Annotated in this window: 52 protein-coding genes and 1 riboswitch (1 of these 53 running past the window's edge); of the genes, 18 read left to right on the forward strand and 34 right to left on the reverse strand. The window is 72.3% G+C overall.

What is annotated here, in order from left to right:
* Nucleotides 1-155: 155 nt before the first annotated feature.
* From fxsA to ACGFRG_RS34380, 4 genes are all read right to left on the reverse strand, one after another.
* Complete coding sequence (gene fxsA, locus ACGFRG_RS34365) at nt 156-743, reverse strand: FxsA family membrane protein (protein ID WP_361428299.1); 588 nt, start codon at nt 741-743, stop codon at nt 156-158.
* 113 nt (nt 744-856) lie between these two features.
* Nucleotides 857-1,624, reverse strand: a complete 768-nt coding sequence (locus ACGFRG_RS34370; protein WP_393270392.1) for a polyprenol monophosphomannose synthase — start codon at nt 1,622-1,624, stop codon at nt 857-859.
* 416 nt (nt 1,625-2,040) lie between these two features.
* Nucleotides 2,041-3,720, reverse strand: a complete 1,680-nt coding sequence (locus tag ACGFRG_RS34375) for an amidohydrolase (RefSeq protein ID WP_393270395.1) — start codon at nt 3,718-3,720, stop codon at nt 2,041-2,043.
* A 9-nt stretch (nt 3,721-3,729) separates the two neighbouring features.
* Nucleotides 3,730-4,170, reverse strand: a complete 441-nt coding sequence (locus ACGFRG_RS34380; RefSeq protein ID WP_361428293.1) for an Lrp/AsnC family transcriptional regulator — start codon at nt 4,168-4,170, stop codon at nt 3,730-3,732.
* A gap of 204 nt (nt 4,171-4,374) precedes the next feature.
* Between ACGFRG_RS34380 and ACGFRG_RS34385 the strand changes: the two genes are divergently transcribed.
* The gene (locus ACGFRG_RS34385) at nt 4,375-4,803 is read left to right on the forward strand and encodes a hypothetical protein (protein ID WP_393270397.1); all 429 of its coding nucleotides are present in this window, start codon (nt 4,375-4,377) and stop codon (nt 4,801-4,803) included.
* 5 nt (nt 4,804-4,808) lie between these two features.
* On the opposite strand, the gene ACGFRG_RS34390 is transcribed toward ACGFRG_RS34385, so the two are convergent.
* From ACGFRG_RS34390 to ACGFRG_RS34405, 4 genes are all read right to left on the reverse strand, one after another.
* Entirely contained in the window at nt 4,809-5,903 is a 1,095-nt protein-coding gene (locus tag ACGFRG_RS34390; protein WP_361428289.1) for a phosphotransferase family protein, read from the reverse strand.
* A gap of 47 nt (nt 5,904-5,950) precedes the next feature.
* Nucleotides 5,951-7,072 carry a hypothetical protein gene (locus tag ACGFRG_RS34395; RefSeq protein ID WP_361428287.1) on the reverse strand — a complete coding sequence of 374 codons (1,122 nt, stop codon included), beginning with the start codon at nt 7,070-7,072 and terminating at the stop codon, nt 5,951-5,953.
* Nucleotides 7,073-7,292: 220 nt separating this feature from the next.
* Nucleotides 7,293-8,465, reverse strand: coding sequence for an acyl-CoA dehydrogenase family protein (locus ACGFRG_RS34400; protein WP_361428285.1), 1,173 nt, complete (start codon nt 8,463-8,465; stop codon nt 7,293-7,295).
* A 281-nt stretch (nt 8,466-8,746) separates the two neighbouring features.
* Complete coding sequence (locus ACGFRG_RS34405) at nt 8,747-9,373, reverse strand: TetR/AcrR family transcriptional regulator (RefSeq protein ID WP_361428283.1); 627 nt, start codon at nt 9,371-9,373, stop codon at nt 8,747-8,749.
* A 166-nt stretch (nt 9,374-9,539) separates the two neighbouring features.
* On the opposite strand from ACGFRG_RS34405, the gene ACGFRG_RS34410 reads away from it, so the two are divergent.
* The 3 genes from ACGFRG_RS34410 to ACGFRG_RS34420 are packed head-to-tail and all read left to right on the forward strand — an operon-like array spanning nt 9,540 to nt 11,902.
* Nucleotides 9,540-10,088 (forward strand): DUF6230 family protein, encoded by a 549-nt coding sequence (locus tag ACGFRG_RS34410; protein ID WP_361428387.1) that lies wholly within the window; start codon nt 9,540-9,542, stop codon nt 10,086-10,088.
* Nucleotides 10,079-10,999, forward strand: coding sequence for a DUF6114 domain-containing protein (locus ACGFRG_RS34415; protein ID WP_361428281.1), 921 nt, complete (start codon nt 10,079-10,081; stop codon nt 10,997-10,999). Before ACGFRG_RS34410 ends, ACGFRG_RS34415 begins: the two co-directional genes overlap by 10 nt.
* 15 nt (nt 11,000-11,014) lie before the next feature.
* Complete coding sequence (locus ACGFRG_RS34420; protein WP_393270403.1) at nt 11,015-11,902, forward strand: hypothetical protein; 888 nt, start codon at nt 11,015-11,017, stop codon at nt 11,900-11,902.
* Here the strand turns inward: ACGFRG_RS34420 and ACGFRG_RS34425 are convergent.
* Together ACGFRG_RS34425 and ACGFRG_RS34430 are read right to left on the reverse strand one after the other, a co-directional pair.
* A complete protein-coding gene (locus tag ACGFRG_RS34425; RefSeq protein WP_361428277.1) occupies nt 11,880-12,044 on the reverse strand; it encodes an SCO1431 family membrane protein in 165 nt (54 codons plus the stop codon). The two genes, ACGFRG_RS34420 and ACGFRG_RS34425, sit on opposite strands and share 23 nt — an antisense overlap.
* 129 nt (nt 12,045-12,173) lie before the next feature.
* The gene (locus tag ACGFRG_RS34430) at nt 12,174-13,553 is read right to left on the reverse strand and encodes a peptidase C39 family protein (RefSeq protein ID WP_361428275.1); all 1,380 of its coding nucleotides are present in this window, start codon (nt 13,551-13,553) and stop codon (nt 12,174-12,176) included.
* 176 nt (nt 13,554-13,729) lie between these two features.
* Here ACGFRG_RS34430 and ACGFRG_RS34435 point away from each other — a divergent pair, with 176 nt between their 5' ends.
* The gene (locus ACGFRG_RS34435; RefSeq protein WP_361428273.1) at nt 13,730-14,359 is read left to right on the forward strand and encodes a hypothetical protein; all 630 of its coding nucleotides are present in this window, start codon (nt 13,730-13,732) and stop codon (nt 14,357-14,359) included.
* 348 nt (nt 14,360-14,707) lie between these two features.
* A complete protein-coding gene (locus ACGFRG_RS34440; RefSeq protein WP_361428385.1) occupies nt 14,708-16,603 on the forward strand; it encodes an AAA family ATPase in 1,896 nt (631 codons plus the stop codon).
* A gap of 55 nt (nt 16,604-16,658) precedes the next feature.
* Here the strand turns inward: ACGFRG_RS34440 and ACGFRG_RS34445 are convergent, their stop codons facing one another.
* The 10 genes from ACGFRG_RS34445 to ribD all read right to left on the reverse strand — a co-directional run bounded on the left by ACGFRG_RS34445 (nt 16,659) and on the right by ribD (nt 25,175).
* The gene (locus tag ACGFRG_RS34445) at nt 16,659-17,735 is read right to left on the reverse strand and encodes a hemolysin family protein (RefSeq protein WP_361428271.1); all 1,077 of its coding nucleotides are present in this window, start codon (nt 17,733-17,735) and stop codon (nt 16,659-16,661) included.
* Nucleotides 17,732-19,072 (reverse strand): hemolysin family protein, encoded by a 1,341-nt coding sequence (locus ACGFRG_RS34450; protein WP_393270408.1) that lies wholly within the window; start codon nt 19,070-19,072, stop codon nt 17,732-17,734. The genes ACGFRG_RS34445 and ACGFRG_RS34450 overlap by 4 nt, the downstream gene beginning before the upstream one ends.
* A 203-nt stretch (nt 19,073-19,275) precedes the next feature.
* On the reverse strand, nt 19,276-19,731 hold the full coding sequence (locus ACGFRG_RS34455) for a PH domain-containing protein (protein WP_361428383.1): 456 nt from the start codon (nt 19,729-19,731) through the stop codon (nt 19,276-19,278).
* Between the two features lie 38 nt (nt 19,732-19,769).
* Nucleotides 19,770-20,618 carry an ATP phosphoribosyltransferase gene (gene hisG / locus ACGFRG_RS34460; RefSeq protein WP_361428267.1) on the reverse strand — a complete coding sequence of 283 codons (849 nt, stop codon included), beginning with the start codon at nt 20,616-20,618 and terminating at the stop codon, nt 19,770-19,772.
* 44 nt (nt 20,619-20,662) lie between these two features.
* The gene (locus ACGFRG_RS34465; protein ID WP_188275085.1) at nt 20,663-20,944 is read right to left on the reverse strand and encodes a phosphoribosyl-ATP diphosphatase; all 282 of its coding nucleotides are present in this window, start codon (nt 20,942-20,944) and stop codon (nt 20,663-20,665) included.
* Nucleotides 20,945-20,979: 35 nt separating this feature from the next.
* Nucleotides 20,980-21,465, reverse strand: coding sequence for a 6,7-dimethyl-8-ribityllumazine synthase (gene ribH, locus ACGFRG_RS34470; RefSeq protein ID WP_393270411.1), 486 nt, complete (start codon nt 21,463-21,465; stop codon nt 20,980-20,982).
* Between the two features lie 74 nt (nt 21,466-21,539).
* Nucleotides 21,540-22,829 carry a bifunctional 3,4-dihydroxy-2-butanone-4-phosphate synthase/GTP cyclohydrolase II gene (locus ACGFRG_RS34475; protein ID WP_361428262.1) on the reverse strand — a complete coding sequence of 430 codons (1,290 nt, stop codon included), beginning with the start codon at nt 22,827-22,829 and terminating at the stop codon, nt 21,540-21,542.
* Nucleotides 22,826-23,470 (reverse strand): nicotinamide mononucleotide transporter family protein, encoded by a 645-nt coding sequence (locus ACGFRG_RS34480; RefSeq protein WP_361428260.1) that lies wholly within the window; start codon nt 23,468-23,470, stop codon nt 22,826-22,828. Before ACGFRG_RS34480 ends, ACGFRG_RS34475 begins: the two co-directional genes overlap by 4 nt.
* The gene (locus tag ACGFRG_RS34485; RefSeq protein ID WP_361428381.1) at nt 23,467-24,075 is read right to left on the reverse strand and encodes a riboflavin synthase; all 609 of its coding nucleotides are present in this window, start codon (nt 24,073-24,075) and stop codon (nt 23,467-23,469) included. Before ACGFRG_RS34485 ends, ACGFRG_RS34480 begins: the two co-directional genes overlap by 4 nt.
* Before the next feature lie 2 nt (nt 24,076-24,077).
* Entirely contained in the window at nt 24,078-25,175 is a 1,098-nt protein-coding gene (ribD, locus tag ACGFRG_RS34490) for a bifunctional diaminohydroxyphosphoribosylaminopyrimidine deaminase/5-amino-6-(5-phosphoribosylamino)uracil reductase RibD (RefSeq protein ID WP_393270414.1), read from the reverse strand.
* A 163-nt stretch (nt 25,176-25,338) separates the two neighbouring features.
* Nucleotides 25,339-25,469, reverse strand: a riboswitch (FMN riboswitch).
* Between the two features lie 280 nt (nt 25,470-25,749).
* Between ribD and ACGFRG_RS34495 the strand changes: the two genes are divergently transcribed.
* Nucleotides 25,750-28,071 carry a chitinase C-terminal domain-containing protein gene (locus ACGFRG_RS34495; RefSeq protein ID WP_393270417.1) on the forward strand — a complete coding sequence of 774 codons (2,322 nt, stop codon included), beginning with the start codon at nt 25,750-25,752 and terminating at the stop codon, nt 28,069-28,071.
* An 89-nt stretch (nt 28,072-28,160) separates the two neighbouring features.
* Here the strand turns inward: ACGFRG_RS34495 and ACGFRG_RS34500 are convergent, their stop codons facing one another.
* Entirely contained in the window at nt 28,161-29,303 is a 1,143-nt protein-coding gene (locus ACGFRG_RS34500; RefSeq protein WP_393270419.1) for an ROK family transcriptional regulator, read from the reverse strand.
* Between the two features lie 110 nt (nt 29,304-29,413).
* On the opposite strand from ACGFRG_RS34500, the gene ACGFRG_RS34505 reads away from it, so the two are divergent.
* Both ACGFRG_RS34505 and ACGFRG_RS34510 read left to right on the forward strand, forming a co-directional pair.
* Entirely contained in the window at nt 29,414-30,580 is a 1,167-nt protein-coding gene (locus tag ACGFRG_RS34505; protein ID WP_393270422.1) for an MFS transporter, read from the forward strand.
* A gap of 98 nt (nt 30,581-30,678) precedes the next feature.
* On the forward strand, nt 30,679-32,127 hold the full coding sequence (locus ACGFRG_RS34510; protein ID WP_361428250.1) for a solute carrier family 23 protein: 1,449 nt from the start codon (nt 30,679-30,681) through the stop codon (nt 32,125-32,127).
* Here ACGFRG_RS34510 and ACGFRG_RS34515 read toward each other — a convergent pair.
* A complete protein-coding gene (locus ACGFRG_RS34515) occupies nt 32,109-33,212 on the reverse strand; it encodes a glycoside hydrolase family 6 protein (RefSeq protein WP_393270474.1) in 1,104 nt (367 codons plus the stop codon). The genes ACGFRG_RS34510 and ACGFRG_RS34515 overlap by 19 nt on opposite strands.
* 192 nt (nt 33,213-33,404) lie before the next feature.
* On the opposite strand from ACGFRG_RS34515, the gene ACGFRG_RS34520 reads away from it, so the two are divergent.
* The gene (locus tag ACGFRG_RS34520) at nt 33,405-34,208 is read left to right on the forward strand and encodes a DUF5995 family protein (protein WP_393270426.1); all 804 of its coding nucleotides are present in this window, start codon (nt 33,405-33,407) and stop codon (nt 34,206-34,208) included.
* Nucleotides 34,172-35,101 (forward strand): LLM class F420-dependent oxidoreductase, encoded by a 930-nt coding sequence (locus tag ACGFRG_RS34525; protein WP_393270429.1) that lies wholly within the window; start codon nt 34,172-34,174, stop codon nt 35,099-35,101. The genes ACGFRG_RS34520 and ACGFRG_RS34525 overlap by 37 nt, the downstream gene beginning before the upstream one ends.
* A 77-nt stretch (nt 35,102-35,178) precedes the next feature.
* Here ACGFRG_RS34525 and ACGFRG_RS34530 read toward each other — a convergent pair whose 3' ends face one another.
* The 4 genes from ACGFRG_RS34530 to ACGFRG_RS34545 all read right to left on the reverse strand — a co-directional run bounded on the left by ACGFRG_RS34530 (nt 35,179) and on the right by ACGFRG_RS34545 (nt 39,878).
* A complete protein-coding gene (locus ACGFRG_RS34530) occupies nt 35,179-36,888 on the reverse strand; it encodes an NAD(P)/FAD-dependent oxidoreductase (RefSeq protein WP_361428244.1) in 1,710 nt (569 codons plus the stop codon).
* Between the two features lie 58 nt (nt 36,889-36,946).
* A complete protein-coding gene (locus tag ACGFRG_RS34535) occupies nt 36,947-37,744 on the reverse strand; it encodes a carbon-nitrogen hydrolase family protein (RefSeq protein ID WP_361428242.1) in 798 nt (265 codons plus the stop codon).
* Between the two features lie 183 nt (nt 37,745-37,927).
* Entirely contained in the window at nt 37,928-38,383 is a 456-nt protein-coding gene (locus tag ACGFRG_RS34540; protein WP_188275095.1) for an Lrp/AsnC family transcriptional regulator, read from the reverse strand.
* 10 nt (nt 38,384-38,393) lie between these two features.
* Nucleotides 38,394-39,878 carry an amino acid permease gene (locus ACGFRG_RS34545; RefSeq protein WP_361428240.1) on the reverse strand — a complete coding sequence of 495 codons (1,485 nt, stop codon included), beginning with the start codon at nt 39,876-39,878 and terminating at the stop codon, nt 38,394-38,396.
* 339 nt (nt 39,879-40,217) lie between these two features.
* On the opposite strand from ACGFRG_RS34545, the gene ACGFRG_RS34550 reads away from it, so the two are divergent.
* Nucleotides 40,218-41,012 carry a GDSL-type esterase/lipase family protein gene (locus ACGFRG_RS34550; protein WP_393270435.1) on the forward strand — a complete coding sequence of 265 codons (795 nt, stop codon included), beginning with the start codon at nt 40,218-40,220 and terminating at the stop codon, nt 41,010-41,012.
* Nucleotides 40,961-41,191: a hypothetical protein gene (locus ACGFRG_RS34555; protein WP_393270437.1), complete on the forward strand. Its 231-nt coding sequence runs from the start codon at nt 40,961-40,963 to the stop codon at nt 41,189-41,191. Before ACGFRG_RS34550 ends, ACGFRG_RS34555 begins: the two co-directional genes overlap by 52 nt.
* Before the next feature lie 132 nt (nt 41,192-41,323).
* Here ACGFRG_RS34555 and ACGFRG_RS34560 read toward each other — a convergent pair whose 3' ends face one another.
* The 3 genes from ACGFRG_RS34560 to ACGFRG_RS34570 all read right to left on the reverse strand — a co-directional run bounded on the left by ACGFRG_RS34560 (nt 41,324) and on the right by ACGFRG_RS34570 (nt 43,709).
* A complete protein-coding gene (locus ACGFRG_RS34560) occupies nt 41,324-42,805 on the reverse strand; it encodes a GuaB1 family IMP dehydrogenase-related protein (protein ID WP_361428236.1) in 1,482 nt (493 codons plus the stop codon).
* A 122-nt stretch (nt 42,806-42,927) separates the two neighbouring features.
* Nucleotides 42,928-43,272 (reverse strand): barstar family protein, encoded by a 345-nt coding sequence (locus tag ACGFRG_RS34565; protein WP_393270441.1) that lies wholly within the window; start codon nt 43,270-43,272, stop codon nt 42,928-42,930.
* A complete protein-coding gene (locus tag ACGFRG_RS34570; RefSeq protein WP_393270443.1) occupies nt 43,269-43,709 on the reverse strand; it encodes a ribonuclease domain-containing protein in 441 nt (146 codons plus the stop codon). The genes ACGFRG_RS34565 and ACGFRG_RS34570 overlap by 4 nt, the downstream gene beginning before the upstream one ends.
* Nucleotides 43,710-43,768: 59 nt before the next feature.
* Between ACGFRG_RS34570 and ACGFRG_RS34575 the strand changes: the two genes are divergently transcribed.
* Genes ACGFRG_RS34575 through ACGFRG_RS34585 form a run of 3 tightly spaced genes read left to right on the forward strand, consistent with a single transcriptional unit; the run spans nt 43,769 to nt 47,772 of the window.
* Nucleotides 43,769-45,313 carry an ATP-dependent DNA ligase gene (locus ACGFRG_RS34575; protein ID WP_393270446.1) on the forward strand — a complete coding sequence of 515 codons (1,545 nt, stop codon included), beginning with the start codon at nt 43,769-43,771 and terminating at the stop codon, nt 45,311-45,313.
* Between the two features lie 5 nt (nt 45,314-45,318).
* A complete protein-coding gene (locus ACGFRG_RS34580; RefSeq protein WP_393270449.1) occupies nt 45,319-46,647 on the forward strand; it encodes a glutamine synthetase in 1,329 nt (442 codons plus the stop codon).
* The gene (locus ACGFRG_RS34585) at nt 46,648-47,772 is read left to right on the forward strand and encodes an amidohydrolase family protein (RefSeq protein WP_361428226.1); all 1,125 of its coding nucleotides are present in this window, start codon (nt 46,648-46,650) and stop codon (nt 47,770-47,772) included.
* A gap of 86 nt (nt 47,773-47,858) precedes the next feature.
* On the opposite strand, the gene ACGFRG_RS34590 is transcribed toward ACGFRG_RS34585, so the two are convergent.
* Entirely contained in the window at nt 47,859-48,911 is a 1,053-nt protein-coding gene (locus ACGFRG_RS34590) for a sugar-binding domain-containing protein (protein ID WP_361428224.1), read from the reverse strand.
* 79 nt (nt 48,912-48,990) lie between these two features.
* Nucleotides 48,991-49,674, reverse strand: coding sequence for a ribulose-phosphate 3-epimerase (rpe, locus tag ACGFRG_RS34595; protein ID WP_361428222.1), 684 nt, complete (start codon nt 49,672-49,674; stop codon nt 48,991-48,993).
* Between the two features lie 180 nt (nt 49,675-49,854).
* Here rpe and ACGFRG_RS34600 point away from each other — a divergent pair, with 180 nt between their 5' ends.
* Nucleotides 49,855-52,038, forward strand: coding sequence for an MMPL family transporter (locus tag ACGFRG_RS34600; RefSeq protein WP_393270454.1), 2,184 nt, complete (start codon nt 49,855-49,857; stop codon nt 52,036-52,038).
* Between the two features lie 68 nt (nt 52,039-52,106).
* Here ACGFRG_RS34600 and ACGFRG_RS34605 read toward each other — a convergent pair whose 3' ends face one another.
* Nucleotides 52,107-53,561, reverse strand: a complete 1,455-nt coding sequence (locus ACGFRG_RS34605; protein ID WP_361428218.1) for a transcription antitermination factor NusB — start codon at nt 53,559-53,561, stop codon at nt 52,107-52,109.
* 143 nt (nt 53,562-53,704) lie between these two features.
* Entirely contained in the window at nt 53,705-54,634 is a 930-nt protein-coding gene (gene fmt / locus ACGFRG_RS34610) for a methionyl-tRNA formyltransferase (RefSeq protein WP_361428216.1), read from the reverse strand.
* 361 nt (nt 54,635-54,995) lie between these two features.
* Here fmt and ACGFRG_RS34615 point away from each other — a divergent pair, with 361 nt between their 5' ends.
* Nucleotides 54,996-55,526, forward strand: a complete 531-nt coding sequence (locus ACGFRG_RS34615) for a hypothetical protein (RefSeq protein ID WP_188275108.1) — start codon at nt 54,996-54,998, stop codon at nt 55,524-55,526.
* A 249-nt stretch (nt 55,527-55,775) separates the two neighbouring features.
* On the opposite strand, the gene ACGFRG_RS34620 is transcribed toward ACGFRG_RS34615, so the two are convergent.
* Nucleotides 55,776-55,835, reverse strand: the final stretch of a protein-coding gene (locus ACGFRG_RS34620; RefSeq protein WP_361428213.1) for a primosomal protein N'. Its footprint extends 2,091 nt past the window's final position; only the last 60 of its 2,151 coding nucleotides appear in the window; its start codon lies beyond the right edge, outside the window; the stop codon is at nt 55,776-55,778.

Raw genomic sequence — 55,835 nt, forward strand, 5'->3', positions numbered from 1 at the left:
TGGGGGGGGGGGGGGGGGGGTGGGGGGGGGGGGGGGGTGGGGGGGGGGGGGGGCGCGGGGGGGGGCCGCCCCCCCCCCCCCCCCGGGGGGGGGGGGCCCCCCCCCCCCCCCCCCCCCCCCCCCCCGCGTCCCAGGCCAGATCCACCGGACAGGCCCTAGGGCGTAAGCGGCGGACGCGCGCCCTGGTCGCGACGGTCGCCGGGGGACGACGTGGGCCCGGCGTCGTCGCGGATCACCTCACCCTGCACCACCTTGCCGTCCGGCTGGTGAATACGGGCCTGTGTGAAAGCGTCGCCGAGGCTGCCGGGCGCGGCCATGCGCATCCGCTTCTCCAGCGAGCGCTCGGCGAAGCGGCCGACCGCCTTGCGCACCGGCGGAATCAGGCAGAGCAGCCCGAGCACGTCGGACATCAGCCCCGGGACGATCAGCAGCAGGCCGCCCAGCATGGTGAGCGCGTTGCCCTCGCTCCCGGCCTTCGGCGCGGGGCCCGGCGCCCCGGACTGCTGCTGCTGAAGCTGCTCGGTGAGGCTGCTGAAGGCGCGGCGCCCGGCCCGCTTGATCACGTATCCGCCGAGCACGGCGCCGCCGACCAGCAGGGCCAGCACCGTCAGCCCGCCGGCGGCACTCGCCACCATCATCAGCAGCCAGATCTCCACCAGGAGCCAGGCGGCGATCCCGAGCGGGACCAGGGTGCGGGCGCGGGACCGCTTGGGCGCGGTCGGGGGCGGTGTGCCGGTCATCATGCTCCCAGTGTGCCTGGGAGCATGACAGGACGGCGTAAAGGGGGGATCAGGGCTCCGGGACCGAGGTTCGCGCGGGGAGAGCCGCCGTCCGGGGTCAGGAAGGCCTGCGGCGATCAGGAGGGCTTGCGGCCCAGGATCTTGTTGGCGCGGGCGCCGACGCCCCACGCCGTGACCCGCCACAGCGCCTCGACCACGATGTCCTTGCTCATCTTGGAGTCGCCGTACTCGCGCTCCATGAACGTGATGGGCACCTCGACGACGTGGTACCCGGCGGCGATGGCCCGGCGGGCCAGGTCGACCTGGAAGCAGTAGCCCTGCGAGGCCACCTCGTCGAGCCCGAGGCCCTCCAGGGTCTCGCGCCTGAACGCCCGGAAACCGCCGGTGACGTCACGGATCGGGACCCCCAGGAGCAGCCGGGAGTACGTGGAGCCGCCGCGCGAGAGGAACTCGCGGGACTTGGGCCAGTTCACCACCCGGCCGCCCGGCACCCAGCGCGAGCCGAGGACCAGGTCGGCGCCCTTGAGCGCGGTGAGCAGCCGGGGCAGCTCCTCGGGCTGGTGCGAGCCGTCGGCGTCCATCTCCACCAGGACGCCGTAGCCCTCGTCCACGCCCCAGCGGAAGCCCGCGAGGTAGGCGGCGCCCAGCCCCTCCTTGCCCTTGCGGTGCAGGACGTGGACGTTCTCGTCCGTGCCGGCCAGCTCGTCGGCGATCTTGCCGGTGCCGTCGGGGCTGTTGTCGTCGGCGATCAGGACGTGGGCCTCGGGGACCGCCGCCCTGACGCGGGAGACGATCGGCTTGATGTTCTCCGCCTCGTTGTAGGTCGGGATGATCACCAAGGCTCTGCCGAGCGGGCCGTATCGCCTCTGACCGCCGTCGTTCACTGCTGCCCCTTATTGTCCGTACGCAGGGCTCCACCATAGCGAGCGGTCCGGGTGGCGGTGCACCGCGAGGTCCCGGGGTGTCGGAATGGGGGCCCGGCGCCCTTCGGGCCGGCCTGGGACCCGCTGGCTGCGGGCCGAACTGGAGCCGTTGTCTACTGAACGTCCGGGCCCCATCCGGGTCGCACCCTCCCCCGTGCTCCAGCGGAGCAGGGGGGATCCCCCCGAGCGGCAGAAAACCTTTCTGCCGACCGGACGTCCTGCGGTGGACCCGGCCGAACCTACCGGCCGGTGGCCGCTTCCTGTCAACAGTCGTGCGACCTGCGGTGTCGAGACGAAGCCCCAGGTCAGTAGGGAGGATCCGCAGGTGGCGACGGCGCCGGGACGGCAGCCTGTCGGCGGTACGAACCGTCCTTACGTCACTCGTTCGGCCGGACGAAGACCGTTTGTCCGAACACCACCGTGCGCAGACAGACGGGCAGCTCGGCGCCCGGCGTGAGGTCCGGCAGGCCCGGGGTGCCCGAGCGCGGGTCGGTCGACCAGCGCGCCACCCGGTCGTCGGGGGCCTGCACCACGAGCTCGTCCGTGCGCCACACCGCGTAGTCGGCGGGCGCGCCCGGGACCAGGGTGCCCGCGTCGTCCCGGCCCACCGCGCGCCAGCCGCCCCGGGTGTGGGCCGTGAAGGCGGCCCGGACCGAGACGCGGTGCTCCAGGGTGCGGTGGAAGGCGGCCGCGCGGACGGTGCCCCAGGGGTCGAGCGGGGTGACCGGCGAGTCGGAGCCGAAGGCGAGCGGCACCCCGGCGCGCAGCAGGGCCGCGTACGGGTTGAGGGTGCGGGCCCGCTCTACGCCCAGGCGCTGGGCGTACATGCCGTCCTCACCGCCCCACAGCGCGTCGAAGGCGGGCTGCACGGAGGCGGTCAGGCCGAGCTCGGCGAAGGCGGCGACGGTCTCGGGGGTGAGCATCTCGGCGTGCTCGACGCGGTGCCGGGCGGCCCGCACACGCGCCAGGCCCACCTTGCCGGCGGCCGCGCGCACGCCCTCGACGACGGCGGTGACGGCGGCGTCCCCGATGGCGTGGAACCCGGCCTGGAGCCCCGCCTCGGTGCAGGCCGCCACATGCGCGGCCACATCGGCCGCGTCCAGGTGGGCGGTGCCGGTGTGGGCGGCGTCGGCGTACGGGGTGTGCAGGCAGGCGGTGTGCGAGCCGAGGGCGCCGTCGACGAACAGGTCGCCGGCCGCGCCGATCGCGCCGAGCTCCCGGATGCGGTCGGCGTCCTTGGGGCCGGTGACGCGGTCGGCCCAGTAGCCGAAAACGCGCGGGCCCGCCTCGTCGCGGGCCAGCTTCAGGAGCGCGGTGAAGTCGTCCTCGTCGGAGATCTCGGGGCCGCCGCACTCGTGGACCGTGCCGATGCCGAGCGAGGCCGCCCGGGCCAGCGCGGCGCGCTGGGCCTCCTCGCGCTGGCGCGGGGTGAGCGCGGCGTGGGCGACGGCCCGTACCGCGTGGTGGGCGGCGCCGGTCAGCGGGGCGTCGGGGTGGTAGCCGTCGAGGGCGGTGGCATTCGGGACGCGGTCCAGGAGCGCGGTGGTGGCGACGGCCGAGTGGACGTCGATGCGCGGCAGGTAGAGCGGGCGCCCGCCGGTGGCCTCGTCGAGCTCGGCGCGGGTGGGCGGCGTCCGCTCGGGCCAGCGCGCGGCGTCCCAGCCGTGGCCGAGCAGGACGTCGTCGTCGGGCCGGGACGCGGCGTGCGCCCGTACCGCCGCAAGGGCTTCGGCGCGGGTGCGGGCGGACGACAGGTCCAGGCCGGTGAGCGCCAAGCCGGTGGCCGTGGTGTGCACATGCGCGTCGGTGAACGCCGGGGTGACCAGGGCCCCTTCGAGGTCGATCACCTCGTCGACGCCGGACGCGAAGGCGTCGGCCGCGCCCTCCGAGCCGACCCAGGCGACATGCCCGCGCTCGACGACCATGGCGGTGGCGAACGGATCGGCCGGGCTGTGGACGTCCCCGCCGCGCAGCAGCACGGTGCGGTGTTCGCCCTCGCGGTCGGACAGCGGGGCGACGGTTCGGGCCGGCAGGGCGGCGGCACTCTCGGAACTCATGGGAACAGCCTAGATACGCGGCGGCCGTGCCTCGTACGGGGTCGAGAGAACGACGGTCGTGCGGGTGGAGACTCCGGCCAGGGTGCGGATGCGCGTCAGCAGGTGCTCCAGCTCCAGCGGCGTGGCGACGCGCACCTTGAGGATGTAGTTCTCGTCGCCCGCGACGCTGTGGCACGCCTCCAGTTCCGGCACTCCCGCCAGGCGGTCCGCGATGTCGTCGGGCGCGCTCGGGTCGAACGGCTTGACCGAGATGAACGCGGTCAGCGGCAGCCCCACCGCCTCCGGGTCGACGACGGCCGCGTAGCCGCGGATGACTCCGCGCTGCTCCAGGCGGCGTACCCGCTGGTGCACCGCCGAGGTGGACAGGCCGGTGGCCTTGCCCAGGTCGGTGTAGCTCATCCGCCCGTCCTTGACGAGCAGATCCACGATCTGACGGTCCAGCTCCTCCATACGGATCAACCTATTCCCCCAGGTCCCCTCCGGCACAGTCGGCGACAACCGGAAGGGGCACCTGCGGGCGGCATGTGACGAATACCACAGGGCTGTACGGGGCTGTGGCGGGGTCGCGCGGTTACGGCGGGGACATGGCGGGAATTGCTTGCTGTGGTCGCGGCGACGGCACCCATGCCGGCCCACCCGAGGGGGAGAAACCCAATGCAGAACATGAAGCGCGGCGGACGTGTGTCGGATGAACGCACCGGTCCGGAGCCCGTCGATCCCACCGTCGAGGACGAACTCGACGACGAGGTGCCGGCGGACGCCTACGACACCCTGGAGATGTTCCGGGTGATCTGCCCGGACTGCGCGCAGCCGATCGCGCTGCTCGCGGACGAGACCGTCCTGCCGGAGCACGCGCTGTGCCCGAGCCCGTGGAACCCGTTCGGCCTCACCGTGTGCGCCGGGACCGGCCGCCCGGCCGCGCAGAGCAGGCCCGCGGACACCTCCCTGGACGTCCAGGAGCAGGACACCGCGCTGCTCCTGACGCTCCCCCAGTCCCTGGACTGGCGCACCCAGCCGTTCTCCCACGTCGGCGGCCCGGGCTCGCGCCCGATGCGCGTCCCGGGGATGCGCCGCGCCGCCTGAGCACCTCACTTCCAGTACGTGCCGCGCACCATCGCCTCCAGGCTCGCCCGGTGCAGGATCAGTGCGTCCGGGTCGTCGGGGACCCGGACCTCACCGAAGTGCAGCTGGCGGTAGGCGATCCTGAGCATCACGATCGCGTGCCGCAGCGCGGCGTAGAGCGTGTGGAACTCCATCGCGCGCGGGGTGTGCCCGGTCAGCTCGGCGTACCGCGCCTCGATGTCGGTGCGCCGCAGGAAGTCCGGCAGCCCCGGTTGGCCGAAACTCACCGTCAGATCCTGGAAGAAGCGGTGCAGGTAGACGGTCCAGCCGAGGTCGAGCTCGCGCGGGCCGAACGCCGCCATCTCCCAGTCGAGTACGGCGGCGGGCTCGAAGCCGTCGTAGACGATGTTGCCGATCCGCGCGTCGCCCCAGCAGAGCACCGCGGCGCCCTCGTCGGCGGGCCAGTGCGCGTCGAGCCAGGAGAAGGCCGACTCGATGAGGGGCGAGCGCGGCAGCCCCTCAACCACCCATGCGTAGTACGCCTGTTGGTCCGCGACATGGCGGCGCAGCGGTGATCCCTCGCCGGGCGGCAGCAGGAAGGCGGCCGCCCCGGCCGGGACCTGGTCGTGCAGCCGGGCGAGGACGCGGACCGTGGCGTCCTGCAGGCGCGCCCGCTCGGCGTCGCTCGCGCGGTGCAGCCAGTTCCCCTCGTACGTGTACGGCATGACGTCGGGCGGCACGCGCCCCTCGGCGCGCTCCATCACGAAGAACGGCGCACCCAGCGCCGTGGGGTCCTCTTCCAGCCACAGCACCCTCGGCACCGGGACCTCGCTGTGCTCGGCGACCAGCCGCATCACCCGGTGCTGGCGGGCCATGTCGTAGACGGGGAAGACGGAGTACGCGGCCGGGTCGGCGGCGAGGCGCAACGCGCACGCCCGCACCGGCGCCTGCGGGTGGTCGAGGCCGAAGAGCAGGGTCTCGCTCGACATGCCGTTGGAGGACGGCACCTGGATGTCCGTGACCTTGGCGCCGGGCAGCCTGGCGTCGAGCCAGCCGGTGAGCCTGCGGCCGAGTGCGTCGGGGTCGCGCGTGGTGGTGCGGGGGCGTGGCGCCGTGGCCATGGCGTGTCCCTTCTCAAGCGGGGCTCTTCGGGGCGGGACCTGCGCGTTCAGGGCGCGACGGACGTGAAGTCCGTGAAGCCGCTGGGGTCGTGGCGGCCGAAGCTGCCGTGTTCGAAGATGCCGTAACCGGTCCGCCCCTCCAGGGTGAAGCGGGCGGCGTGGTCGGTGACCCCGTAGGCCGCCATGGGGTGGGCGGCCGGGTCGGAGAGGTCGTACACCCGCCGGTCGGTCCAGGCCCGGCCCCGCCAGGTGCCGTGCTGCCAGTCGTCGGCGGGCGGATATCCGGCGCCGATCGCGAGCGGGGACGAGGTGAGGACCTCGACGCCGAGTTCCAGCGGCTTGCCGGCGGCGTCGGTGAGATGGACGGCCGCGCGTTCGGGGTGGCGGGTGCCGGGGCGGTAGACGATGTCGGCCCGGGGCCAGCCGAGTTGGGCGTCGGGATGGCCGTCGCGCACGAGGACGGCCTCGTTGAGGGTGCGGTAGCCGTCGGCGTCCTCCTGGGCGATCACCATCAGGAAGCGGTCCTCGAAGCGGACCGGGACCCAGAGCCAGTGGAACCCCTCGGGCCGGTACTCCTCGCCGCGCCCGGCGTCCTCGCCCGGGATCGGCCGCACCCCCCAGCTGCGGTCCCGGGTGCCGGTCCACTCCCCCGCGGTGACGGATATCTCCTCGCCCGCGACCCGGACGACCCCGGCGCAGCGGCCCGCCTGGACGAACCGGCGCCCTTCCAGGGTGAGCCGGTCGCCCCGGCGCTGGACGTGGTGCGGCTCCCACACGGCCGGGAAGTCGGCCTGCCAACTGATCTCGTACGACAGCGAGTCGGGGTCGGCCGGGTCGGCGGCGCAGTGCAGGGTGAGGCGGCTCAGCGGCTCGTCGACGGTGATGCGCAGCGGGCCGACCGAGAGGTTCATCCGGTCGTCGGTGAGCGCGTCCGAGGCCCGTACGGCGTGCAGCCGCCCGCCCAGGCGCAGGGTCGCGTAGGCGTCGATGACCCCGGTGTTGGGGTAGACGCCGAGCCCGGCGATCAGCAGCGCGCGGCCGTGGTGGTCGAAGACGTGGAAGATGCAGCGGTCGTAGGCGTTGCGGTCGCCGGTGGCGACGTGTTTCAGCGAGAGCGGGACCTGGTGGATCGGGTATTCGTCGAGCGCGATCGGACGGTCCTGGGACACGGTTGACCTCCTGGACGACAGGAAGCTGACGGTACGTCAGACGCCGTGAAAAACCAGCCCCCGTGGACCGGGAAGCGCGCTTCCCGGTCCCGGCGGGGGTCAGGGCCTGTCCGGTGGATCTTGCCTGGGACGCGCGCGCCTGGCACGCGCATCTGCCCCCCGTTCACCAGCACCGAAACGGCGACCCGCACCGAAGGCGGCCAGATCCACCGGACAGGCCCTAGCGGGACTCGGGGCCCGCGAGGTGGCGGGCGATGACCATGCGCTGGATCTGGTTGGTGCCCTCGACGATCTGGAGGACCTTGGCCTCGCGCATCAGGCGCTCGACCGGGAAGTCGGCGGTGTAGCCGTAGCCGCCGAGCACCTGGACGGCGTCGGTGGTGACCTTCATCGCCGCGTCCGTGCAGAACAGCTTGGCCATCGCGGCCTGCCGCGAGAACGGCCGTCCGGCGTCCCGCAGCCGCGCCGCCGCCAGATACAGCGCCCGGCCCGCCTCGATCTGGGTGGCCATGTCCGCGAGCATGAACCGCAGGCCCTGGAAGTCGGCGATCGGCCGGCCGAACTGCTGGCGTCCGGTCGCGTACGCCAGCGCCTCGTCGAGAGCGGCCTGGGCGACGCCGATGGCGCAGGCGGCGATCCCGAGGCGGCCCGAGTCGAGCGCGGAGAGCGCGATCGCGAAGCCCTGGCCCTCCTCGCCGATGCGGCGGCTGTCCGGCACCCGTACGCCGTCGAAGTGCAGCTGGGCGGTGGGCGAGCCCTTCATGCCCATCTTCTTCTCGGGCGCGGCGGCCGTCAGGCCCTCGGCGTCGCCGGGGACAAGGAAGGCGGTGATGCCCTTGGAGCCCTCGCTGCCGGTGCGGGCGAGGACGGTGTAGAAGTCGGCGATGCCGCCGTGCGTGATCCAGGCCTTGGTGCCGGTGATCACCCAGTCGTCGCCATCTCTGACGGCCTTGGTGCGCAGCGAGGCCGCGTCGGAGCCGGAGGACGGCTCGGAGAGGCAGTAGGCGCCGAGCAGGCCGCCGCCGAGCATCGCGGGCAGGTGATCCGCCTGCTGCTGCTTGGTGCCGTAGCCCGCCAGCGCGTGGCACGCCAGCGAGTGGACGCTGACGCCGAGGCCCACGGTCAGGCGCGCGGCGGCGAGCTCTTCGAGGACCTGGAGGTACACCTCGTACGGCTGGTCCCCGCCGCCGAACGCGGAGTCGTACGGGAGGCCGAGCAGCCCGGACTCGGAGAGCAGCGAGAAGACCTCGCGCGGAAAGGCACCGGCGTCCTCCTGCTCGGCGGCGTGCGGAGCGATCTCCCGCTGGACTATGTCGCGGACGAGCGCGACGAGGTCGCGGGCCTCCTCGGTGGGCAGCTGTCGGTCCACCGGCTGCGGGGCGCGGTCGGGCATGGCGGCGCTCTCCTCCCTGTCGGGCGCTTCGACGGTCGCGCGCGCAGGGTGTGGCGGCGCCGCCGGGTGACTCTGCCGAACAGCCGATACCTACCCTCCCGGATCACGGAAGCCGCAGGTTGGTGGCCGTGGCGCTGTGAGTATGCCCGATCGGACGCGTCCCGTCACGGGGTCCAAGATCACGTTTAGGCATGGGCCGTACGGGGTGCGAGCCGGGCGGCGGACGGGTCCCACGGAGGGGCGGCCGACCCGGTGGCCCGGCCGCCCCGTCCCTGCTCTCGTCAGCCCGGCTCGGGCGACGGGCAGCTCGGTTCGAACTCGCCGATCGTGTCCAGGGTCTGCCGCAGCATCCGCACGAGCAGCTCGCGCACGGTCTCGCGACCGGGCTCCAGCGAGCCCAGCCACTCCAGGGTCACGCTCTCCACGCACCCCATCCAGCCGAGCAGTGCGAGCCGGGCGAGCACGGGGATGTCCCGTCTGCCGTACGCGCCCTCCGCGATGGTCGCGATCAGCTCCGCGCGCACGGCGTCGCGTATCGCCTGCACCTGGGTGTCGAAGCCGACGCCGCCGGTGACGATGGTGCGGTACGCGGCCTGATGGTGCTCGGCGTAGAGCAGATACCCCTCCATCGTGCGCCGGACGCGGTCGGCGCGCGGCAGCTCGGTGTCGCTCGCGGCCCGGGCGACCAGGTCGGCCACCGAGTCCTCGACGATGGCCAGGTAATAGCCGCGTTTGCTTTTGAAGTAGTAGTAGATCAGGCCCTTGGCGACCCCCGCGTGCTTGGCGATGTCGTCCATCGACAAGGCGTCGTACGAGGTGTCGGCGAACAACTTCCGGCCCGTTGCGATGAGTTCGGAGCGACGGACCTGGGATCTCTCGGTCGCGCCTCGCTGTTGACTATTATTCAAATTCGGCCCTAGTCTCCAACTGCCACAGGATCTCCGCAGTATGGCAGACCTGCGTACGCACTCCCCCTGCACCGCTGGACGACGGATACGGGAGGATCAAGTGAGGGCAGACAGGCGGCCGTTGGCCGAGGGAAGAACCGCCTGGAAGAAGACCGCGCTGGTGGCGATGCCGGCGGTTCTCGCGGTCGGGATCATGGCCAATGTGATGGCCGAGGGCGCGCTGGCCGCCTCGTTCGCGGTCTCCGGCACCAGCTTCCAGGTGTCGTCGGGCAAGCTCACCAGCCAGGGCCTCGCCTCGTACGTACAGACCGACAGATCCGTCGACGGCAAGGGCCACCCGGTGGCGCTGCTCGGCATCGGCGACGCCAGACTCAGTGACATCTGCCAGTCCGCCCAGGTCAAGACCCCGCTCGGCACGGTCGTCTTCAAACTGACGGCGGGCGGCGACGCGGGCGAGGTGACCGCCAGCGACCTGGTCATCGACGGCGAGGACCTGGTCGGGGACGCCCGCTTCGGCACCGCCGAGATCGGCCGGGACGCCTCGGCGCTCGACCGGGTGCCCGGCGTCCACGGCGAGAAGGGGAAGTTCGGCCTCCAGGCCGGGGACATCGAGGTCGCCGGGGTGCGCTCGCACGCCTGGTCCGCGACCGGCGGGAACTTCCGGCTGAAGGGCATGCGGGTCGGTGTGAGCATCGGCGGCAAGCAGTGCTTCTGAGCGAGGGGTGGCTGGACCGGAGGCTGCCGCTGCCGGACGCCCGCCGCCTCGCCAGACGCTGGCGGCGCACCCGCCCCTTCTGGGCCGGGCTGCTGCTGATCCTGGGCGGCGCGGAGCTGCTGCTCGTTCCGCTGTCGCCGCTGACGATCCTGGTCAGCCTCGGTCTCGGCGGGATCGCGGCCATCGGCATCGGGCTCGCGCTGATCGTCGCCGGACTCTTCCTCTGGTTCCTGCCGCACACCCGGCACTACGTCTCGATCAACGCGCTGCTCCTGTCGGTGCTCTCGTTCGTCGCGACCAATCTGGGCGGCTTCCTGGTCGGGATGGGGCTCGGCATCATCGGCAGCGCCATGGGGTTCGGCTGGACGCCGGTGCGCGAGCCGGAGGTCCCCCGGGCGGTGGACGGGCGCGGCACGCGCACCCTCGCGGCCGCGCTGCCGGTGGCGCTGCTGCTGACCCTCGGCGCCCCGGCCACCGCACCCCGCTCCGCCGCGCCCGGCACCGCCGAGGTGCCGCGCGTCGCGCCGACGGTGACCACGACCCTGTTCGCGCCGAACGGCTTCCTGCTCGCCGGGGTGCGCACGGTGGCGAGCGCGGGCGGCCCGGTCAAGGTGATGGTCCTGAAGATGAACTCCGCCTCGCTCACCGACTACCGCCTCAAAACCCACGACGGCCACGACGAACTCGCCCTGGGCGCCGACTCGTTGGACCTCAGCGGCAACGTGACGCTCTACCTCACCAGGTTCAGCGGCTGCCTCGAAGGCGTCCTCTGCCTCACCTTCACCCCGGACAGGCTGCCGGTGCCACCGGTCGTGCCACCCTTCGTCTTCATGACCGACGTACGGGCCGAGCAGGCGCTGGTCACGTCCGACTCGATCGTCGCGGGCGGACTCAAGCTGACGGCTTCTTGAGAGACGGGAGGGACGATGATCCAGATCCAGGCGGCCCTCTTCTGGGCGTACGGCACGGGCGCGGCCTTCGCCGTCTCGGCGGGCCGCCAGCTCCAGTGGTGGGAGCGCTCGGTGTACGGGGAGGGGGTCCGCACCCGCAGCCGCGCCGCCAACCCGTATCTCGCGCTCACGCTGCTCTACGCGGCGGTGCTGCTCGTCCCGAGCGGCCTGTTCATGCTGTGGCGCGACCCGTCCTGGGCGACCATGCAGGTGGCCGCCGACCACGGCGGCGTCTGGGCCGGATTCGCGCTCTTCTACTCGGCGGGCGTCGTCGTCGCCACCCTGCTCGGGTTCCTCGCGGCCCAGCTCCTGGTCCTGGTCGGCGCGGGCTACTGGGCGTACCTCCAGAGCGTCGGCGGACACTTCCTGCTGTTCGGAACGCTGATCCACGGCTGGGACGGCAACGGCTACCGCAGAACGCTCACCACCAGCGTCCGCGCCTACCGCGACTGGCCGAAGGACAGCGTGGTCGACAACGTGCTGCGCTTCGCGACCTCGGGGACGTTCCTCGCCCTGCTCGTCCTCGGCTCGGCCGTGCTCGGCACCCTGTTCCTGACCGAGATCGGCTGGCTCGCCGAGGGCTGGCAGCTGCCGGGCGCCGACGAGGACCGCAAGGTGCCGCGGGCGGTGGCGGTGGGCATCGCGGCCGCCGGGGTCTACGGACTGCCGTTCGCGGGCGCTCTGGGCGCCGCCGTTCTCGTCCACCTGGCGGGGTGGGCCGTGGGCCTGCCGGTCTTCGCGGTGCTGGCGGGTGTGGCGCTGCTCGCCCGGCGCTCGCCGGTGCGGTGGCTCTACGGCCTGGTGGGCGTCCCGGGCCGGCACTGGAAGGCCGGCCTCCCGGTCACAGCAGCCCGACCTGGGTGACCAGCATCGCCAGGACCACGACGAGGGTCCAGCCGAGCGCATGCTCCAGGAGGCGGGGGCCGTCGTCCTGGGGGCCGCCGGTGCGGGCCCGGAGCTCGGCCAGGGCACGCGGGTCGTCGGCGGTGGTCGCAGGCAGGGTCATGGGAACTCACTCGGTCGTCTGACAGCGGATGGTCCCCCCGGTGATCTGTTCAGGGTGCCAGCGATTGGGGTCCCCGGGGTAGAGACGTTGGTCACTGCCCTGGGGTCGCGCGGCTTCGCGGATCCCCGCTCAGGCCCGTACGCCCACCGAAGCGAGCGCCCTGCGGACGTGCGTGCCCGGATGCGCGGGCCAGTACAGATAGCAGACGCCGCCCGTCCCCGAGACGACCTTGCCGCTCGCGTTGTACCGCTTGGTCCGCAGCCAGATGTTCTCCCACTCGCGCCGCCGATAGACGCGGCGCACGGCCGGGTCGCTGGGCGAGGCGGGGTCGTTGGCGATGACGTCGCCGTGCGGTGTGAAGCCGATGACCGTCATCAGGTGGCCGGAGGTGCCGTAACCGGCGCCGGTGAGTTCGGTCTTGAGGAACGACTGGGACGTGATGGCCGCGACACCCGCCCGGATCAGCGTCTCCAGGTCGTTCAGCGAGCCCAGCCGGGTCACGACGGCGCTCATGTCGCGGTAGGTCGTGGCGTACGCGGCGTTGAAGGGCCAGTTGCCGCAGCCCTGGTACTGGTAGTCGTAGGTGAACCGGGCCGCCTGGCAGACCTGGGGATCCGCGAAGGAGGGGTCGACCCAGGCGAGGTCGGCCGGGGTGGGCCCGCGCCCCCAGTACTCGATGATCATCTGCGAGGAGGTGGGGCTGCACCAGGCCTCGCCGCCGTTGTCGTACTGCGGGTACTGCCCCTTGTGGATCTCCTGCGAGTAGCGCGGCACGATCAGCTCGCCCGCGTACGACGGGGTCGAGGCGGGCACGGTGAAGCGGTCCGGGACGTCCGAGGCCATCGCGCCGAGCCGCCACACCGTCGGGGTGAGGCGGGTGCCGGGGGTGCGGTAGAGCGTGAGGCGCAGCCGGTAGGAGGCCAGGCGCAGGCCGCTCGCCGCGTTGTCGATGGAGAAGGTGTCCGTGTAGATCGTGCTCCTGCCGTCGCTCTGGCCGTCCACCGAGGTCCGCCGGATGTCGGCGTCGCCGTCGCCCGCCGTCCAGCGGCCCATGACGTACGCGGGGGTCGCGGTGGCGTCGGAGTACGTGCCCAGGAGCTCGACCTGGAGCCAGGTGCCGGCCGGGGTGTGGGCGTTCCAGTGCGCGATGACCTCGGTGGCCGGGACGGCCGAGCGGTGCACCGGCGAGGTCCAGGTGGCGTACTCCCAGGTGGACGTCTTCTTGGTGTGCGGGTCGGTGTAGTCGGTGCGGCCCGCCGGGCGGGCGATGACCAGGCCGGGCCGGTGGCCCGGCACGGCCCGGGTGCCCTCCCCCCGGCCGGAGCGCCAGTCGGGGTACGAGGTCCAGGCGCGGTTGTCCACCAGCGAGGGGACGCCTTTCGAGGGGCGGCTCGCGGCGGGCCGCGCGGCCGGTGGGGCGGCGGCCGCCGCCGAGGCCGGGACGGCGGTGCCCGCGGCCGCCGCCAGCGCGGCGGCCAGAACGGTTCTGCGCGAGGTGGAACTGGTCATGATCGGGACCCCCGGTCAAAAGGATGGGGCGGTGGGCGCACGACAGTGGGCCAACTATCGCGGGTCCCGGCCGACTTCTGCCAGTGACGCGCACCGCGCCGCACCACCGAATATGGGTCTGGACCACTGGCGTGACCTGCGGCGCCGACGTGGATCTGTGGATCTAGGGTGGGGGCATGGCAGAACTCGACGCGATCGCGGCCCTGGTGCGCGCCTCGGCGCCCTCGTGCGGCCCGGTCCGGCTGATCGGCGTCGACGGCCACGCGGGCTCCGGCAAGTCCACCTTCGCCGCGCGGCTCGCCTCGGCCCTCGGCGGGGCGCCGGTGGTGCATCTGGACGACCTCGCCACGCACGAGGAGTTCTTCGCCTGGACGCGGCGACTGCGCGATCAGGTGCTCGACCCCTTCGCGCGGGGGCGGGCCGGGCGGATCTCCGTATACGACTGGCATGCGCGCCGCTTCGGGGAGCCCACTCCTTTGGAGCCCGCGCCGGTGGTCGTGATCGAGGGCGTGGGCGCGGGCCGACGGGCGGTGCGGCCGTGGCTGGCGCTGCTGCTGTGGATGGAAATGGACGCCGAGGCGTCCTGGGAACGCGGCCGCCAGAGGGACGGAACGGCTCTTTCCGGCTTCTGGGACCAGTGGACGGCGGCGGAGATGCGCCATTTCGCTGCGGATCCGTCCCGTCCGTATGCGGATGTTGTGGTGCGTCAGTGTCAGGAGGGATACGAGTGGCGCCAGAGGCGTGATTCCGCACCCACCGCACACCGTTCCGTCACGGACGGTGATGACCTCCCCCCACCCCGCTGAACCGTCGGAAAACCGCCCCTCCCAGAGGCTCAACTCCGCTTGACCCGGGGGCCGTACAGGTCTTACGTTCTGAATGTGCGGCTTTCCGGAGCCGCCGCAGACGCGAAGCCCCCGGTTGTTCCCCCGTGATCGGGGGCTTCGTTCTGCCCGTTACGGGCTCTTGATCGCGCCGCAGCCGCGCATTTCGCTCACCCTCGGTCACCGGCCATGTCGTGCTGCCGCTCGCCTCTCCGCACCCTTCGGTCCGGGGCCCCCTCGCGGGTACGATGCACCTGGTGCGGTCAATTCCCGTCAATTCCCTTCTGTGAATTGGCGGTTCAGCACGGGGGCACGGTGGTGGGGGACGTGATGGACTTCGGCACGCAGGGCTCGCACGCCCCGGCCGATCTCGCCTGGCTGCGGGGCATCGACGCGTACACCATGGGCGCGTATCCGCAGGCCGAGGAGGAGTTCCGGACCGCGGTGCGGATGGACCCGGGCATGGTGGACGGCTGGCTGGGACTGCACGCGCTGCGGGTGGACACCACCACGGCGCTGCTGCGCATGTACCGCCACAGAGAACGTTTCGGCGAACAGCGCGCCCGCTACCGACGGACCCTCAACTCCTGGTACTGGCTGGGCTGGTGGGTCCAGCCGGTGCTTGAGAGCCCGCGCGATCTGCTGCTCGCGCACGCCTCGCACTGGCTGGACGGGCGCCATGTGCCGGAGCTGGACCGGGCCCTGGCCGGACTGCCGCCGGTCGACGCCGACCCGCAGGTCCGCTTTCTGCACGCGTGCCGCGCCTACCTCGTCAAGGACTGGGACCAACTGGTGCGCCACACCGAGCCGTTGCTCGGCGATCCGCTGCTCGGGATCGAGGCCGGGCTGTTCGGCGGGATGGCCCGGGTGCGCCTGGAGATGTTCGGTCAGGCCGAGCCGCTGCTCTCGGCGGCCCTGATGCGCTGCCGCAGCGAACAGCCGCAGCGCAAGGAGCTGCGGTACTGGCTGGCCCGGGCCCATGAGGGCACCGGCCGCTCGGCGGCCGCGCTGCCGCTGTACCGGGCCGTGCACCGGGTCGACCCGGCGTTCATGGACACCTCGGCGCGGCTGGCCGCGATCACCGAGTCGGACGGGCTCGACGGCGCGTACGGCCCCGACGACCCGGCCGATCTCGCGGCCGTCTCGCTGGCAGGGCTCGGCCAGGACAGCATCGCCGACGGCGGCCCGGCCGAGAGCGAGGCGGCGCCGGGTCTCGAGCCGCCGGAGGGCCGCGAGGTCCGCGTGCCGCTCGGGGGCCCGGCCGGGGTGCCGCCGAGGCCCGACGGCGTACGGGAGAAGCCGGGCATCCCGGCCCAGCCCGCGCCGTCGCCGGTGCCGACCGGCCCGACGGACTCGGCGCTGCTCGCGCAGGCCCTGGCCGAGCTGGAGCGGATGGTGGGCCTTGAGCCGGTCAAGCGTCAGGTGAAGGCGCTGTCGGCGCAGCTCAACATGGCGCGGCTGCGGGTCGGGCAGGGTCTGCCCGTACAGCCGCCGAAACGTCACTTTGTTTTCTCCGGCCCCTCTGGCACCGGCAAGACGACCGTCGCGCGCATTCTGGGCCGGGTCTTCTACGCGCTGGGCCTGCTCGGCGGCGACCATCTGGTGGAGGCCCAACGGTCCGATCTGGTGGGCGAGTTCCTGGGCCAGACGGCCGTGAAGGCCAATGAACTGATCGACTCGGCGCTCGGCGGGGTGCTCTTCGTGGACGAGGCGTACAGCCTGTCCAACTCGGGCTACAGCAAGGGCGACGCGTACGGCGACGAGGCGCTTCAGGTGCTGCTCAAGCGGGCCGAGGACAACCGCGACCACCTCGTGGTGATCCTCGCCGGCTACCCCGAGGGCATGGACCGCCTGCTCGCCGCCAACCCGGGCCTGTCGTCCCGCTTCACCACCCGGGTGGACTTCCCCTCCTACCGCCCCCTGGAGCTGACCTCGATCGGCGAGGTGCTCGCGGCGGAGAACGGGGACGTGTGGGACGAGGAGGCGCTGGACGAGCTGCGGTCGATCAGCGGGCACGTGGTCGACCAGGGCTGGATCGACGAGCTGGGCAACGGCCGCTTCCTGCGCACGCTGTACGAGAAGAGCTGCGCGTACCGGGACCTGCGGCTCTCGATGTACCCGAGCACGCCCGACCGCGACGACCTGTCGACCTTGCGGCTCCCGGACCTGATGCAGGCGTACGGCGAGGTCCTCTCGGGCCGGGCCGGGCCGGTGGACCCGCTGTAGCGTCCCCCACCCCTTCCCGAAACCTTCCGGGTCGGGGTGGGGGTCAACCCTCGGCTCAACCCGCCAGCGCCTGCTCCTGCTGGTCCTTGCGGGGCTGGATCGGGAACATGCGGTGGGACGGGTCGCGGACCTCGCCGACCAGCATCTCCAGGACGTCCTCCAGCGCCACCAGGCCGAGCACCCGGCCCGAGGAGTCCGCCACCTGGGCGAGGTGCGCCGCCGCACGCCGCATCACCGTGAGCGCGTCGTCGAGCGGCAGCTCGGCCCGCAGCGTGGCCAGCGGACGCCACACGTGCTGCGGCACCGCACGCTCCCGGTCCTCCAGGTCCAGTACGTCCTTGACGTGCAGGAACCCCATGAAGGCACCGCTCTCCGCGCACACCGGGAAGCGCGAGTAGCCCGTACGGACCGTCAGCTCCTCCACCTGCCTCGGGGTCACCGAGCACCCGACGGTCACCAGCGACGCCCGGTCGAGGAGCACATCCGTCACCGGGCGGCTGCCCAGCTCCAGCGCGTCCTCCAGGCGCTCCTGCTCCTGCGGGCCGAGCAGACCCGCCTGGCCGGAGTCCTCCACCAGACGGTTCAGCTGCTCGCTGGTGAAGACGGCCTCCACCTCGTCCTTCGGCTCCACCCGGAACGCCCGCAGCACCAGCCGCGCGCACGCGCCGAGCGCCACGGTCACCGGACGGCAGACCCGGGCGAAGGCGACCAGGCCCGGGCTGAACCAGAGCGCGGTCTTCTCGGGGGCCGCCATGGCCAGGTTCTTGGGGACCATCTCGCCGATGACGAGATGCAGGAAGACGACGAGTGCCAGCGCGATCGCGTAGCCGAGCGGATGGACCAGGCCGTCGGGGACCCGGGCCGCGTGGAACACCGGCTCCAGGAGCTCGGCCACCGTCGGCTCCGCCACCGCGCCGAGCGTCAACGAGCAGACGGTGATGCCGAATTGGGCGGCCGCCATCATGCGCGGCAGGTTCTCCAGACCGTGCAGCACCTGCCGGGCCCGCGCGGAGGTCGCGGCGAGCGGTTCGATCTGGCTGCGGCGCACCGAGACGAGGGCGAACTCGGCCCCCACGAAGAAGCCGTTCGCCAGAACCAGGAGCAGGGCGAACACGAGTTGCAGCAAGCTCATCGCACGGCCTCCGCCACACTCTTCACATCGGCCGTACGCACGAACCGCACCCGCTCCGCCCGGTACCGCTCGACCTGGCGGACCTGGATGCGCCAGCCGGGCAGTTCGGCGCGGTCGCCGGGGACGGGGATGCGGCCGAGCAGATCGGCGACGAGTCCGGCCACCGTCTCGTACGGGCCATCCGGCGCGTCCAGGCCTATGCGGCGCAGGGTCAGCACCCGGCAGCTGCCGTCGGCCTCCCACGCCTGGCGGCCGTCCTCGCCCGCCACCACCGCGAGCTCGGGCGGGGTCTCGCCCTCGGCGTCGTGCTCGTCGCGCACCTCGCCGACGAGCTCCTCGACGATGTCCTCCAGGGTGACGACCCCGGCCGTGCCGCCGTACTCGTCGACGACGACGGCTATCGGCTGTTCGCTGCGCAGCCGCTCCAGCAGCTGCTGCACCGGCAGGGTCTCCGGCACCAGCAGCGGCGGCACGGCGATCCGCGCGGCCGGGGTGCGCAGCCGCTCCTGCGGCGGGACCGCGAGCGCGTCCTTGAGGTGGACCATGCCGACCACCTCGTCGATCCGCTCCCGGTAGACGGGGAAGCGGGACAGGCCGGTGGCCCGGGTGAGGTTGAGGACGTCGGCGGCGGTCGCGGACGTCTGCAGCGCGCTCACCTTCACACGCGGCGTCATCACGTTCTCGGCGGTGAGCCGGCGCAGCGCCAGGGTGCGCACGAACAGGTCGGCGGTGTCCTGCTCGATCGCCCCGGCGCGCGCCGAGTGGCGGGCCAGGGAGACCAGTTCGCCGGGGGTGCGGGCGGAGGCGAGCTCGTCGGCGGGCTCCACGCCGAGCGCTCGTACGAGACGGTTGGCGACGGTGTTGAGCAGCGAGATGACCGGCCGGAACAGCCGGGAGAAGCGGCTCTGCGGGCCGGCGACGAAGCGCGCGACCTGGAGCGGCCGCGACACCGCCCAGTTCTTCGGCACGAGTTCGCCGATCACCATCTGGACGGCGGAGGCGAGCAGCATGCCGACGACGACGCTCACCCCGGGCACCACCCCGCCGGGCAGTCCGGTCGCGGCGAGCGGCCCGTCGAGCAGTCCGGCGAGCGCGGGCTCGGCGAGCATGCCGACGACGAGCGAGGTGATGGTGATGCCGAGCTGGGTGCCCGAGAGCTGGAAGGACAGCTCGCGCAGAGCGTCGACCACGGTGCCGGCGCGGCGGTCGCCGTCGGCGGCGGCCTGCTCGGCGTCCGGCCGCTCGACCGTGACCAGGCCGAACTCGGCGGCCACGAAGAATCCGTTGGCGAGGATCAGAAGGAATGCCGCGGCGAGCAGCAGAAGCGGGATGGTCATGCCGCCGCCTCGTACGAAGGGGCGGCGCAGGTACTACCGGACGATCCGTCCATTGCTGGAGGGAGTCACTCCTCGGGTCGCTGGTGCCCCGCAGGCCGATGGTGCTGCCAGTGCGCGGGGCGGGGCGCGATGGGCGCCACCGTCACCAGGGTAGCCATTGAGATCGTCGCCGCAATGCTTGCCCCGGTGCGGAAAGCGGCGGGTCAGCCGTCCTGGCGGGTGCCGTGCGACTCGGCGAGGGCGCGCAGCGCGCGGGCGTCGCGGATGGCGTGCTCCTTGGCGATGCCCGGCTGGATGCCGAGTGCGGGCAGGCTGGTGCCGTCGCTGAGATCCAGGAAGACCCAGGGGTCGCCGGGGCGGAGGTTGACGCGCAGGATCTCCGCCCAGGCGAGCCGCCGCGTCCGGGTTAGGTTGACGACCGTGACGCCCGTGTCGTCGGCGACGACCTTGGGGCGGCTCAGCAGCGCGAGGACCGCGAAGAACATCGCCGCGGTGAACACGAAGCTGGCCCGCTCGCCCCCGCTCATGTTCTCCAGGAGCAGGGCGACTCCGGTGAGCACCGCGAACATCACGGTGGCGACGGTCAGCAGGACGGCCCGGGTGCGGGTCGGCCGGAACGTGACCGGGAGAACGGGAAGTTGGGGCGCGGGGGCGGACACGGGGTACGTCACTTCCGTACGGGGGTGAAAAGGGTCGGTCAGAGGCGGCAGGCGTGGATGGCCGTGGTGAGGATGGCCCGGGCGCCCAGCTCGTACAGGTCGTCCATGATCCGCTGGGCCTCCTTTGCCGGGACCATGGCGCGCACGGCGACCCAGCCCTCGTTGTGCAGCGGCGAGATGGTCGGCGACTCCAGGCCCGGGGTGAGGGCGACGGCCCGCTCCAGGTGCTCGGCGCGGCAGTCGTAGTCCATCATCACGTAGCTGCGGGCCACCAGGACGCCCTGGAGGCGGCGCAGGAACTGCTGCACCTTGGGCTCTTCGATGTCCGCGCCGGTGCGCCGGATGACGACGGCCTCGGACTTCATGATCGGCTCGCCGATCACTTCGAGGCCCGCGTTGCGCAGCGAGGTGCCGGTCTCCACGACGTCCGCGATGACGTGGGCGACGCCCAGCTCGATGGCGGTCTCGACGGCCCCGTCCAGGTGCACGACGGAGGCGTCGACGCCGCTGTCCTTGAGGTGCTGGGCGACGATTCCCTCGTACGAGGTGGCGATCGTCATCCCGTCGAAGTCGCCCACGCCCTTGGCCGTGCCCGGCTTGGTGGCGTAGCGGAAGGTCGAGCGGGCGAAGCCGAGCGGCAGGATCTCCTCCGCGTCGGCACCGGAGTCGAGCAGCAGGTCGCGGCCGGTGATGCCGATGTCGAGGCGGCCGGAGCTCACGTAGATCGCGATGTCGCGGGGGCGCAGATAGAAGAACTCGACCTCGTTCTCGGGGTCGACCAGGACGAGTTCCTTGGACTCCTTGCGCATCTGGTAGCCGGCCTCATGGAGCATCGCCGACGCAGGTCCGGACAGTGAACCCTTGTTGGGGACGGCGATGCGCAGCATGAGGTCAGCTTCCTTCAGGTAAGGGGTGGGATGTTCGGGTGTGCTCAGAGGTGGGCGTAGACGTCGTCGAGGGAGATCCCGCGCGCGACCATCATCACCTGGACGTGGTACAGCAGCTGGGAGATCTCCTCGGCGGCGGCGTCCTTGCTCTCGTACTCGGCGGCCATCCAGACCTCGGCGGCCTCCTCGACGACCTTCTTGCCGATGGCATGCACGCCCTTGTCCACCAGCTCGGCGGTGCGGGAGGTGGACGGGTCGCCGTTGGCGGCCTTGAGCTGGAGCTCCGTGAAGAGCTCTTCGAAGCTCTTGGAGGGTTTGTTCGCCATGATGCTTCTTAGGGTAAGGGGTGGATCCCGGCCACTCAGCGCCAGGGTTCGCTGACGGTGCGCAGCGTGGCGGCCGTGGCGACGGCGGCGGTGACCGCTTCGTGCCCCTTGTCCTCGTTCGACCCTTCGAGGCCGGCCCGGTCCAGGGCCTGCTCCTCGGTGTCGCAGGTCAGCACGCCGAACCCGACGGGTACGCCGGTGTCGACGCTGACCTGGGTGAGACCGTTGGTGACACCCTGGCACACGTAGTCGAAGTGCGGTGTACCGCCCCTGATGACGACGCCGAGCGCGACGACCGCATCGTACCCGCGCCCCGCCAGCACCTTGGCGACCACCGGCAACTCGAAGCTGCCGGGGACGCGCAGCAGCGTCGGCTCGTCGATGCCGAGCTCGTGCAGCGCGCGCAGGGCGCCGTCGACGAGTCCGTCCATCACCTTCTCGTGCCACTGCGCCGCGATGACGGCGACCCGGAGGTCTGAGCAGTTGCGTACGGACAGTTCGGGTGCGCCCTTGCCACTCACGTGCTTTTCTCCTCGGTACTCGTTGCTCGTTCTCGTTGTACGGATCTGCTGGTGTACGGCTGTACGGGGTTGTCCTACTGGTTGCCGCAGGCCGACGCGGTCGCGTCCAGCCAGGGCAGGTCGTGTCCCATCCGGTCCCGCTTGGTGCGCAGGTAGCGCAGATTGTGCTCGCCCGCCTGGACCGGCATCGGCTCGCGGCCGCTGACCTTGAGGCCGTGGCGCACCAGCGCGGTGGTCTTGTCGGGGTTGTTGGTCATCAGGCGCAGGCTGCGCACGCCCAGGTTCTCCAGGATCTGCGCGCCGGCCGCGTAGTCGCGGGCGTCGGCGGGCAGTCCGAGCTCCAGGTTGGCGTCCAGCGTGTCGCGGCCCTGCTCCTGGAGCTCGTACGCGCGCAGCTTGGAGAGCAGACCGATGCCGCGCCCCTCGTGGCCGCGCAGATAGACGACGACGCCGCGGCCCGCCTCGGTGATGCGCTCCATCGAGGCCTGCAGCTGGGGGCCGCAGTCGCAGCGCTGCGAGTGGAAGATGTCGCCGGTCAGGCACTCGGAGTGGACCCGTACCAGCACGTCCTCGCCGTCGCCGATCTCGCCGTGGACCAGGGCCACGTGCTCGACGCCGTCGACGGTGGAGCGGTAGCCGAAGGCGGTGAACTCGCCGAAGGAGGTGGGCAGATGCACCTCGGCCTCGCGGCGCACGGTCGGCTCGGCGGAGCGCCGGTAGGCGATCAGGTCCTCGATGGAGATGATCGTCAGACCGTGCTTGCGGGCGAACGGGATGAGCTCGGGCAGCCGCAGCATCACCCCGTCCTCGCCCGCGATCTCCACGATGGCGCCGGCCGGGGCGAGCCCCGCGAGCCGGGCGAGGTCGACGGCGGCCTCGGTGTGGCCGTTGCGCACCAGCACACCGCCGGGCTTGGCGCGCAGCGGGAAGATGTGCCCCGGGCGCACGAAGTCCCCGGCGTCCGAGCCCCCGTCGGCGAGCAGCCGCAGCGTGGTGGCGCGGTCGGCGGCGGAGATGCCGGTGGAGACACCGTGGGCGGCGCTCGCGTCGACGGAGACCGTGAACGCCGTCTTCATCGACTCGGTGTTGTGGTCGACCATCTGCGGCAGCCGCAGCCGGTCGAGCGCTTCGCCCTCCATGGGCGCGCAGATCAGACCCCGGCACTCGCTCATCATGAAGGCGACGATCTCGGGGGTCGCCTTCTCGGCCGCGATGACGAGGTCGCCCTCGTTCTCGCGGTCCTCGTCGTCGACGACCACCACGGGCCGCCCGGCGGCGATGTCGCGGATGGCCTGCTCGACCGGGTCGAGGGACAGGTCCTCACGGTTGTCGGTGGAGTACCAGGTGGGTGTCGTGGCGCTCATGCCGCCGCTCCTTCCAGGACGGGCCGCGCACTCGTACGGGAGCGCAGCCACCAGTCGCGCAGTCCCCACAGGACGATCGCGCCGTAGATGACGTAGACGAAGCCGGAGAAGGCGAAGCCGTTGGCGAAGTTGAGCGGTACGCCCACCGCGTCCACCAGCAGCCAGGCGAGCCAGAACTCGACCATGCCGCGCGCCTGGGCGTACATGGCGACGACGGTTCCGACGAAGATGTACGCGTCCGGCCACGGGTCCCACGACAGCGTCGGGAACGCGGTGAACAGCGCGCCGACCGCGAGGGTGCCGAGCGCCGCGCCCGCGAGGAGCAGACCGCGCTCGCGCCAGGTGGCGAACCGCACCGCGATGGAGCCGTCCTGCCCCTGCCGCTTGCCGCCCTGCCACTGGTACCAGCCCCACAGCGCCACCACGATGACCACCAGCTGCTTGCCGGCGCTGCCGGAGAGGTGGGCCGTGCTGAACGCCGCCAGCAGGATGACGCCGGAGAGGAACTGGGCGGGCCAGGTCCATATGGAGCGCCGCCAGCCGAGCGCGAGGGCGGCCAGACCGATCGTGTTGCCGATCATGTCGGACCACATGATGTGCTGGTCGAAGGCGGTGAAGGCCTCGGAGTTGAGCCAGTTCACTTGGGGTCCCCCTGGCCGCGCGCGCCGAGCAGGCGCTCGACGTACTTGGCGATCACGTCGACCTCCAGGTTGACCGGGTCGCCGGGCTGCTTGATGCCGAGCGTGGTCAGCGCGAGGGTGGTCGGGATGAGGCTGATGGTGAAGTAGTCGGGGCCCGCGTCGACGACCGTGAGGCTGACGCCGTCGACGGTGATCGAGCCCTTCTCGACGACATAGCGGGTGAGCTCCGGCGGCAGCGAGACCTTGACGATCTCCCAGTTCTCCGAGGGCGTGCGCGACACGATGGTGCCGGTGCCGTCGACGTGGCCCTGGACGATGTGTCCGCCGAGGCGGCCGCCGACGGCCATCGGCCGCTCCAGGTTGACCCGGGAGCCGACGTCGAGCGCGCCGAGGCTGGAGCGCTTCAGCGTCTCCTCCATGACGTCGGCGGTGAACTCGCCGTCGCCGAACTCCACGACGGTCAGACAGACACCGTTGACGGCGATCGAGTCGCCGTGGCCCGCGCCCTCGGTGACCACGGGGCCGCGCAGACGGAAGCGGGAGGAGTCGCCGAGCTTCTCGACGGCGGTGACCTCACCCAGTTCTTCGACGATTCCGGTGAACACGCTCATCGCTCCTTGGCAGGGGAAGTAACGGGGGTGGCGGTGATACGGAGATCCGCTCCGACGCGGACGGCCTCGGTCAGGTCGAGCCGCAGCGCGTCGGTGAGGGTGGTGATGTGGGTCCCGGCCAGGGCCGCCGGGCCCGCGCCGAGCAGGACGGGGGCGAGATAGCCGACGACCTTGTCGACCGCGCCCGCGGCGACGAAGGCCCCGGCGAGCGTCGGCCCGCCCTCCAGCAGGACGGACCGCACGCCGCGCCCGTGCAGGGCGGCGAGCAGCGCGGGGATGCCCAGACCGGTGGCGGCGCGGGGCAGCCGTACGACGTCGACGCCCGCGAGGTGGCCGGTGTCGGCGTCCTCGGCGACCGCGATCAGGGTCGGCGCCGCGTCGTCGAGGACCCGGGCGCCCGGCCGTACGGCCCTGGCCTCGGTGTCGACGACGACCCGCAGCGGCTGGACGGCGCCCTCGATGCCGCGCACCGCGAGGTGGGGGTCGTCGGTACGGGCGGTGCCGGAGCCGACGACGACCGCGTCGGCCTCGGCGCGCAGCCGGTGGACGTCCGCGCGGGACTCGGCCGAGGTGATCCAGCGGCTGGTGCCGTCCTGGGCCGCGATCCGCCCGTCGAGGCCGGCCGCGTACTTCCACAGGACATAGGGACGGCCCAGCCGTACGGAGGTGAGCCAGGCGGCGTTCCCCGCCTCGGCCTCCTCGGCGAGCAGGCCGCCCCCGACCTGGACCCCGGCCGCCCGCAGTGTGTCCGCACCGCCGGTGGCCTGCGGATTCGGGTCGCCGACCGCGTACACGACACGGCTGACACCGGCCTCGATCAGCGCCTGGGCGCAGGGGCCGGTGCGACCGGTGTGGTTGCAGGGTTCGAGAGTGACGTACGCGGTGCCGCCCCGGGCCCGCTCGCCCGCGTCGGCGAGTGCGTGGACCTCGGCGTGCGGGCCGCCCGCCCGGCGGTGGAAGCCCTCGCCGACCACGGCGCCCGAGGCGTCGGTGATGACGCATCCGACGACCGGGTTGGGGCTGGTGGAGCCGAGTCCGCGCGCGGCGAGCTCAATGGCTCGGCGCATGGCGTCTGCGTCGGCTGCGGTGGCCACCGGGTCCTCCTGCCTCTTCGGGCACGGACTCCGGGGCCTGTCGATGACGACAGAGAGCGGGAAATGGACCGTGGATACAGCTCACGCCATGGCCGAAGGACACCGATCGCCACGGAGGGCGAAACGGAACAACGGCCGACGTGACCCTTTACAGGTCCGCCCGCCGCGCACTGCCTCCCATCCGGACTTTCACCGTCGGTCCAGGAATTCCACCTGGTCAACCGGCCACTGGATGCGGCCGGGTCGCGGACTATTACCGCCGGTTCGGAATTACACCGACCCCGGAGTGCGCTGCTGCTGGTACAGGGTCAGTGTGCCACGACTGATCGTCGGCCATACGAGCGAACCCATGTGGCCTGAGTCACAACACGTAGCGGAATGCGACATTCCGATTTCGGCTCCCCTACACCCCCATCTCGGCCATTGGTCCATACCTATTGACCTCACTGGTCTAGTCCTCTTAACCTCTGCGTCACCTCCGAGGTGAGGCCCGCCGGTGTGCGCACGCCGGGGCCGCCGCACGACCGCCCTCTGTTCGCTGTGCTTCGCCGACCTCCCCCAGGAGGAACAGATCGTGCCGTCCCCCACTCGCGCGAGAGCCACGCTGCTCACGGCCGCTGCCGCCGTCGCCGGGCTGCTGCTCTCCTCGCTCGCCACGGGCGTCTCGCACGCCGCCGACAACGAGAGCTGTCGCCCCGACGGGCTCTACAAGACGCCCGGCGTCGACGTCCCGTACTGCTCGGTGTACGACACCGACGGCCGCGAGAAAATGGGCGCCGACCATCAGCGCCGGGTCATCGGGTACTTCACCGGATGGCGCACCGGCCAGGACGGGACCCCCGCCTATCTCGCCTCGGACATTCCGTGGGACAAGGTCACCCACATCAACTACGCGTTCGCGCACATCGGTTCCGACAACAAGATCTCGGTCGGCTCCGACAGCGCGAAGAACGCGGCGACCGGAATGACCTGGCCCGGCGTCGCCGGCGCCGAGATGGACCCCGCACTCCCCTACCAGGGCCATTTCAATCTGCTGAACAAATTCAAGAAGCAGCACCCGAACGTGAAGACCCTGATCTCCGTGGGCGGTTGGGCCGAGACCGGCGGCTATTTCGGTGACGACGGCAAACGCGTCGGTTCCGGCGGCTTCTACTCGATGGCCACCAACGCCGACGGCTCGGTGAACCAGCCGGGCATCGACACCTTCGCGGACTCGGCCGTCGCCTTCATCAAGAAGTACGGGTTCAACGGCGTCGACATCGACTACGAATACCCGACGACCATGAAGGACGCGGGCAACCCGCTGGACTGGTCGCTCTCCAACGCCCGCCGGGCTGGCCTGGTCAAGGGCTACGCGGCGCTGATGAAGTCGCTGCGCGAGAGGCTGGACCGCGCGGGAGCGGCCGACGGGAGGCAGTATCTGCTCTCCGTGGCCGCGCCCTCCTCCGGCTATCTGCTGCGCGGCATGGAGACCTTCCAGGTCCAGAAGTACCTGGATTACGTCAACATCATGTCGTACGACCTGCACGGCGCCTGGAACGAGTACGTGGGGCCGAACGCCTCGCTCTTCGACGACGGCAAGGACGCGGAACTCGCGGCGGCGGGGGTCTATTCCACCTCCCAGTACGGCGGAACCGGTTATCTGAACGCGGACTGGGCGTACCACTATTTCCGCGGCTCGATGCCCGCCGGACGTATCAACATGGGCCTGCCGTACTACACGCGCGGATTCCAGAACGTGAGCGGCGGGACCAGTGGACTGTGGGGCAAGGCGGCCACGACCGCCTGTCCGGCCGGGTCGGGGCTCACCAAGTGCGGTGACGGCGCGACCGGGATCGACAACCTCTGGCACGACCTCGACGCGAACGGCAAGGAGGCCCCGGCGGGCTCCAACCCGATGTGGCACGCCAAGAACCTGGAGAAGGGCGTGGTCGGCGACTACGTCACCAAGTACGGCTTCGCCGCCGACACCAAGCTGACCGGCACCTACGTGCGCAACTACGACTCGACGCTGGTCGCGCCCTGGCTGTGGAACGACCAGAAGAAGGTGTTCCTGTCCACCGAGGACGAGCAGTCGGTGAACGCCAAGGCCGACTACGTGGTGGACAGGGGCATCGGCGGCACGATGGTGTGGGAGCTCGCGGGCGACTACACGTACAACGCGGCCAAGGGCCAGTACGAGCCGGGCTCGACGCTGACCGGCGCGATGTACGACAAGTTCAAGTCGGCGACCCCGTACGGCGCCAAGCGCTCCACCGTCGATCTGCCGACCCGCGCGCTCGACATCGGCGTGGACTTCGGGCAGTTCCCGCTCGGCGACTCCAACTACCCGATCAGCCCCAAGGTGACGATCACCAACAACACCACGGCGACGCTGCCGGGCGGCACGGAGTTCCAGTTCGACTACGGGACCTCGGCCCCGGCGAACGCCAAGGACCAGTCGGGCTTCGGCACCACCATCGTGCGCAGCGACCACAGCGGCAGCAATGTGGGTGGCCTGAAGGGCGACTACAACCGTGTCTCGCTGAAGCTGCCGAGCTGGCAGACGCTGGCGCCGGGTGCCTCGGTGACGCTGGACTTCGTCTACTACCTGCCGGTCTCCACGCCCTCCAACTGGACGGTGGGCTTCGGCGGTCAGACGTACGCACTGGCCGGTGACCTCACGCGGGGCGCGAGCGTGGTGGACCCGGGCACGGCGTCGCCGTCGCCCTCCCCGTCGCCGACGCCTTCGGGCGGCACCTGCACCGCGCCCGCGTGGTCGGCGACGGCCGAGTACGGTGGCTCGACGACCGTCTCGTACAAGTCCCACAGCTGGAAGTCGAAGTGGTGGACGAAGGGCGACGAGCCCGGCACCACCGGCGACTGGGGCGTCTGGCAGGACCTGGGAGCCTGCTGACACCCGCACCCCACAACCGCCCGGCGGCGCAAACCCGGCCCTTGCCGCCGCCGGGCCCCATCCTTTCCTGACAACCCGTCGCGCGCGGGCTACGCGGACGGCACCCCGAACACCTCGTCCTGCGCCGCGTCCCGCGCCACCAGCAGCGCGCCCCGCAGCACCGCGCGGTCGCCGAGCACGCTCGGGCGGACCTCGGCGTCCAGCGGGGTGAGCCCGGCGAGCCGGCGGCGCACCCGCGCGGCCAGCGACTCCCCGCCCGCGTGGCCGAGTTCACCGCCGAGCACGACGAGCCCGGGGTCCAGGACCGAGACCACCGCCGCCGCCCCGATGGCGATCCGCTCGGCCAGCGCGTCGAGGAACGGCCCCTCCGCGCCGCGCACCAGCGCCACCGGTCCACCCGCCAGGCCGTGCGACGCGCCGAGCCGTACGACCCCCTCCGCGCCCACCAGCGCGTGGAATCCGCCGTCGCAGCCGGTCGCCGACGGCAGCCCGCCGGTGCCCGGGACCGGCAGCAGGCCGATCTCGCCCGCGCCACCGGCCACGCCCCGGCGCAGCCCGCCGCCCAGGACGACGGCCCCGCCCACGCCCTGACCGAGCCAGAACAGTACGAAGTCGTCCTGCCCGCGGGCCGCGCCGAGCCGGTGCTCGGCCACCGCCGCCAGATTGACCTCGTTCTCCACCAGGACCGCCGCGGGCAGCCGGGCGTGCAGCGCGGCGACCAGTTCGCGGTGCCAGGCGGGCAGGCCCATGGTGTCGCGCAGTTCACCGGTGGCCGGGTCGATGAGCCCGGGCGCGCCGATACCGACGCTGTGCAGCCGCTCGGCGCCCGCCTCCTTCGCGGTGCGTTCGAGCAGGGCCGCCGCCCCGGCCACGGCGGACCCGGTCCCGTCCTGCGCGCCGATGGGCAGCGTCGCCTCCGCGAGTGTCGTGCCGAGCAGATCGGCGACGAGCACGGTGACGCTGTCGGTGCGCACGTCGAGGGCCGCGAGATGGGCCCGGTCCGCCACGATCCCGTAAAGGCGCGCGTTGGGGCCGCGCCGCTCGGCGCCGGACTCCCCCACGACCTCGACGAGCCCCGCGCCCTGGAGGCGTTCGACCAGGTCGGCGACGGTCGGGCGGGAGAGTCCGGTGAGCTTCTTCAGCTGACCTGCCGTCAACGGCCCCTCGTCCTGCATCAGGCGCAGGGCGAGCCGGTCGTTGAGGGCCCGTGCGGTGCTGGGTGATGCGGGCATGCCGGAATCCTTCCAGACCACTGGGCGGCGGGGCGCGATGGGGGCTATTTATCAGGCAGGGTTCCTGATAGTTTACCGCCGCGCTGACACCAAGGGGAGGGCTCGGGCGGATGGCGATCCAAGTGGATGACGACATACGGCAGTTGAGGCGGGCACGGATCGCGATAGCCGCGGTGTTCTGCGTCCACGGCGCGGTCACCGGCAACTTCGCCACCCGGATCCCCTGGATCCAGGAGCACGCCGGGGTCTCCACCGGGCAGCTGGGCCTGGCGCTCGCGTTCCCCGCGATCGGCTCGTCGCTGCTGATGCCGCTCTCCGGCGCGATCACCCATCGCTTCGGCTCGCGCCGGGCGCTGCGCGCACTGCTCGCGCTGTGGACCCTGGGGCTCACGCTCCCCTCGCTCGCCCCGAACGTCTACACCCTGTGCGTGGCGCTGTTCCTGTACGGGGCGAGCGCGGGCATGTCGGACGTGGCGATGAACGCGCTGGGCGTCGAGACGGAGAACCGGCTCGGCCGCTCCATCATGTCCGGGCTGCACGGCATGTGGAGCGCGGGCGCCCTGCTCGGCTCGGCGGCCGGCACCCTGGCCGCGCACGCCGGAACCGACGCGCGCGTGCACCACGTACTCGCGGCAGCCGTCCTGACCGTGCTCGGCGCGCTCGCCTGCGGCCGCGTACTGGATCTGCGCAGCGCACCCGACGAGGCGCCGCCGCCGCGCTTCGCGCTGCCGCCCCGGTCGGCGGTGGTCATCGGCCTGGTCGCCTTCTGCGCGGTGTTCGCGGAGGGGGCGAGCCTCGACTGGTCGGCGGTGCATCTGCGCGACTCCCTCGGTGCCTCGGCGGGTCTCGCGGCCGCCTGCACCACCGCGTTCACCCTGACCATGGCGGTGGCTCGGATCGCGGGCGACAAGGTCGTGGACCGCTTCGGAGCGGTACGGACCGTGCGCTGCGGGGGTTTGCTGGCCACGGCGGGCGGGGTGCTCGTGGTCCTCGCACCCCGCCCGGCTCTCGCCATGGCCGGGTTCGCGCTGATCGGGCTGGGGGTCGCGGTCGTGGTGCCGCTGGCGTTCGCGGCGGCGGGGCGCGGCGGGTCCAACCCGAGCCAGGCGATCGCGGGCGTCGCCACCATCACGTACACCTCGGGTCTCATCGCCCCCTCGGCCATGGGGACGATCGCCGATCTGACGTCGCTGGTCGTGTCGTTCGCGCTGGTGACGCTGCTTTCGGCCGGGCTGGTGGTGGGGGCGAAGGTACTGCGCGGCGGGGTTTCGCCGTAGCGGCCGCCGGGGGAGCGCGGACCGTGCGGGACCGGGCCCGCGGTCGCACTAAAATTTGCCCTGATTCTTCTCAGCACGGAACGAACTGGAGCGAATACATGGGCCTCGGCGTGCGCTGGACCCTGCACGGTGACGGGCGGACCCCCGCCCCGGGGGCCGTCGTACGCCCGGACGAACGGCTCTCCTGGCCCCGGACGATCGGGCTGGGCGCCCAGCACGTGGTGGCCATGTTCGGCGCCTCGTTCGTGGCGCCGGTCCTCATGGGCCTGGACCCCAACCTGGCGATCATGATGTCCGGCGTCGCCACGGTCATCTTCCTGCTCGCCACCCAGGGACGGGTGCCCAGCTATCTGGGCTGCTCCCTCTCCTTCGTCGGCGTCGCGGCCGCGATCCGGGCCACCGGCGGCACCAGCGCCACCGTCACCGGCGCGGTCCTCGTGGTCGGCGCGGTGCTGTTCGCGGCGGGGCTCGCGGTACGGCGGTTCGGCGCGCGGATCATCCACGCCGCGATGCCGCCGATCGTGACCGGCGCGGTGGTCATGCTGATCGGCTTCAACCTGGCGCCGGTCACCGCGGCCACCTACTGGCCGCAGGACCAGTGGACGGCGCTCCTGGTGATGCTCTTCACCGGGCTCGCCGTGGTCTGTCTGCGCGGCTTCTGGTCCCGGGTCGCGATCTTCCTCGGGCTGCTCTTCGGCTACGGCATCTCCTGGCTCTTCGACCGGGTCTTCGGCAAGATCCACTCGGTGCCGGGCGCGGGACCCGCCACCGACCACTGGCGTCTTGACCTCTCGGGCGTCGGCAGGGCCGAGTGGATCGGGCTGCCGTCCTTCCACGCGCCGAGCTTCCAGTGGTCCGCGATCCTGGTCGCGCTGCCCGTGGTGATCGCGCTGGTCGCCGAGAACGCCGGGCACGTCAAGGCCGTGGGCGAGATGACCGGCGACAACCTCGACGACAAACTGGGCACCGCGATCGCCGCCGACGGCGCCGCCTCGATGCTCTCCACCGCCGTCGGCGGCCCGCCGAACACCACGTACTCCGAGAACATCGGCGTCATGGCCGCCACCCGCGTGTACTCGACGGCCGCCTACTGGGCCGCCGCCGGTTTCGCGCTGCTCTTCGGCGTCTGCCCCAAGTTCGGCGCCATCGTCGCCGCCATCCCGGGCGGCGTGCTCGGCGGCATCACCGTCATCCTCTACGGCATGATCGGCCTCCTGGGCGCCCAGATCTGGATCAACGCCAAGGTCGACCTGAGCAATCCGCTCAACCTGGTCCCGGCCGCCGCGGGCATCATCATCGGCATCGGCGGCGTCACGCTGAAGTTCACCGACAACTTCCAGCTCAGCGGGATCGCGCTCGGCACCATCGTGGTCATCACCGGCTACCACGTGCTGCGCGCCCTGGCCCCGGCCCATATGAAGGAGCAGGAGCCGCTGCTCGACGAGGGCACGTCGTCGTACGACGAGGCCACCGGCGCCGCTGCGGACGCCGAGTCCGGCAGCGCGGCCGGAGCCGGGGCCGACGGGGCTCAGCGCGCCAGGTCGTAGGCGTACTCGGGGCTGAAGGTGCCCGCCGCGCCCCGGCAGCCGTCCCACTCGCCGGGCGTCTTCACCCACAGATACGCGTCGATCCGCTCCTGGCCGGTGTCCGTCGTCGGGGCGCGCCCCAGCGACCGGCCGGCCGGGTCGCACCACTGGCCGTCGGGCGGCGCGCCCCGGCCGTTGCGGCTGGTGTCGATCACCGCGCCCAACCGGGCGGGACCGCCGAGGGCGGCCAGCACCCGCCGGGCGTAGGCCACTTCGTCGGCCGTGGTGTTGAAGTTGGACACATTGGTGAAGATGCCGTCGCCGCTGGTGGCCGCACCGGCCGCGCGCAGCAGGGTGGCCATCTCTTCTGCGTCGCGCCATGCGGAGTGGCCCGCGTCGAAGTACACCCTGGCGCTGGGGTCGGCCGCGTGGATGCTCCGCCCCGCACCGGCCAGCGAGGTGAAGCGCGCGGTGCGGTCGCTGTCCGAGAGGCAGTCGGACTGGGCGATCGCGTCGGGCTCCAGGATGACGATGACCGGTGAACGACCGAGCCCCGCCGAGAAGTTCCGGATCCACCCGTCGTACGCGGCCAGATCCGGCGCCCCGCCCCGCGAGGCGCCGCCGCAGTCCCGGCCGGGGATGGTGTACGGCACGAGCACCGGCGTCCGGCCCTCGTCGGCGGCCGCCGAGGTCACCTGCCGCACCTCCCCGGTGATCTTGTCCGGGTCGTACTCGGTGAACCAGACGGCGGCGGGCCGGTCCGCGATCCGCCGCTCGATCAGCGGCCGCCTCGGGTCGTCGGGATGGTTCCGGATCCAGTCGAGCACCTGCGAGTCGGGCGAGGTGTAGAGCGCGGCGGAGACGGCCTGCGCGGGCTTCGACGGGGAGGCCGAGGGCTGCGGGGCGAGGGACGGCGCCGTGGTGGGCGCGGGACGCGGCGTACGGGACGCGCGCGTGGGGGTCGGCGAGGGCACGGCGGGCAGCGGCGCGAGCGTGGGCGACCGCGTCACCTGCGGCCGCGCCGATACGCCGCCACCGCCTCCGAGGGCCGAGACCGCGCCCGACACGGCGCCGATCGCCGCGACCGCGACGGCGAGCCCCACCATGGCGTTGCGCCGCGCTGCCCGGCGCCGGGCGGCGCGACGTCTGCGCGCGCGTGTGTCCGGGGTCCCGGTCACCGTGAACTTCACCGTGAACTCCCCTTCCCCCACAGGTGCGATGGCCTCACGTTCACCCGTTCCGGGGACGCCCCGGGCCCGGCGGCGTCCGGCACAGCGTAGGGCTGGGACGCTGCCCTCATGGCGCAGATCGAACAGTTGGCAGGTGGAACGGGGCTCCTGGCCGGTGGCACGGGCCTCGCCGGGCCGCCGGTGGGAACCGTGTCGGTGGACACCGTAGTGGAGCGGATGCGGACGCTGCGCGCGAGCCTGCCGCCCCAGGACGGGCTCGCCGTCTTCAACCGGGTCTATCTCGCGGTCACCGAGGAGATCGGCCGATGCGTCACCCGGGGCGCGTTCGCCGACCCCCGGGCCACCGCGACGCTGGACGTGCTGTTCGCCGGGCGGTATCTGCGGGCGGTCGACGCGGTGGCGACCGGGCTGCGCCCGCCCGCCTCCTGGCGGCCGCTGTTCCAGTACCGCCGCCACCCGGGCGTACGCCCGCTCCAGTTCGCGCTCTGCGGCATCAACGCCCACATCGGGCACGACCTGGCGCTCGCCGTGGTCGACAGCTGCCACCGGCTCGGGTGCGAACCGGCCGCTCTGGAGGACGACTTCGACCGGGTGGGCGACATGCTCGTGGCGCTTGAGGAGCGGGTGCGCGAGGAGCTGATGCCGGGGCCCGACCTGCTGGAGGTCGCGGACCCGCTCACCCATCTGCTGGCGTCCTGGAGCCTGGAGCGGGCCCGGGACGCCGCCTGGTCGTCGGCGCGATTGCTGTGGCGGCTGCGGGAACTTCCGGACCTGTCCCGGGAGTTCAGGGAGCGGATGGACGCGGGTGTCGGCCTGGTGGGGCGGTGCCTGCTGACGCCTCATGTCGGCCCTTCTTCCGTACGAGGAGTTCTCCCATGGCAATCCGGCTCGGGCTCGGCCTACCGCAGATGAAGCAGTACGACATCGGCCGTGACATCCCGGCCGTGGCGCGCGCCGCCGAGGAGACGGGGTACGAGAGCCTGTGGGTGTTCGAGCGGGTGATCTTCCCGACCCCCGCGACCCAGGGGCTGTACGGGATACGGGGCCTGGCCTGGCCGGACGCCTACCGGTCGGTGGCCGACCCGCTGATCTCGCTCGCGCTCGCCGCCGCGGCCACCGAGCGGGCCCGGCTCGGCACGAGCGTGCTCGTGGCGCCGCTGCACATCCCCTTCCAGCTGGCCCGCTCGCTGGCCACGCTCGACGCGGCCAGCGGCGGCCGGGTGGTCGCGGGCATCGGCACGGGCTGGTCCCACGACGAGTACGCGGCGGCGTCCGTGGCGCCGTTCGAGAAGCGCGGCAAGGTGCTCGACGAGACACTGGACGTGTTCGCGGCCGTGTGGGGCGCGGACCCGGTCGCGTACGAGGGCGAGTTGACCACCATCGCCCCCTCCGAGGTCGGCCCCAAGCCGGCCCGGCCGATTCCGGTGTACCTGCCGGCGAGCAGCCCGAAGGCGGCCCGCCGGCTGATCGACCGGGCGGACGGCTGGATGCCGGGAGCCCTGGGAGCCGCGCAACTGGCCGAGCAGTGGACCGGGATCCAGGACCTGGCCGCCGAGCGCGGCCGCGAGCGTCCGGTCGAGGTGTGCGTCCGCGTCAACGCACACCATCTGCCGAAGCCGTACGAGGGCAAGGAGCGCCCGCCCTTCACCGGCAGCACGGCCCAGATAGTCGAGGACCTGGTGGCGCACGCGCACGACGGCATAGGCGAGTTCCTGATCGACCTCCAGGCCACGCCCCGCGACGCCCAGGAGCTGAACGACGTGGCGGCCGAGGTGTACGGACAGGTGCGCGCGGCCGGGCTGTAGTCCGGGGCGGCGCGGGACGGCGAAGGGCCCGGGGCACACAGCCCCCGGGCCCTCACGTCCCGTGTCGCGAGCCGGACTCAGTCCTCCGGCAGCTCGACCGGCGCGATCTCGTCGTACACGTCGCCCGGACCGGGGTTGGTGGCGTCCGTGCCGCCGCCGAGGTGGTGCATGACGCCCCACACCGCGTTCAGTGCCGTCTGCACCGCGCCCTCGGCCCAGCCGGCCGTCCAGGAGATGTCGTCGCCCGCGAGGAAGATGCCCCGCTTGTCCTCGGGCAGGGTGTCCTGCATGAAGTGGGTGAACAGACGTCGCTGGTAGCGGTAGTGGCCCGGCAGGTTCGCCTTGAACGCACCCATGAAGTAGGGCTCGTTCTCCCACGACACGGTCACCGGGTTGCCGATGATGTGCCTGCGGATGTCGACCTTCGGGTAGATCTCGCCGAGCGACTTGAGCATGACCTCCATGCGCTCGTTCGCCGACAGCGGCAGCCACTTCAGGCTGTCGTCGCACCAGGTGTACGAGAGGCAGATGACGGCGGGCTTGTCCGGCCCGTTGTCGAGCAGGTACGTGCCCCGGGTCATCCGGTCGGTGAGCGTCATCGACATGACGTCACGTCCCGTCGGATTTCCCCTGTCGTCGACGGCCTTGTCCAGCCAGAAAGGCCTGTCCACCGGCACGAACAGCTTGGAGGACTCCATGTAGTGGGTGCGCTCGATCGCCGTCCAGTGGTCGATCGGGAAGAGCGAGTCATCGCACTCGATCTTCGAGAGCAGCATCCAGGACTGGGCGGTGAAGATCGCGGCCCGGTACGTACGGATGTCGCCGGACGCGTCCGTGACGGTGATCCGGTTGCCCGCGGTGCGGTGCAGCCGGGTCACGGCGGGCTTCGGCGCGCCCTCGTGCAGCGAGGAGAGCGAGGTCCCCTGCGCCCAGTGCACGATCTTCTCCGGCTCGCGCTCCCACAGCCGCAGCGGCAGCTGCTGGGAGCCACCGACGATGCCGCGGTGGTGGTCGTCGGCCTCGGTGTAGACGACGCGCAGGATCTCCAGGATGGAGTTGGGGAAGTCGGTGTCCCAGCCGCCGGTGCCGAAGCCGACCTGGCCGAAGATCTCGCGGGCCCGGAAGGACTTGAACGCCTCGGACTCGCAGAGGAAGCCGTAGAACGTCTGGTTGTCCAGCTTCTCGACGAGCTTCGCCCAGATCTCGCGGATGCGCGGCACATCGCGCTCGCGCATCGCGGTGTTCATGTCCGAGAAGTCGGCGCCCTCGTCGAGGCACGCGTTCCAGGCGGCGGCGACGTCGCGGTAGACCTGCGGCAGGTCGGCGATCGTCTCGGCGTAGTGCGACTCGCCCTTGAGGTCGACGACCGTCGAGGGGGTCGCCTCGGCGAGCGGGTTCGGGAACGGCTCGGTGACCAGGCCGACGAGGTCGATGTAGTGCTGGAGCGCCGTCGAGGACGGCGGGAAGCGCATCGCGCCCATCTCGGCGGTCAGCTCGTCCGTGCCGGTGCCCTCGAAGCCGACGGTGCGCAGCCGTCCGCCGATCTGGTCGGCCTCGTACACGACGGGCTTGAGGCCCATCTTCATCAGCTCGTACGCCGAGATGATGCCGGAGAGCCCGCCGCCGATGACGGCGACCTCGGTGCCGTGCTCCGTCGCGGGTATCTGGCCGAGCCCGGCCGGGTGGGCCAGGAAGTCGTCGTACGCGTAGGGGAAGTCCGGACCGAACATGGTGATCGGCGGCTGGCCGTCGGTGTGCGGGACGGCGGTGGGCACCGTGGACGTCATGGGGTACGGACTCCTTGCACAGTACGAAGGGGGTTGGGGGCGGCCGGAGGGGTCCGGGTCAGACGAGGGAGGTGTAGAGGCCGGGGCGGCGGTCGCGCAGATACGGGTTGTTCGCGCGCGAGGCGGCCAGGAACTCGGGGTCGGCGTCGCCGACGACGAGCTCGGCCTCGCGGCCCGCGCGGGCCCGGGCGGTTCCGTCGGGTCCGGCCAGACAGCTCAGCCCGACGAACTCGAACTCGCCCTCGGGGCCGGTCCGGTTGACGTACGCGATGTACATCTGGTTCTCGAAGGCGCGCACCGGAACCAGGGATTCGGCGACGAACTGGAAGGGGTGCATCTGCGCGGTGGGCACCAGGAGGAGGTCGGTGCCGGCCAGCGCGTGCGCGCGGACGTTCTCGGGGAACTCCACGTCGTAGCAGATCATCATCCCGAGCCGCAGCCCGCCGAGCTCGGCCTGGACGACCTGCTGGTCGCCCGGCGTGAACCACTCCTGCTCGAAGCAGCCGAAGAGATGGGTCTTGCGGTAGTTCGCCAGGCGCGTGCCGTCGGGGCCGATGAGCTGCGCGGAGTTGTAGACGGTGTCGCCGTCGCGCTCCGGGTAGCCGTAGACGACCCCGAGCCCGTGGCGCACGGCGATCTCGGCGACGGCCCGCGCGCCGGGCCCGTCGGCGGCCTCCGCGAGCTTCGGCACGTCGTCCCCGATGGCGTAGCCGGTCAGGAACATCTCCGCGCAGACGAGCAGCCCGGCCCCGGCGGCCGCGGCCCTGCCCGCGGCCTCGTCCAGCACCTTCAGATTCGCGGCGACGTCACCGGGACGGCCGGAGCTCTGGAGCAGGGCGGTGCGCAGCGGGGGCATGGCAGTCCTCGGAGGCGAAAGTGGTTGAAGGGGTCACCTAGACGGTACGTTCCACCGTTCGACCCCGACAAGGCACGACTGTTGCGCGCCGGAGGATGATTCGTTGCGCGTACGGGGTGCTGGGCGGCGATTCGTTGCGCGGCCCTGACGCGGCCCTGACGCCCTACGCCGTGGGGAGAGGGATCAGGCCGGCGAGCCCGACGAGAAGCGCCGCAGCAGCGGCGAGAGCACCAGGACCGACTTGGTGCGCTCCACATACGGCTCGCCCGCGATCCGCTCCAGGACGCGCTCGAAGTGGCGCATGTCGGAGGCGAAGACCTGCACGATCGCGTCCGCCTCACCGGTGACGGTGGAGGCGGACGCGACCTCGGGGTACCGCTCAAGGCCACGCTTGATGGACTCGGGCGAGGTGTTGCGACGGCAGTAGATCTCGATGAAGCCCTCGGTCTCCCAGCCGAGCGCCGCCGGGTCCACCCGGACGGTGAATCCGGTGATGGCCCCTTCGGCGCGCAGCCGGTCCACGCGCCGCTTCACCGCGGGCGCGGACAGGCCGATCAGCGAACCGATGTCGGCGTAGGAGCGGCGGGCGTCTTCAGCGAGCGCGTGCACGATGCGCTCGTCGAGGTCATTGAGTCGCACTGCGGGTGGATCACTTCTCTGCGGATACGGTGTCCGAGGCCGTGGCCAGTCGGGAGCGGCGGATGCCGTACCCGAAGTAGATCACGAGACCGGCGGCCATCCAGTATCCGAAGTACTCCCAGGTGGCCCCGGACAGGTTCCACATCAGATAGCCGCAGGTGAGGAAGCCGAGGATCGGGATGACCCAGCCCAGGGGCACGCGGAAGGTGCGCGGCATGTCCGGGCGCGTCTTGCGCAGGACGACGACGGCCACGTTGACCAGGGCGAAGGCGAAGAGCGTGCCGATGCTGGTGGCGTCGGCGAGGTTGCCCAGCGGCACGGCCGCGGCGAGCACGCCGCAGAACAGCGACACGACCACGGTGTTGGCGACCGGCGTTCCGCTGCGCGGGCTGACCTTGGCGAACACCTTGGGGACGAGCCCGTCGCGGGACATCGCGAAGAGGATGCGGGTCTGGCCGTAGAGCACGGTCAGGACGACGCTCGCGATCGCGATCACGGCGCAGGCGGCCAGGAGGGTGGCCCAGAAGGAGTGACCGGTGACGTCCTTCATGATCCCGGCGAGCGCCGCCTCCGAGCCCTCGAACTGCTTCCAGGGGCGGGCACCGACGGCGACGAAGGCCACCAGGACGTACAGCGCGGTGACGATGACCAGCGAGAGCATGATCGCGCGGGGCAGGTCGCGCTTGGGGTTCTTGGCCTCTTCACCGGCCGTGGACGCCGCGTCGAAGCCGATGTAGGAGAAGAACAGACTGGACGCGGCCCCGCTCACACCGGCCGTGCCCATCGGCATGAAGTTCGCGTAGTTGCCGGACTTGAACCCCATGAAGCCGATCACGCAGAACAGCACCAGGGCGGCGATCTTCACGCCGACCATGATGGTGTTGATACGGGCCGACTCGCGGGCGCCGCCGAGCAGCAGCGCCATCGCGAGGACCACGACGATCAGCGCGGGCAGGTTGAATATCCCGCCGTCGCCGGGCGGCGCGGACAGCGCGTCGGGGATGGTGACGCCGATGGTCCCGTTCAGGAACTCGTTGAGGTACTGCCCCCAGCCGACGGCGACCGCCGCCACCGAGACGCCGTACTCCAGGATCAGGCACCAGCCGCAGATCCAGGCGATGAATTCACCGAGCGTTGCGTAAGCGTACGAATACGAAGAGCCCGCGACCGGGATGGAGCCCGCCAGCTCGGCGTAGGAGAGCGCGGAGAACAGCGCGGTGAGCCCGGCGAGGACGAACGACAGGGTGACCGCGGGTCCGGCCTTGGGGACGGCCTCGCCGAGGACGACGAAGATGCCGGTGCCGAGCGTGGCGCCGATGCTGATCATCGTCAGCTGCCACATGCCGAGGGTACGGCGCAGAGTGCCGCCCTCGCCCTTGCCACCCTCGGCGACCAGCAGTTCTACCGGCTTGCGCCGCAACAGCGGATTGCCGGGCCGCGGGGCCCCGGTGGCCGGTGCTGCTGCGGAGGGGGGCGCTGTGCCGTGGTCCAACACTTCAGAGGGCTCCTTGTCGCTGCCTGGGGACAGCGACGACCGCGGCGTTCCGGCCCTTCGCGCACGAAAGGGCAAATCGGGCATGACAGAAGCACACCGTGGCCGGTACCGCCGAGCAGGCGGTCGCCGCCACTCCACGTATGGCGAGAACCTTACGAGGTTCCGCTTCTCAGTCGTAATGCAGCAACCTTGCGCATCGGTGAATGATCATTGCGCACAAGGGCGACGCATGGGTGTTTGTTGCGCATCAGCGTTCGATCCATGCGTGAAGGGTCCTCATCGTGCACGGGCGGCGGGGTAGGAGTGGGGTCGCCCACAGACGGCGATCGGAGGTGTTCGATGACCTGGCTGGACCCGGATCCGTTTCTGCGCGGAGTGGCCTGGCGGGACGCGACGGGCCGGGCGGTCCGCGCCGATCCGGCCGACCTGACCCGGCTGCCCTGGGCCACCGCCGAACGAGCCGGGCTGCCGATCGGGGTGCGGCTGGAATTCACCGCCGAGGGCGCGTCGGCCATCGAGATCCGCTACCGCGCCTCGGTGCCCGCGCCCACCGAGGCCCTGTCCGCGCTCGCCCACACCTTCGCGCTCTGGGCGGCCGGCCGATGTGTGCGCGAGACGACGGTGACACCGGCGAGGGAGGCGGTCGTACGCCTTCAACTCCCCTGTACAGGTGGCCGGTTCACGGTCCATCCGCCCGAGCCCATGGCGCCCGTGGTGCTCGCCCTGCGCGGCGTCGGCGGCGCCCTCGCGCCCGTGCCCGCCGCGCCCCGCTGGCTGGTGCACGGCGACTCCATCACCGAGGGCTGGTGGTCCACCCGCCCCGCCCACGCCTGGCCCTCGGTCGCGGGGCGCGCGCTCGGCCTGGACACCGTCAACCTCGGTTACGCGGGCGGCGCGCGCGGCGAACTGGCCACCGCCGAGCAGCTGGCCGCCCTGCCCGCCGACGTCCTGACCCTCGCGTTCGGCACCAACTGCTGGTCGGGCGCGCCCTGTTCGGCCCGGCTGCTGTACGCACGGACCCGGAACTTCCTGACCGCGCTCGCCGGGGCCACCCGCACACGCCCCTGCTGCTGCTCTCCCCCTTGCTCCGCCCGGCGGCCGAGCGCACCCCGAACGCCGTCGGGTCCACGCTGACGGAGCTGCGCACGGCCATGGAGGAGGCGGCCGGGGACGCAAACGACAGCCGCCTTCAGGTGCTTCCCGGACGGGACCTGGTGACCCCGGCCGACCTGGCCGACGGCCTGCACCCGAACGACAGGGGCCACGAGAAGATCGCAGCGGCGGTGGCAGAGGTCCTGCGGCCCCGCATATAAAGGGTGGCCCCCCGCGCTATGCGCGGGGGGCCACCCTTCAGGGGCGCGGGGCCTTAACATATGCGGCTCCGCCGCGTGGGCGCGACCAGCCACAGCCGGCCCGCAGACGAATAACCGCGCCCCGACTACGCGCTAGCTCCAGCTCGCGTGGAGCGGCTTGCCCTCCGCGTACCCCGCGGCGGACTGGATGCCCACGACCGCCTTCTCCTCGAACTCGGCGAGCGAGCTCGCGCCCGCGTACGTGCAGGACGACCGCACGCCCGCGATGATCGAGTCGATCAGGTCCTCGACGCCCGGCCGGGTCGGGTCGAGGAACATCCGCGAGGTGGAGATGCCCTCCTCGAAGAGCGCCTTGCGGGCGCGGTCGTACGCCGACTCGTCGCTGGTGCGGTTGCGGACGGCACGGGCCGAGGCCATGCCGAAGGACTCCTTGTACGCGCGGCCCTGGGCATCGTGCTGAAGGTCGCCCGGGGACTCGTACGTACCGGCGAACCAGGAGCCGATCATGACGTTGGAGGCACCGGCGGCGAGCGCCATGGCGACGTCGCGCGGGTGGCGCACGCCACCGTCGGCCCAGACGTGCTTGCCGTACTTCTTCGCCTCGGCGGCGCACTCCAGGACGGCGGAGAACTGCGGGCGGCCGACGCCCGTCATCATCCGGGTGGTGCACATGGCGCCGGGGCCCACGCCGACCTTGATGATGTCGGCGCCCGCCTCGATGAGGTCCTTGACGCCCTCGGCGGCGACGATGTTGCCCGCCACGATCGGCACCTGCGGGTCCAGGCCGCGGACGGCCTTGATCGCGGCGATCATCGACTCCTGGTGGCCGTGCGCGGTGTCCACCACGATGGTGTCGGCGCCGGCGTCCAGGAGCTGCTTGGCCTTGCCCGCGACGTCGCCGTTGATGCCGACGGCGGCGGCGATGCGCAGCTTGCCGTCGGCGTCGGTCGCCGGGCTGTACAGGGTCGCGCGCAGGGCGCCCTTGCGGGTGAGGATGCCGGCCAGGCGGCCGTCCTTGTCCACGGCCGGGGCGTAACGGCGGTTGGCGGTGTCGAGCTTGTTGAACGCCTCGCGCGGGTCGATGTCCGCGTCGAGCAGCAGCAGGTCCTTGGACATGACCTCGGAGAGCTGCGTGAAGCGGTCGACGCCGGTCAGGTCCTCGTCGGTGACGACACCGACGGGCCGCCGGTCGCCGTCGACGACGACGCCCGCGTTGTGGGCGCGCTTGGGCAGCAGCGCCAGCGCGTCGGCGACGGTCTGGGTCGGGGCGAGGACGATCGGGGTGTCGAGCACGTGGTGGCGCGTCTTGACCCAGGTGATGACGTCGGTGACGACCTCGATCGGAATGTCCTGCGGGATGACGACGAGCCCGCCGCGGCGGGCCACGGTCTCGGCCATGCGGCGGCCCGCGATCGCCGTCATGTTGGCGACGACGAGCGGGATCGTGGTGCCCGTACCGTCGGGCGAGGAGAGGTCGACGCCCTGGCGGGAGCCCACCGCGGAGCGGCTCGGCACCATGAACACATCGTCGTACGTCAGGTCGTACGGCGGCTTGATGTCGTTGAGGAAACGCACGTGCAGAACATCCCAGTCGATCGGAGTTACCCCAGGCATTTCAGCCGGGGCCAAACGCACGTACTTCATTGTCCCATGTTCATGCGATTGCGCTGCCCGGGCCGATCGTCCAGGACTGGGGCGGGGGCCCTGGTGCGATCATCCGAAGACGCCGGGCGTGGTCATGCGAGGGCGCCGAGCGCGAGCACCACGGCGAGGGCCCCGTCGCCGCCCGTGACGGCCGCGTCCGCCAGTACCTCGCGTGCGGTCAGCCACTCGTCCGGGCGCGCCTTCTCGTAGTCCTGCCAGCCCGTCACGACCAGCAGCCGGCCGGGCCGGGCGGGGCCCCAGTCGGGGTCGCCCAGGCAGTCGGCGAGGGCGTCCCAGTTGCGGCCGAACCACTCGGGCAGCCGCAGCGCGCGGGCGCAGCGGTCCATGAAGCCCGCCTTGTCGTTGACCCCGGTCAGGTCGAGGACGTCGACCTGCCAGCCACTGGCCCGTACGCCGTCGAACGGATCGGCCGTCATCGCAGCACCGCCTTGAACGTCTTGTAGTGGTCGCCGGTGTAGTAGATCTCGCCGCTCTGGCCGCTGATCAGGCGCCGGGTGCCCCGGTCACGCGACTGGGGGGTGATGACCGTGTACTCGTGGTAGTAGCCGCGCTTCTGCTGCGGCAGGGCCTTCTCGAAGTTGCCGAAGACCGTGCCGTCCTTGGCGTACGGGAAGGGGCCGCCCTTGTCGATCAGCTTCAGGGTCTGCTGCGCCTCGGGCGGCAGCTGCGCGGCGCGGACCGTGGCCATGCCCTTGACCCAGCCGGGTGTGGCGGCGGCACCGGAGGCGGTGACTCCGGTCGGAGTCGTCTGGGGTTTCGTGTCGTGTTTCGACTTGCCGCCGCAGCCGGTCAGCAGCAGCGCCAGACACGCCAGCAGGACGGGGACGGTCGTTCGGACGTACCTGGTGAGCATGCGCACGATGGTCCCATCGCGGGACTGCGGACGCGAACCCGCCGGGTGACGATGGGGACATGCTCCTCGCCGACGTGGCCAGAACCTCCCGCGAGATCGCCGCGACGTCCTCGCGTACGGAGAAGTCCGCCCTGCTCGCCGCGGTGTTCCGGGACACCGCGCCCGACGAGGCGCCGCTGGTGGTCACCTATCTCGCCGGGCGGCTGCCGCAGCGCCGCACCGGGCTCGGCTGGAGCACCCTGAAGGACCGGCCACCGCCCGCCGGAACACCCTCCCTGACGGTCCGCGAGGTCGACGCGGCCCTGGACCGTGTCTCGGCCCTCGCCGGAAAGGGCGCGCAGGGCGAACGCGGGCGCCTGGCCCGGGAGCTGATGGCCGCCGCCACCGAGGACGAGCAGCGCTTCCTGTTCGGCCTGATCACCGGCGAGGTCCGGCAGGGCGCGCTGGACGCGGCCGCCGTCGACGCTCTCGCCGAGGCGACCGGCACCCCGGCGGCGGACGTGCGGCGCGCGGTGATGCTGGGCGGCTCGCTGGGTGCGGTCGCCGAGGCACTGCTCGGCGGCGGCGCGGCGGCGCTCGCCGCGTTCCGCCTCGATGTGGGCCGTCCCGTACTGCCGATGCTGGCGCAGAGCGCCAAGGACGTGGACGACGCGCTCGACCGGCTCGGCCCGTGCGCGGTGGAGGAGAAGCTGGACGGGATCCGGGTGCAGGTGCACCGCGACGGCGACGCTGTGCGCGTGTTCACCCGTACGCTGGACGAGATCACCGACCGGCTGCCCGAAGTGGTGGCCGCCGCACGGGAGTTGACGGCCGGGCGGGCGATCCTGGACGGCGAGGTGATCGCGCTCGACCCCGAGGGGCGGCCGCGCCAGTTCCAGGACATCGCGGGCCGGGTGGGCTCCCGGCTGGACGTGGCGGGCGCCCGGGACCGGCTGCCGCTGTTTCCGGTCTTCTTCGACCTGCTGTACGTGGACGGCCGCGACCTGCTCGATCTGCCGGTGCGCGAGCGCGCCGCCGAGCTCGCGCGGGTGACGCCCGAGCCCCGGCGCGTACGCCGGGTGACGGTCGAGGATCCGGACGATCCCCAACAGCGTGAAGCGGCCCGTCAGTTCGCGGCCCTGACCCTTGAGCGCGGTCACGAGGGCGTGGTCGTGAAGGGGCTGGACGCGGCGTACAGCGCGGGCCGTCGGGGCGCTTCCTGGCTGAAGGTGAAGCCGGTGCACACCCTCGACCTGGTGGTGCTCGCCGCCGAGTGGGGGTACGGGCGGCGCACCGGAACGCTCTCCAATCTGCATCTGGGGGCGCGCCGCCCGGACGGCTCGTTCGCCATGCTGGGCAAGACGTTCAAGGGCTTGACCGACGCCCTGCTGGCCTGGCAGACGACACGGCTGCGGGAGCTGGCGGTGGCCGAGGAGCCGTGGGGGGTGCGCGTTCGGCCGGAACTCGTCGTAGAGATCGCCTTCGACGGGGTGCAGAGATCGTCCCGCTACCCGGAGGGGGTGACACTGAGGTTCGCGCGGGTAGTGCGCTATCGCGAGGACAAGAAGGCCTCGGACGCCGACACGGTCGCGGCAGTGGTCGCGCTGCGCGCCGGGAGGGATTGAATCAGGTGCGGTCGCAACAGACACGGGAACGGGAACAGCGGGCACGGCAGGAGGCGGCACGGCTGGGGGCCGAGGGGGTCCGGGCGGTCGCGCTGACGTTCGTGGACAACGCGGGCATCACCCGGGTGAAGGCCGTGCCCACGGCCCGGCTCGCCGCGGCCGTCGCGCGCGGGGTCGGCGCGTCGCCGTGCTTCGACGTCTTCCTGGTGGACGACTCGGCCACCGCCAGCCGGGACAGCGGCGGCCCGGACGGCGATCTGCGGCTCTTCCCGGACCTGGACCGGCTGACGGTGCTCGCCGCGCAGCCCGGCTGGGCGTGGGCGCCGGTGGAACGCTACGACCAGGCGGGCGCCGAACACCCGGGCTGCCAGCGGCTGTTCGCCCGCCGCATGGCCGCGCGGGCCGCCGAGCGGGGCATCTCGCTGCGGATGGGCTTCGAGACGGAGTGGACGGTCTCGCCCGCCCTCGAAGGCCCGGCGTACGGCATGGCACGGCTCGTGGAGCGGTCCGCGTATATGAACGATGTGGTGACCGCGCTGGTGGAGCAGGGCGTCAATGTGCTCCAGATCCATCCCGAGTACAACGAGGGCCAGTTCGAGGTGTCGGTGGCGCCCAGCGATCCGGTGGGCGCGGCGGATCTGGCGGTGCTGGTGCGCGAGACGATCCGCGCGGTCTCGCTACGGCACGAGCTCACCCCGTACTTCGGCCCGATCGTCACGGCGGGCGGCGTCGGCAACGGCGGCCACCTCCACCTCAGCCTGTGGCAGGACGGCCGCAACCTGTGCCGGGGCGGCGACGGCCCGTTCGCCATGACCGCCACCAGCGAGGCGTTCCTGGCGGGCGTCCTGAGCGCCCTGCCCGCCCTCCTCGCCGTCGGCGCCCCCTCCCCCGCGAGCTATCTCCGCCTGGAACCCTCCCGCTGGGCCGGCGCGTTCCAGTGCTGGGGGCTGGAGAACCGGGAGGCCGCCCTCCGCTTCATCGCGGGCGCCCCCGACGACCCCGACGCCGCCAACGCCGAGGTCAAGTGCTTCGACCCGGCCGCCAACCCGTATCTGGTGGTCGGCGCGGTGATCGCGGCGGGCCTCGCGGGCCTGGACGCCAAGGCGTCGCTGCCCGAGCCGGTCTCGGGCGACCCGGCGCACGACAGCGGCCAGCAGCGCCTGCCCGCCTCGCTGCCCGAAGCGCTCGCCCACTTCAGCGCCTCGCAGACGCTGCGCGAGGCCATGGGCACCAGACTCTTCGAGGCGTTCGCGGCCGTGCGCCACGCCGAGGCCGCCCTGTTCGAGGGCAGGTCCCCGCAGGAGATCGCGGACGCGACACGGGGACGGTACTGAATGCCCCAGGACGCAGCCGGGCGGATCCCGGCGGGCACGCTCCTGGACCACCACTGCCACGGGGTGCTGCGCACCGACCCGGACATGGGCGCCTTCGAGGCGTTCCTGACCGAGGCGGACGCGCCCGCCGCGCCCGGCACCACCTTCTTCGACACCCAGTTGGGCTTCGCGGTGCGCCGTTGGTGCCCGCCGCTGCTCGGCCTGGAGCCGCACTGCACGCCGGAGCGCTATCTGGCCCGGCGGCGCGAGCTCGGCGCCGTGGAGGCGACGCGACTGCTGCTCGGCGGCAGCGGCATCGGCGGGTACCTGATGGACACCGGGCTGCCGGGCGACCTGACGACCCCGGGCGAGCTCGCCGAGCTCGGCGGCGCCCCGGTGCACGAGATCGTCCGCCTTGAGCTGCTGGCCGAGCGGGTGGCCAACACGGCCAAGGACGCGGACCGCTTCCTCGCGGAGCTGGCGGCGGCGATCCGCTCGGCGGCGACGCAGGCCGTGGGCTTCAAGTCGGTCGCCGCCTACCGCTACGGCCTGGATCTCGCGCCCGAGCCGCCCGCGCTGCCCGATGTGCGCGAGGCGGCCGCGAAATGGCTGAAAAAACGTCCGGCGGGCGGCCGTCTGACCGACCCGGTGCTGCTGCGCCATCTGCTGTGGTCGGCGGTGCACACCCGCCTTCCGCTCCAGCTGCACACCGGTTTCGGCGATCCGGACCTACGGCTGCAGCGCTGCGACCCGCTGCTCCTGACCGACTTCATCCGCGCCTCGCGCGCGTCCGGCACCCCGCTGATCCTGCTGCACGGCTACCCGTACCACCGCAACGCGGCCTATCTCGCCCATGTCTATCCGCATGTGTACGCGGACATGGGCCTCAGCCTCAGCCACACGGGTGCCCGGGCCGGGGCCGTACTGGCCGAGATGCTGGAGCTCACCCCGTTCGGCAAGCTCCTGTTCTCCACCGACGCGTACGGACTGCCCGAGCTGTACGTGGTCGGCGCCCGCCTCTTCCGGGAGGGCCTGGAGGAGCTGCTGGCCGCGTGGACGGCGTCGGGGGCGTGGTCGCACAGCGACGCGGAGCGGGTGGCGCGGCTGATCGCCGCGGACAACTCCCGCCGGGTGTACGGGATTTAGGCCGCGCGATGCGTAGCACGTACGGGATGCGCCGCATCCCGTACGACGGGCGTCCGGGGCGACGGGCCCCGGGCGCCCTCCTGGGCTCAGTCGCCGTCCGGGTCCGCCCGGTCGAGCGCGGGGCGGGGCTGCGGCCCCGTCTCGTGCAGCAGGAAGTCCGCCGCGGCCGTGTCCGTGACCAGGCTGGTCACCAGGCCCGACCGGAGCACCGCGTCGATCGCCGACGCCTTGCGCTGGCCCCCGGCGATCGCGACGACCTCCGGGATCCGGCGCAGCCGGTCCGCCTCGACGGTGATGCAGCGCTCCCCCAGGTCGCGCCCGACCCGGCGGCCCTCGGCGTCGAAGAGGTGCGCGGACATCTCGGCCGCGACACCGAGCGAGGCGTAGTGCGCCCGCTCCTCGTCGGTCAGCATGTCGTGCACCGTCGAGATGCCCGGCTCCCACGAGCCGATCGAGACCGCGGCGACCGTCACCTTGTCGAAGTACTCGAAGGCGCGCGCGATCCCGGTCTGGTTGCGCAGCGCGGCCGCGGTGGCCGCGTCCGGCAGCAGCATCGGGGCGTAGATCGGGTGGGCGTCGCCGCCCGAGACCTGGGCGGCGCGCCGTACGGCCTCGACCGAGCCGCGCTCGGCGGTGCCCGCGTCGTACACGCCGGTGAGCTGCACGACCGTGCACGGGGGCAGCCGGTCCAGGGCGGCGGCCATGTGGATGGTGGACCGGCCCCAGGCCAGGCCCAGCACATCGCCCTCGCTGACCAGCTCGCCGAGCAGATCGGCGGCGACCTCGCCCAGGTTCTCCGGGTCCGGCGACGACTCGTCCTCGCCGGCCTCCGGGGACTCGACGACGACCGCGTGCCGCAGCCCGTACCGGGCGCGCAGCGCGTCCGAGCGCTCCGCGTCCAGCTCGGCCGGGACGCGGATCTCGATCCGGACCAGGTCGCGCTCCAGGGCGGTCTCCAGGACCCGGGCCACCTTGAAGCGGCTGACGCCGAACTCCTCGGCGATCTGGATCTTGGACTTGCCCTCCAGGTAGAAGCGGCGGGCCATGGCCGCCGCCTGCACCAGCTCCGCGGGTCCCATCCGCAGGGCTGACCGACCCGCCGACATTGCAGACACCGCGATCTCCTCACTGCTGTTCACACTCTGGACTCGCTGTTCATCCTGTCAGATCCAACGGTCCTTGATCAGCCCCGTAGGGCCGCGTTCACCGAGCCGTGGCTCAGTGGCCGCATGCCCAGGGGGCGCTTGCCGTGCTCTGTTCCGCCATCGAGCGCAGCGTACGCACCGCCTCGGCGGGGTCCTTCGCTCCGTATACGGCCGAGCCCGCCACGAACACGTCCGCGCCCGCCTCCGCGCACCGCTCGATGGTGGTGGCCGAGACCCCGCCGTCGACCTGGAGCCACAGTTCGAGGCCGTGCTTGGAGATCAGCTCGCGGGTGCGGCGGATCTTCGGCAGCATGATGTCCAGGAACGGCTGACCACCGAATCCGGGCTCCACCGTCATGATCAGCAGCATGTCCAGCTCGGGCAGCAGGTCCTCGTACGGCTCGATGGGCGTGGCGGGCTTGAGCGCCATGGACGCCCGTGCCCCCTTGGCCCGGATCTCCCGCGCCAGCCGTACCGGCGCGGCCGCGGCCTCGGCGTGGAAAGTGACCGATCCGGCACCCGCCTCTACGTACTGCGGGGCCCATCGATCCGGGTCCTGGATCATCAGATGGCAGTCCAGCGGGGTCTCCGTCGCCCGGCTGAGGGATTCCACGACCGGCACGCCGAGCGTGAGGTTCGGCACGAAGTGGTTGTCCATGACGTCCACGTGCAGCCAGTCGGCGCCTTCGACGGCCTTGGCCTCCTCGGCGAGGCGCGCGAAATCGGCGGAGAGAATGCTGGGGTTGATCTGAGCCATGCCCCAAGCCTGCCATGCCTCGCACCACTTGCCTGCCACGGTACGGATTCGAGGTCGCCGACCTGTCCGACGTACACCTGTCCTACGACTCGCCGGACCGGGACGCTCCGTGCAATCCTGGTGATTCAGGCCATCTCGGGAGCGGCACCCCGCGCCGAACGCGGGGCCATGGGGGACGTGATGTCCGACGCGCGCACTCGCCACAACCGCGGTCAGGAAAGCCCCCGAGCGGCCGGGCCGGGCCCGGGCCCGCGCGGGGTGGCGTGGCTGGTCTGCGGACGCCGTACCAAATGGCTCGTCCTCGTGCTGTGGCTGATCGCCGTCGCGGTCGCCTTCCCGCTGGCGCAGAAGCTCAGCGACGCCCAGGACAACGACGCCACCTCATGGCTGCCGGGCAGCGCCGAGTCGACCCAAGTCTTCAACTCCGCGAAGGCGTTCAGGCCCGAGGAGGTCCCGGCGATCGTCGTGTACGCGCGCGACGGCGGGCTCACCTTCGCAGACAAGCAGAAGATCGGCGCGGACGCGACGGCGCTGCGCGCCCTGAGCACGGACGGGATCCAGGGCGCCCGCGTCCAGGGCCCGCAGTTCGACGCCAGGGCGAGCGCCGCGCAGATCCTCGTGCCGATCAAGCTGGGCAAGAACGGCTGGAACCACATCGCGGACGCCGTCGACAAGGTGCGCAAGCAGTCGGGCACCACACAGGGCGGGCTCCAGGTGCACATCACCGGCCCGGGCGGCGTCTCGGCCGACTTCGCCAAGGCCTTCTCCGGCATCGACTCGACGCTGCTCTTCTCGGCGCTGACCGTGGTCGTGGTGATGCTCCTGATCACGTATCGCAGTCCGACGCTCCTCCTGGTGCCGGTGATCTCCGTGGTCTGGGCGCTCTCGGCCGCGCAGGCGCTGATCTATCTGCTGGCCCGGCACGCGGGCCTGACGGTCAACGGGCAGAGCGCGGGCATCCTGACCGTGCTCGTCTTCGGCGCGGGCACCGACTACGCGCTGCTGCTCGTCTCCCGCTACCGCGAGGAGCTGCGCCGCCACGAGGACCGGCACGAGGCGATGGCGCTGGCCCTGCACCGGGCCGGGCCCGCGGTCCTGGCCAGCGGCGCCACCGTGATCCTGGGCATGCTGGTGCTGATGGTGGCCGAGATGAACTCCACCAAGGGGCTCGGACCGGTCGCCGCCATCGGCGTCGGCGTGGCGCTGCTCGCCATGCTCACTCTCTTCCCGGCCCTGCTGGTGATCTTCGGCCGCTGGATCTTCTGGCCGGTCCGGCCCGTCTTCGGCTCCCCCGACCCGACGGCCCACGGCGTCTGGGCCCGGGTGGGCGGCCGCATCGCGACCCGCCCGCGCACGGTCTGGGTCACCACCGCCGTGATCCTCGCGGCCCTCTCCTTCGGCCTGCTCCAGCTCAAGGCCAACGGTCTGAGCAACGCCGACTCCTTCACCGGCAGACCCGACTCGATCGTCGGCCAGGAGGTGCAGGCCGCCCACTTCCCGGCGGGCAGCGGCGACCCGCTGGTGATCGTCACCTCGGCCGGCAAGGCGGCGGACGTCGGCCGCGCGGTCGCCGCGACTCCGGGCGTGGTGCCCTCGTCGATCGGTACGCCACCGGGCACCGCCGCCGAGCACGACGGCAAGGTCCTGCTCGAAGCCACCATGACGGCCCGCCCGGACAGCACGGCCGCGCACCAGACGGTCGTACGCGTACGGGAGGCGGTCCACGCGGTGCCGGGCGCCGACGCCAAGGTGGGCGGCGGCACGGCCGCGGTCATCGACATGGAGAAAGCCACCACCCACGACAACAAGCTGGTCATCCCGCTGGTGCTGCTGGTCGTGCTGTGCGTCCTCGGGATCCTGCTGCGGGCGCTGGTCGCGCCGCTGCTGCTCATCGTGACGGTGGTGCTGTCGTTCGCGGCCGCGCTGGGCGTCAGCGCGCTCGCCTTCCGCCATGTCTTCGACTACGCGGGCGAGTCCACCGACTTCCCGCTGTTCGTCTTCGTCTTCCTGGTCGCGCTCGGCATCGACTACAACATCTTCCTGTCCACGCGCATCCGCGAGGAAGCCGCCCGCCAGGGCACCCGTCCGGGCGTCGTCACCGGCCTGGCCGCCACCGGCGCCGTGATCACCTCGGCCGGTCTGGTCCTGGCGGGCACCTTCGCGGTCCTGGGCACCCTGCCGATGACGGGCTTCGCCGAGATCGGCTTCGCGGTGGCCCTGGGCGTCCTGCTCGACACGTTCGTGGTCCGCTCGATCCTGGTGACGTCGCTGTTCCTGGACGTGGGCAGGCGGGTGTGGTGGCCGCACCGGTTGTCGAGGGAGCGCGAGGAGGTGGCGGTGGCCCCGGAGCGGACGAACTCCTGAGCGCGGCGGGCGCGGCCCGAGTGCGGACCGCGCCCTGTTCACGCCGTACGGCTTCAGGCCGTATGCCTTCAGGCCGTACGGCGCAGCAACGCCAGATACATCGCGTCCGTCCCGTGCATGTGCGGCCACAGCTGGACGTCCGGACCGTCGCCGAGGCCCGCGACGCCCGGCATCAGGGGCCGTACGTCGATCCACTCGGCCTCCACGGGCGCACCGCCCCGGCCCTTGAGCACGTCCTCCACCACGATCCGCGTCTCGGCGAGGTGCGGCGAGCAGGTCGCGTAGCCGACCACACCGCCCACCCGCACCGCCGAAAGCGCCTCGCGCAGCAGCCCGCGCTGGAGCGGCGCGAAGCCGTCCAGGTCCTCCGGGCGGCGGCGCCAGCGGGCCTCGGGGCGGCGGCGCAGCGCGCCGAGTCCGGAGCACGGCACATCCATCAGGACGCGGTCGAACGAGCCCGGCAGCCACGGCGGCCGGGTGCCGTCGGCCGCGATCACCTGGTACGGGCCGGGGTTCCCGGCCAGCGCGCGCTCCACGAGCCGGGCCCGGTGGGGCTGCTTCTCGGAGGCGAGCAGCGCGGCGCCGCGCTCGGCGGCCAGCGCGGCGAGGAGGGCCGCCTTGCCGCCGGGACCCGCGCAGCCGTCCAGCCAGCGCTCGTCCCGCCCCTCGATGGGGGCGTTCGCGAGTGCGACGGCGACCAGCTGGCTGCCCTCGTCCTGCACACCGGCCCGGCCGTCCTTGACGGCGTCGAGGGCGCCCGGCTCGCCGCCCTCTGCCATCCGTACGGCGTACCGGGACCAGCGGCCGGGCAGCCCGCCGTCCTCGCCCAGCGCGTCCATGAGCTCATCGGTGGTGGACCGGCCGGGGCGCGCGACCAGGGTCACCTCGGGCCGTTCGTTGTCCGCCTCAAGCAGGTCCTCGATACCGGCGCGACCGCCGCCCAGCGCGTCCCACAGCGCCGAGACGACCCATCGCGGATGCGAATGGACGATCGCGAGATGCTCCTCGGCGTCCTCGTCGTACGGCGGCGCGACCTTCTCCAGCCAAGCGTCCAGGTCGTTCGCCGCGATCTTGCGCAGTACGGCGTTGACGAACCGGGCCCGCCCGTCGCCGAGCACCACGCGCGCGAGCTCGACGCTGGCGGAGACCGCCGCGTGCGAGGGGATGCGCGTGCCGAGCAGCTGGTGCGCGCCGAGCGCGAGCACATCGAGCACCGGCGGGTCGACCTCGCGCAGCGGCCGGTCGATGCACTCCGCGATGATCGCGTCGTAGGTGCCCTGGCGGCGCAGCGTCCCGTAGACGAGCTCGGTGGCGAGCGCCGCGTCGCGCCCGTCGAAGTTCCCGCCCTCGCGGGCCTTGCGCAGCAGCGGGGGCAGTACGAGGTTGGCGTACGCGTCCCGCTCGTCGACCGCGCGCAGCGCCTCGAAGGCGAGGATGCGGACGGGGTCCTTCTTGGGGCGGCGGTACGGCTTGCCGCCGCCCTTGCCGTTGTTCTGGGGACGGCTGCGCGGCTGATCGTTCACGTGAAAGGTGCTCCGCTGGTCAGATGGTGCGAACCCGACCAGCGTACGACTGTTGCCCGCGCGCCCCCACCCGGGTCGCTCCCTGTCCGGACCGGCGCCCCGGGGTCGGCGCCCCTGGGCCCGCGCCGGGACCTGCGCCCGGGTCAGCCGACGTGCTCGCCCGGGGCGATGCGCACGCCGCGCGCCCAGTCGGCGCCCTTCATCGGCTTCTTGCCCTGCGGCTGGACCCAGAGCAGCTCGACGGCGTGCGAGCCCGTGCCGACGTACACATTGTTCTTGCCCACGGACAGCTCGCCCGGCGCGAGGTCCGTGCGGTCCGCGACCGGCACCGCCTGGACCAGCTTCAGCCGCTCGCCCCGGAACACGGTCCAGGCGCCCGGGGCCGGGGTGCAGCCGCGCACGACCCGGTCGACCCGCAGCGCGGGCGCGGACCAGTCGATCTGCGCGTCCTCGACGGTGATCTTCGGGGCGAGCGTGACGCCCTCGGCGGGCTGCGGAACGGCCGTGAGCGTGCCGTCCTCGATGCCGTCCATGGTCGCGGCGAGCAGTCCGGAGCCCGCGAAGGCGAGCCGGGTCAGCAGATCGCCGCTGGTGTCGGTGGGCCGGACGACCTCGGTGACCGTCCCGTACAGCGGACCCGAGTCGAGCCCCTGCTCGATCAGGAACGTCGAGGCGCCGGTGATCTCGTCGCCCGCCATCAGCGCGTGCTGGACCGGGGCGGCGCCGCGCCACGCGGGGAGCAGCGAGAAGTGCAGATTGACCCAGCCGTGGGCCGGGATGTCGAGCGCGACCTTCGGGAGCAGCGCCCCGTAGGCGACGACCGGGCAGCAGTCCGGGGCGATCTCGCGCAGCCGCGCCAGGAACTCCTCGTCGCGCGGCTTCACCGGCTTCAGCACCTCGATGCCGGCCTCCTCCGCGCGCTGGGCGACGGGGCTGGCCACCAGCCGCCGACCGCGCCCGGCGGGGGCGTCGGGCCGGGTCACCACGGCGGCGACCTCGTGCCGGCCGGAGGCGATCAGGGCGTCCAGGGCGGGGACGGCGACCTCGGGGGTGCCTGCGAAGACGAGCTTCACTGCGGGATACCTCGCTTTGTAGAGAGCGGCGCCAGTCTATGGGGTGTCAGACGCGCGGGCCCGATCCGGTGGCGGGTCCGACGCGGGCCTGATCCGGTGATGGGTCCGACGCGGTCCGGCGCTCGGGCCGGCGCGGGTCCGGCACTCGTGCCCAGGGGGCCGACGGCGGTCCGGGAGGCGGGGGGTGACAGCGGGTCGGACGGTGGGGGCGTACGTACGGGCGCGCGCCCCGTGCATATGCCCATACGCCCCCGCAGCGTGACCACAACCCCAGGTGGCGCGTTGGTCAAGAGAGATTGACCGAAACGGGCCACGCTGCGGCCCATCCCTTTTCAACAACGCCGGTTCGAGAGGCTTGTTCATGGCCGACCACGCAACCCACGACGCCCAGGCACGGGCCAGTCTGCACCTGTTGGTGCGGGACATCGAGCGGGTCCGCCGGCAGGTGGACGCACTGCGCACCCTCACCGCGCAGCTCGGCAACGTCTACCGCCCGCGCCGCTCCGGCCCCTCCACGGGCTTCGTCGTGTACGGGCGCGCGCCCGCCCCGACCGTCCGGCTCGCCCAGGAGCTGCGGGACAGCGTCGAGACCCTGGTGACCGCCGCGGTGGACTTCGACCGCTCCCTGGGCTTCTCGTGGGACGCGGTGGGGTCGGCGCTCGGGGTCACCAAGCAGGCGGTGCACCGGCGGTACGGGGCACGGCGCGCCGCGGCCCAGGCCGCCGAGGCCGAACGTCCCGCCGAGGCGACCGTGCCGCGCGCCCTGCCCGTCCCGGCCGGGGTCCCCGCGGTGCCCGCCGCCCGCTCGATGCCGCCCCAGCCGACGGCGACGTCCCAGTCGCTGCGCGAGGAGGCCCGCGCCACCGCGTTCCCGGGCCCGCGCAACGGCTGACCCGCCCTTTTCCGTTTCCCGTGCCCTCGTCGTACGCGAGTACGCCGGGGGCACCCCTCTGTCCGGCGGCGGTCATACGCAACGGGGGCGACCCGCCCCGGGCGCCCGGCCGACCGACGGTGGCCGCACGCGACCGTCGAGCCCCCGGGCGCCCGGCCGTCCGACGGTGGCCGTACGCAACCGGTGGCGAGCAGTCCCGGGGCACCCGAAGGCGCCTTCGGACCGGCCGACCGCCCGATGGTCATCGGATCAGCCGATATCCGGCGGATCCACCCTGATCCGCACCGGATCGCCGCCCCCGCGCGCCAG

It is taken from the genome of Streptomyces sp. NPDC048696 (assembly GCF_043198895.1).
In the GTDB taxonomy this organism is placed as follows: domain Bacteria; phylum Actinomycetota; class Actinomycetes; order Streptomycetales; family Streptomycetaceae; genus Streptomyces.

What these genes read in the sequence shown, in the direction of transcription:
- ACGFRG_RS34445 (WP_361428271.1), bottom strand. Translation starts at nt 17,735, where the DNA reads ATGAGCTTGCTGCAACTCGTGTTCGCCCTGCTCCTGGTTCTGGCGAAC.
- hisG (WP_361428267.1), bottom strand. Translation starts at nt 20,618, where the DNA reads ATGCTGCGCATCGCCGTCCCCAACAAGGGTTCACTGTCCGGACCTGCG.
- ACGFRG_RS34420 (WP_393270403.1), top strand. Translation starts at nt 11,015, where the DNA reads ATGATCCAGATCCAGGCGGCCCTCTTCTGGGCGTACGGCACGGGCGCG.
- ACGFRG_RS34400 (WP_361428285.1), bottom strand. Translation starts at nt 8,465, where the DNA reads ATGCCCGACCGCGCCCCGCAGCCGGTGGACCGACAGCTGCCCACCGAG.
- ACGFRG_RS34585 (WP_361428226.1), top strand. Translation starts at nt 46,648, where the DNA reads ATGCCCCAGGACGCAGCCGGGCGGATCCCGGCGGGCACGCTCCTGGAC.
- ACGFRG_RS34385 (WP_393270397.1), top strand. Translation starts at nt 4,375, where the DNA reads ATGCAGAACATGAAGCGCGGCGGACGTGTGTCGGATGAACGCACCGGT.
- ACGFRG_RS34520 (WP_393270426.1), top strand. Translation starts at nt 33,405, where the DNA reads ATGGCGCAGATCGAACAGTTGGCAGGTGGAACGGGGCTCCTGGCCGGT.
- ACGFRG_RS34535 (WP_361428242.1), bottom strand. Translation starts at nt 37,744, where the DNA reads ATGCCCCCGCTGCGCACCGCCCTGCTCCAGAGCTCCGGCCGTCCCGGT.
- ACGFRG_RS34575 (WP_393270446.1), top strand. Translation starts at nt 43,769, where the DNA reads ATGCTCCTCGCCGACGTGGCCAGAACCTCCCGCGAGATCGCCGCGACG.
- ACGFRG_RS34515 (WP_393270474.1), bottom strand. Translation starts at nt 33,212, where the DNA reads ATGGTGGGGCTCGCCGTCGCGGTCGCGGCGATCGGCGCCGTGTCGGGC.
- ACGFRG_RS34550 (WP_393270435.1), top strand. Translation starts at nt 40,218, where the DNA reads ATGACCTGGCTGGACCCGGATCCGTTTCTGCGCGGAGTGGCCTGGCGG.
- ACGFRG_RS34510 (WP_361428250.1), top strand. Translation starts at nt 30,679, where the DNA reads ATGGGCCTCGGCGTGCGCTGGACCCTGCACGGTGACGGGCGGACCCCC.
- ACGFRG_RS34500 (WP_393270419.1), bottom strand. Translation starts at nt 29,303, where the DNA reads ATGCCCGCATCACCCAGCACCGCACGGGCCCTCAACGACCGGCTCGCC.
- ACGFRG_RS34525 (WP_393270429.1), top strand. Translation starts at nt 34,172, where the DNA reads ATGGCAATCCGGCTCGGGCTCGGCCTACCGCAGATGAAGCAGTACGAC.
- ACGFRG_RS34425 (WP_361428277.1), bottom strand. Translation starts at nt 12,044, where the DNA reads ATGACCCTGCCTGCGACCACCGCCGACGACCCGCGTGCCCTGGCCGAG.
- ACGFRG_RS34435 (WP_361428273.1), top strand. Translation starts at nt 13,730, where the DNA reads ATGGCAGAACTCGACGCGATCGCGGCCCTGGTGCGCGCCTCGGCGCCC.
- ACGFRG_RS34475 (WP_361428262.1), bottom strand. Translation starts at nt 22,829, where the DNA reads ATGAGCGCCACGACACCCACCTGGTACTCCACCGACAACCGTGAGGAC.
- ACGFRG_RS34570 (WP_393270443.1), bottom strand. Translation starts at nt 43,709, where the DNA reads ATGCTCACCAGGTACGTCCGAACGACCGTCCCCGTCCTGCTGGCGTGT.
- ACGFRG_RS34390 (WP_361428289.1), bottom strand. Translation starts at nt 5,903, where the DNA reads ATGGCCACGGCGCCACGCCCCCGCACCACCACGCGCGACCCCGACGCA.
- ACGFRG_RS34505 (WP_393270422.1), top strand. Translation starts at nt 29,414, where the DNA reads ATGGCGATCCAAGTGGATGACGACATACGGCAGTTGAGGCGGGCACGG.
- ACGFRG_RS34375 (WP_393270395.1), bottom strand. Translation starts at nt 3,720, where the DNA reads ATGAGTTCCGAGAGTGCCGCCGCCCTGCCGGCCCGAACCGTCGCCCCG.
- ACGFRG_RS34560 (WP_361428236.1), bottom strand. Translation starts at nt 42,805, where the DNA reads ATGCCTGGGGTAACTCCGATCGACTGGGATGTTCTGCACGTGCGTTTC.
- ACGFRG_RS34450 (WP_393270408.1), bottom strand. Translation starts at nt 19,072, where the DNA reads ATGACCATCCCGCTTCTGCTGCTCGCCGCGGCATTCCTTCTGATCCTC.
- rpe (WP_361428222.1), bottom strand. Translation starts at nt 49,674, where the DNA reads ATGGCTCAGATCAACCCCAGCATTCTCTCCGCCGATTTCGCGCGCCTC.
- ACGFRG_RS34380 (WP_361428293.1), bottom strand. Translation starts at nt 4,170, where the DNA reads ATGGAGGAGCTGGACCGTCAGATCGTGGATCTGCTCGTCAAGGACGGG.
- ACGFRG_RS34465 (WP_188275085.1), bottom strand. Translation starts at nt 20,944, where the DNA reads ATGGCGAACAAACCCTCCAAGAGCTTCGAAGAGCTCTTCACGGAGCTC.
- fxsA (WP_361428299.1), bottom strand. Translation starts at nt 743, where the DNA reads ATGATGACCGGCACACCGCCCCCGACCGCGCCCAAGCGGTCCCGCGCC.
- ACGFRG_RS34615 (WP_188275108.1), top strand. Translation starts at nt 54,996, where the DNA reads ATGGCCGACCACGCAACCCACGACGCCCAGGCACGGGCCAGTCTGCAC.
- ACGFRG_RS34565 (WP_393270441.1), bottom strand. Translation starts at nt 43,272, where the DNA reads ATGACGGCCGATCCGTTCGACGGCGTACGGGCCAGTGGCTGGCAGGTC.
- ACGFRG_RS34530 (WP_361428244.1), bottom strand. Translation starts at nt 36,888, where the DNA reads ATGACGTCCACGGTGCCCACCGCCGTCCCGCACACCGACGGCCAGCCG.
- ACGFRG_RS34410 (WP_361428387.1), top strand. Translation starts at nt 9,540, where the DNA reads ATGCCGGCGGTTCTCGCGGTCGGGATCATGGCCAATGTGATGGCCGAG.
- ACGFRG_RS34430 (WP_361428275.1), bottom strand. Translation starts at nt 13,553, where the DNA reads ATGACCAGTTCCACCTCGCGCAGAACCGTTCTGGCCGCCGCGCTGGCG.
- ACGFRG_RS34440 (WP_361428385.1), top strand. Translation starts at nt 14,708, where the DNA reads ATGGACTTCGGCACGCAGGGCTCGCACGCCCCGGCCGATCTCGCCTGG.
- ACGFRG_RS34600 (WP_393270454.1), top strand. Translation starts at nt 49,855, where the DNA reads ATGTCCGACGCGCGCACTCGCCACAACCGCGGTCAGGAAAGCCCCCGA.